Source organism: Alteromonas gilva, assembly GCF_028595265.1.
GTDB classification, from domain to species: domain Bacteria; phylum Pseudomonadota; class Gammaproteobacteria; order Enterobacterales; family Alteromonadaceae; genus Alteromonas; species Alteromonas gilva.
Genome location: NZ_JAQQXP010000001.1, coordinates 2,190,598 through 2,248,268 on the forward strand (window position 1 = coordinate 2,190,598; position 57,671 = coordinate 2,248,268).

Genomic DNA, 57,671 nt, shown 5'->3' on the forward strand with positions numbered 1-57,671 from the left:
GTTAAAATTAAATCAGTGCCTACTCATGCCGCTTCTAAACCGGTTGCTATGATCCCCAATTGCGCGGCTACGCGTCATGCGCATTTTTATCTGGACGGCAGCGGCCCGGCCGATTTAAAAGCGCCTAAGCTGGAGGAGTGGCCCGAGGTAACCTGGGAAGTCAGTGAAAATACCCGCCGGGTGAACATGGACGACGTCACCAAAGAAGACATCAAAGAATGGAAAGTAGGCGAAACCGTGCTGCTTTCGGGCAAAATGTTAACCGGCCGCGATGCGGCTCACAAACGCATTCAGACCATGCTGGAAAACGGCGAAGGGTTACCCGAAGGTGTGGATTTTAACGGTAAGTTCATTTATTACGTTGGCCCTGTTGACGCAGTGGGTGACGAAGTAGTCGGCCCGGCAGGCCCAACCACCGCCACCCGGATGGATAAATTCACCGACATGATGCTGGAAAAAACCGGTATCGCCGGCATGATTGGTAAAGCTGAACGTGGCCCGGCTACTGTTGAGTCCATTGCTAAGCACGAGTCAGTGTATCTGATGGCGGTAGGTGGTGCGGCCTATCTGGTGTCTAAGGCGATAAAGAAAGCCCGCGTGGTTGCTTTTGAAGATCTCGGAATGGAAGCCATTTACGAGTTTGAAGTAGAAGATATGCCAGTTACCGTAGCAGTAGACAGCACCGGTGCCAATGCTCACCAAACGGGCCCGGCTATCTGGAAAGCGAAAATAGCTGAGTTAGACGAAGCATTGTCGAAATAACCGCCAGTCGGTAAGACCGCAGTAAATCTGCACTTAACGTAGCGCGAAAAACGGGTAACATGAGTTACCCGTTTTTGATTGTAGTGAATAATGTTTGTATTTGAACCACTTGAGATAGCGCTGATTGCTGGCGCTGTTGTCACTGCTTTAGGTGCAGGCCTGTTGATGGGCCGTGCGCAAGGCCTGAACAAAGCCCAGGCGGCAGAATCGCAGGTGCAACTGCTGCAACAACAGCTGGCGCAGGTCGAAGCGCAATTCACTGCAACACAAGAGCGGTTTAACCACGACAAGGCCGACATCCAGCATCAGCTCAACGTAACCCGCCATGCGTTACAACAAGAAGCCGCCAGAGCAGCGTTATTGCCCGAAATACAGCAGCAACGCCAACAACTGCAACACGAGCTTAAAGCACTACAGGCCGATTATACTGAGTTAAGATCGCTCAGTGACTCACGGCAGGCGGCGTTCAACGAAGCGCAAAAAAGCCATGAAGAAAAGCTCGAAAGCCTGCAAGCGGCAGAAAAACGCCTGCAAGAGCAATTTGAAAATCTCGCCAATCGCATTTTCGAACAAAAAGCACAAAGTTTTAGTAACGACAATAAAACCCGGCTGGATGCGTTGCTCACCCCCCTTAAAGAGCAAATAGAAGGGTTTAAAAAGCAGGTTACCGATCAATATGTCAGGGAAGGCCAGGAGAGGGCGTCGTTAAAAACAGAAATACTCAGTTTAAAGGCACTCAACCAACAAATTACCGAAGATGCTGCCGCGCTTACCCGCGCACTAAAAGGCGATAACAAACAACAAGGGAACTGGGGCGAAGTAGTGCTGGAACGGATTTTAAAAGAGTCCGGGTTACGCGAAGGTCACGAATTTGAAACCCAGGTGTCAGCCCGTAACGAACAGGGTAAATTACAGCAGCCCGACGTTGTGGTGCATTTACCGAACGATAAAGACGTCATTATTGATGCAAAAATGAGTTTAGCCGCCTACGAGCGATACTTTAATTGTGATGATGAGGCGCAGCGTACAGGCTATTTAAAAGAGCATGTTAATTCTGTTCGTAACCATATAAAAACACTCGGCGCAAAGGATTATCATGAGCTGGAGGCATTGCGCTCATTAGATTATGTACTGATGTTTATTCCGGTTGAACCGGCCTTTTTACTGGCTGTGGACAGTGAGCCACAATTGGTGAAACAAGCATTAGACAACAACATCATGCTGGTTTCGCCGACTAACCTGCTCGTGGCGCTGCGCACTATCAACAATATCTGGCAGTATGAATATCAAAACCAGAATGCGCAAAAAATTGCCCAGCATGCGGCTAAGCTTTACGACAAGTTTGCCGGTTTTGTGGCCGATATGGAAAAGATCGGTAAGGCTGTAGAAAGTACCCAAAAGCACTACGATGCCGCATTCAGTAAGCTGACCGGAGGCCGTGGTAACTTGTTGCGTCAGGTTGAGCAGTTCAGGCAGTTAGGGGTACAACCTAGTAAACGCCTTACCGATAATCAGCCAGGCGCTGATGAGGATGAATAGCTAAGTCAGCACAGGCGTGGCGTGAGCCGGTGGATGGCCTGGGTTAAGGCTTACAGGCAACGGTATACACATGGGTTTGCGGGTATTGGTCGAGCTCAAGGTGCAACACCGACAAACCGTTGTCGATAAGCAACTGAAGATTGTTATTAATGCCAATAGAGCTGTAGTAAAAAGTGTCGCCGCACCAATGATCGCGGTGTTCACCTTGTGCATTGCCAAATGTATATATCAGAATGCCACCCTTTGTCAGGAGCTGACACAATTTCGACACGACGGTCTTTTGCCTGGTCAGCGGCAAGTGGAAAATACTGTCCCAGGCAACGATGAAGTCAAATCGCTCTTCGGTCTGCCAGGTGCATATGTCGTGATGTATAAATTTGTGCTCCGGGTGATTTTTACCCGCCAGTTCAACCATGTTCTTTGACACATCCACACCGGTGATTGTAAAGCCGTGTTGCTCCAAAATACGCACAAACCTACCGCCTGCGCCACACCCCACATCGAGAGCCTTTCCGGCTTTGGCACTCAAGGCAACCGCTTGCTCAAACTGGCGAACACCATAACAGGACTCAAAGTGCTGTTCGTGCCACCACTGCGCGATTTTATCGTATTTGGAGCCTAGTTCAGATGGTTCCATATGAGTACCTCATGACCTGCACACCGTTATTCAGATATAAGCTACAATAGCGCAAAAGGACTTATCCTGTGAGTTATTACCCCGGCGAGCCAGTTTAGGCCTCTGGATGTCCTAGCGCTGGTTAGTTGCGACCTTAACAGCAAGGCCGATAAGTAAAATACCCGAAAAACCTTCTAGCAGGCGGGCATATTTTTGTGTTTCAGGGCGGGCAAAAAGTAAGCCTCCCAGGGCAGCGTACAATGCATTACACGTTGTTGCTAAGCAGGTAAATATGACCCCTAACATTAAGAACTGCATGCTGACGGAAGATTCGTCTGGATTGACAAATTGCGGCAGAAAAGACAAGAAAAACAACGCAACCTTAGGGTTCAGAAGACTAACAATAAGACCCTGTTTAAAAATATCATGTTGTCGCTTCTGGCTGTCAGTAATCACTATTTTGGATTTACCCTTCAGCGCACACTGTATGGCACGAATCCCCAGATAAAAAAGATATAAAGCACCAAGCCATTTAACGATAGTAAAAGCCAGGGCTGAGCTAAAAATAAGCGCGGACAGGCCAAGACAAGCAGCGAACGTATGAAAAAGATAACCAAGCCCTAATCCCAGTGTTGCCTTCAGGCCATCGCTGACTTTACCTTTCATTGAATGCGTTACGATATAAATGACATCGGGGCCAGGAATCATATTAAGAGTCAGGCATGCCACCACAAAGAGAAGTAAAGATTCAGTTTCCATAAGTATTCCAATGCAATTGAATTCCGTGTTAAACGCCCGCACAGCTTTTGTGGGTAAGTGGCCAGAGCCTTACTAAAACGACGTACACTTAGTGCGCCGCGGTTAGGCATTATTGTGAAGCGCTTCGGCGATGCCACTAAGGGCCTAATATATCGATATCCCGCTTTTCAGCAACACGTTAAATCAGCTTTTTACCAAAAAGCCAGTGGGGGGTGGCCACTGCACGCAACGCCCTGTGTGGGTTTATGATCATCCTTTGGGCTTTCCTTATCGGTGATGTTCAAACCCTGTCCTACAGTAGATTACTGCTAAATCACCGTCAATTTCCACCCCATTATTTGCCTGCGGCTGACATTTTTCACCTGTTCAGGCGCCGCAATCACAGCGTTGTTTGATTTCAGTCATAGCGATATTCAGGTACTGCTGCATAATGTGTGTCATTGCAGCAATTAAGGTTTAACAACCTGGTGTTAACGCGTGTTAATTTGCTGATTGTTGGGTTACACGTCGCTCAAACAAATTGGCGTTGATATTCAAAAGGGCAGGGAATGACAGTACTATCGACCATAGTCTCCACCATGCGTCCGCCGTTTTTATTACTCGTAGTAAGTTGCCTGAGTCTTGGCATCGGCTTTGCCTGCTACGTTGGCATTCAGCTTTCGGCTGATGTGTTGAGCTGGATTGTGGTGTGCGGTGTCTCGGCGCACATTGCGGTTAATATGCTCAACGAATACGTTGATTGCGTATCAAAACTGGATTTTGCTACCCGTAAAACCCCGTTCAGCGGCGGGAGTGGCGCGCTCGTGCAGCAGCCTGGCAGTGCGAAACTGGTTAAATATACTGGCCTGTTGTTTGTGGGTATTACCATTGGCTCGGGCCTGCTCGTAATACAATATTCCCCGGCCGCCTGGCTTACACTTGCGGTAATGGGCGTGGTGGGTATCGTGATTGTGGTGAGCTATACGCCAGTGCTTAACCGCATGCCATGGTTGTGCCTGATAGCACCTGGTCTGGGATTTGGCGTGCTGATGACCTACGGCGGTTTTGTTGCCATCAGTGGTCAGCATCATACTGTGATGTTCACACTGGCCCTGGTACCCGCCATGCTGACCAATAATTTATTGTTAATAAACCAGTTCCCCGATGCCACTGCTGATGCGCAGCATGGACGCAAACATGTGGTAACCCAATACGGGTATGTCTTTTGCGCGCACATCTACCTAATACAATGGCTATTAACGCTGGCGCTTATAACTGGCAGTGTAATGCTGCATGCTTTACCCTTAATCACATTACTGGGGTTGTTACCATTAGTCTTCGGTTGGCGTATTTATCATCAGGCATTGAATTTTAAAGGCGCCGACAGCAGTTTTCAGACAGCCATGGGGCAAAATGTTCTGATGACCCTTGCCAGCCCGTTTATCCTTGGAGTGACACTATGTGTGGGCGCTTAAATGTGACAGACAATCCGGCCCTACGTGACTTGTGCGAGCAACTCGAAATTGACTTCTGGCCGCACGAAGGCATGCGTTTTAGCCGCTTTATTCGTGCTACTGAGCGCCTCACCATAGTGTTTGAACAAAACAACCAGCGTATTGCCCGCAATGCGCTATGGTGGCTATTACTGGAACCCGATCACAGTGAGTTGTCGGCGCGATTCAGGCCTTCGAAATATACCTCTTTTAATACCCGTTACGACAAATTAAATGTGCCACGCAGTGCGGGATATCATGCATACCGTCAGCAACGTTGCGTGATTCCGGCTGCCGGTTTTGGTGAAACGCAAAAAACGGGTGGTCAAATGCATTACCATGACTTGATTGCTGACTTGTCCGAACCTCTGGCCATGGGCGGGCTTTATCGTGAATGGCATGGTCACGACCGGCACGGCAACGTGTTTACTGAAACCTCCTGTTCGGTTGTGACATTACCGCCACACCCAAAGTTAACCGCTATTCACCAAAAATCCACGCCACTGATGCTGTCAGTAAACGATGGCAGCCTTGGCCGTTGGCTGGACTCAGGCACTACCGAACCGGCACAGCTTGATGACTTACTAGTGCCTAAAATCCGTCACTCGTTTACGGTTTACCCTATTAATAAGCCGTCGCTTTATCAAACAATAAGCGAGCCTTACAACATTGCGCCTGACGTGTAACAAGGCACGCCTTTAGCGTGCCTTGCTGGCGTGGCCTTTAATGACGTGGCTTGCAGGCAGCTAATTGCTGCCTGCTAATCAGCACCACTAACAGTGCCAGTAACCATGCCAGTGACAGGCTGCCACCGCCGCCGGAACTGCCACCACTGGCAGGACGGGCATTAACGGTAACCGTGACCGTTTCAGTGACCGTATTTGAACCATCAGAAGCCGTCACCGTGAAGGTTACTGTAGTGCTGCTGGTTGTGGTTGGGGCTGTGGTACTAAAGGTTGGACCCACCACATCATTAATAGTGAAAGTGACTGCATCATTTTCCGGATCGGTGGCACTGGCCCGTATGGTGATGGTTGAACCAGACAGCACACTGGTGGGAGACGTCACGGTTAACTCGGGGGGCATATTGGGCGTCACGGTGATGCTTGCTCTTGCCGTGCCGGTAAATCCATACACATCGGTAGCAGTAACTTCAAGCTCTATGGAGGTGCCGGCTTCTACCGATGCTGGCGTAATAGTAACAACGTCGCCACTGACTAAAATATTCGCCGTTGGCCCACTGATTTGGGCCACCGACAGTGTTACGGTATCGCCGTTGTCATCGCTAACGGTAAGCGGCAGTACAAAGGGTTGTAGCTCTGTAATCGACAGACTGGCCTGCGGGCTTTCATTGATCAAAACCTCAGGAGCAGCATGCAACTGTACTTCGCTATTGATCTCAGCCGTTTCCTGGCTCGTGCCGGCAATATTGGGGACGCTCGATACAAGGGTCACAGGCAATACGCCGCTGGCATCGTCTTCAACAAGCAAAGCAAAATCCAGCCGCGACGGGCCAACGGACTGCGGGGCATTATTGGCGGTCAGACACAGCACCGTGCCGCTGTTTATTTGCTGTTCGGCAGAGGCGCCGCGGCTCACCGTGGTGCCGGAATAAGCAATTTGCTGAGCATCATCTGCGTCCCTATCTTTAATACCAATAGTGGCAGATGACGGCGTCAGCCCATGATTGACGTTGTTATACGCATAAATCATGGCCGGTTCACCCGGGCCGGCATTGTGCATAAGGATCACTTCGAAATCAGCATGATGATCGCCATCACGCATGCCCGACCATTCAATAACACTTATTTGTTGGCTGGCAAAGTTGGCAACCGTAATACCCACATCGGCGGCATCGCCTGCTTGCCAGTTGCGCCAATAGGGAGCGAGCAGTGCACTTTTTACTGCACCCGTTGTCAGTGACCGGTTGACACCCGGTGACGGCATGTAGCCGGCGCTGGCAGGTAAAACAAAGCCTTTAGACGACACGGTCAGGGCGGGATAGCTTTGATTATACAGCTTGAAAGGCACTGCAAAGGTAGCGGTAACTGCACTATCTTCACTGTTGACGGGCATGTAGCCTAAGGCCGATAAATCAATGTACTGGCCGCGCTGGCCCACATCAGGTATATGGCATTGGGGGTCGTTTTCTGGCTGGCTTAGCAGATAATCGGAAACTTGCAACGTGATATTCTGGGTTACCGACCAGTTAATGGTATCGCCGTTATTAGTACCGCCCTCAGACACGCTACCACCTTCAGTCACGCTACCGGCAACTACTGACGTGCCGGCGGGTAATGAGACGCTAATCTCATAGTCTCGGTCTTCATTGCTTTGGTTAGCAATTATATTAACACTGTAATTCACCACATCGCCGTTTTGAACCCGCGTATCTTCGGGTAGTGCAAGCGCAACGTCATTATTGCCGCGAGTGATAATCACCGGTATATCAGCAAGGTTGTCAGGGTTATCGGCATCGGTCCCTAAAGTGAGCCGGCCGTAATACCTGTCGCCGGGCAGGGCGTCATCGAGCTGCCATAACAGGCGCATATCAAAGGGTTCACGTAAACCCACACTGGCAGGCCCGTCGAGGGTAACGCTACCGTCGATGGTGCTGCCAATAACGGCTGTTTCCAGGGTAAAGGTATCCAGCGCAGCCACACCGCCTGCAAAATTATGAACAACAATAAAATAGGTTCCAATGACAGGATCTTCAATGAGTATCCGCTCGTTCCAACCCGGTGAAATACTCAGATCAATGATTTCGTCGTCAGTAATGCTGCCGTTGTTATCAGCGTCATAGGCAACGTATAAATCCAGATCCGGTGCGCTGGAGGAGGTAATTTCAGCAAACAGCCCCGGCGTATCATCGGCGATGGTCACTGTAGTCAGGTAAACGCCGTCTTCGATATCATCGAGAAAGTCTCTGGGGTCTGAGTCTTCAGCAACGTTATCAACGGTTTCCTGCGGCTTGGTAAGGCCGCTAAATTGGTAGGTGAATTCGTCTATGCCGACGGTCACAAGATCCTCATACAGCCAGGAATCTGCATCACGGTGGCTGGTTAAGGATATTTCGTCGGGGAAATTACCATTTTCCACCACAACAGCAATGGGCAGGTGGAGTGCCTGCGTGGTATCACCGGTTAAATTAATTTGTGCAAAGGTCCATGAGTCGGCAGCCACGGCATTCCAGGTATTCACCGTAAAGGTAACGGTTTGTGATTGCCCGGCACCTAAAGAAAAGCTTGTGGGGCTTGCGGTTATTTCCAGGCCCGCATTAAAATCGTCTGCTGTGATGGTCCAGTTGCTGTCCTCTACCGCAGTGAATGTGCGTTGCCATTGACATTGGATCAGGCAGTTGTTGTCAACTAAAGCCGGAATGTTAAGGGTTTTTGGATCGCCGCCCTGGTCAGGATCGGCGGCCAGATAGTTCGCCTGTGACTCCTCAATAATCAGCCCTGCAGCAGCGGCTGCGTCGACCTGAATACGACCTGATCCCATGTCCAGCCAGTTGGCGGCTTCATTGCTGCCCATCAGGCCGATATTAGTCTGTGCCGTCATCATAAGGGCTGACCGTATTGCGTCAGCGCTCCAGTCAGGGTGCAGCTGACGAAGCAATAATGCAGCGCCTGCAACGTGGGGCGACGCCATCGAGGTGCCATCCAAATAGGCGTAATCGGCGGGCGCTGGCTCCGATGTCTCATGACCATAATGTTCGTCAGAATAAGCAGCGTAAATATCGACGCCTGGTGCGCTTATCATTGGTAGCAGAGTACTGATGCGGCTATTGGGCCCACGGGATGAAAAGTCTGCTATCTTATCGGACTCCCCATCATCGATTGTTAGTGTGCCTGACGTTGCGGTGATGGTGGCACGGTGGTCGCTGCCAGTGGCCAGCCAGGTGCGCAGTTGGTCGCCTTGTGTTGCGCCAACATGAATACCGGGGATAACATATTCATCGGCCACAACGTTCGTCGCCTCGTTGCTGCCACTCAGGTTTGCCAGAATAAAGCCACCAGCGCCACCCGCTGCTACATTCATTGCTTTTTGAATTCGCGCTATCCCGCCACGGTCACACAAGACGATTTCGCCGTTAAAGGTATCGGCCGGGAACGGCTCAAGGCATTGCTCAGGCTCGCCAGTCGGGTCATTGTTGTTGGTGTAATCGCCGGCATACACGACGTCGGCGGTAATGGCCCCGGTGTTGCTTTGTCCACTCAGCGTGGGGGGGGTTGTGGTGCCACCGCTAAAATTGATGATCGATTTTGAAAAGTCGATATTGCGGCCGTGGCTGCTGGCCGCCACCGCAGTTAGCCAGGGCACGTATTTGTCGCTGGTTGCCCCAGCAGGACCGTCGTTGCCGGCAGAGTGAGCAACAAAAATACCGGCGTTATTGGCCGCCAGCCAGGCTTCGCTTAATGCGTCGCCCCACACATCTTCTCCACCGGAAATAGAATAATTGATGGCGTCGACCACACCCGTGGCGATGGCATCGTCAATGGCGGCAATCGCTAAACTGCCATAACAACCATTGTATTCATCGCTGTTTTCGCCCGGTAAACATACCTGAAAGGAGATGATATTGGCATGCGGCGCCATACCCGCTACCTGATCGAAGGTAAATTCACCCGGGTATCCATCACTTTGTTCTTCACCAAAGGCCAGCCCGTAGGAGGGGACATCGTAAAGAATATTACCCGCCGCCGTCGCTGCCACATGGGAGCCGTGGCCGTTATAGTCTTCACCGTTGCGTGGCAGACCGGGCGGAAAAATATCGGTATCACTGTACTGATTAGTAATTAACGGATAACTGTATACACCAATGAGCTTATCATTGCAGAGGTCCGGGAAATCGCCAGCACAGTCGCCTAAATAGGTGCCGTTACCCAGCGGGTTAGTATGGGTGTAGCCATCATCACCAGTAGCGGCAAAAGCCGGGTGATCGCTATTAATACCGGTATCAAATATGGCCACAACAGTGCCTTCGCCCAGCGCTGCAAGCCCACTTTGGGTATTGCCGTTCCATACTCTGGTGGCACCGGTCAGTGTGGCAGTCGTGGCGGTATTTAAGGTGAATTTTTGGTCCGGCTCAATGGCTTTGATGCCATCGATTTTTTGCACCTCGGTTAACTGGTCAGGGCTTAATTCAACAACAAGGCCATTCAGCGCATACTGAAACTGGCGCCTGGTCACCGCTTTGCCGGTGACGCGACTAATCTCCGTCATAACAGCGCGCTGCTGCTGTTGCAGATAACCGCGGTATAACTGGATATCGCGTTGAATACTATCCAGACTCCCCGTTGTTGCATGATTGGCTTGTCGTAACCGATTAGAGGTATTTAAAACGCGCTTTGCCGTCGCGTTAAAGCCCTTGATGCCCCCGGTGTATTGAGCAATCGAAGGGGCTTCTAATCGAATAATATAGGTATGCTTACCCGTTACACCGGTGGGTTGATTAGCCCTGGCACTCATGGCCTGTTGCGGCTTATTTACCGAATAGGGGAGCACTTGCTGGCCCAGCACTGAGGTAATGTTGAATGCGCAAAACACACAAACGGCACTAATAATTTTTGTTGGCTTCACATTTACACTCCGCAGTGAAAAAACCGGATCACAACCACGACTATAACCCGAAAAGATGACATATCGTTGTTCATTTTACGACATTTTTACCCGAACCCGATCACACCGGCGCGTGTTTTTACGCCGTTATACTTCAGTGTAATTAACCTTAATTTTACAAAAATTGAAATACTGGTAGAAATGTCCTCTTTGTAAACTCAAGGTTAGGATGAATATCCTACTCAAAAGTAAATGTAATGTTAAAAATGGTAGGACGCTCCTGTCTGTCTTGTTCTACAGTGTTATCTGTTAAATGAGTTATTTCAAGGAACCCTATGAACGACAGAAATCACTTGGGGGATGTGTCGCTAACACATGACGTCAAGATAATAGAAAATGGGTTACTGGATATACCAATGCTGGCTATTTTAGATCATGAAGGCCAGCTATATCCCGATGCCACTGAACCACAACTCGGCAAAGAGCAGGCGCTCAAAATGTACCATGCCATGGTGTATACACGCATGCTGGATGAGCGCATGGTTGCTGCCCAGCGTCAGGGGCGGATCAGTTTTTATCTCGCCAGCACCGGTGAAGAAGCCGCGGTAGTGGGCAGCGCCGCGGCGCTGACCAACGACGATATGATTATGAGTCAGTACCGTGAACAAGGGGCATTGGTTTATCGCGGCTACACGTCTGCACAGTTTATGAACCAGATGTTTTCTAACCGCCTTGATCCCAATAAGGGCCGGCAAATGCCAATTCATTACGGTGATAAAGCGCTTAACTTTATGACGATTTCATCCCCGCTGGGAACACAAATACCGCAAGCTGCCGGTTATGCCTACGGCCAAAAACTAGCCGACAAAAACGCTCTGACGATCTGCTATTTTGGCGAAGGTGCGGCGTCAGAAGGAGATTTTCATGCGGGGTTAAATATGGCAGCGGTGCTCAATTGTCCGGTTATCTTTTTCTGTCGTAATAATGGTTATGCTATTTCAACGCCTGCCGAAGAGCAGTTTGCCGGCGATGGCATCGCCTCGCGAGGCATTGGTTATGGAGTGCGCACTATCCGTGTTGATGGCAATGATCCGCTGGCTGTTTTCAGCGCCACGCAAAAAGCCCGAGAGCTCGCTTTACAGGCTTCGCAGCCGGTGTTGATAGAGGCCATGACCTATCGGTTAGCCGCGCATTCTACCTCTGATGATCCCAGCGGTTACCGCTCTAAAAATGAAGAAGAGAAATGGCGCCTTAAAGATCCTGTCGCACGCTTTAAACGCTGGCTGCAACAAAAAGACTGGCTTAGCGAAACCGACACCGATGACTACACCAAGCAGGTTCGCAGTGAGATTTTACAGGCACTCAAAGAGGCCGAAAAAGTTGCCATAAACCCCATAGAAGACATCGTTGAGGACGTGTACGACGAGGTTCCCTGGCATTTACAGGAACAGCGGGAAGCCTTGATTGCCCATATTAAGCGGTACCCTAAGCAGTATCCCAAAACCGCCGGGGAGAACAATTGATGGCAAAACTTAATTTACTTCAGGCCATTAATCAGGCGCTGATCACTGCAATGACAAATGACGAGAAGGTTGTGGTGTTTGGTGAAGATGTGGGGCATTTTGGCGGTGTTTTCAGAGCAACCAGTCATTTACAGGAAAAGTTTGGTAAAGCGCGTTGCTTTAATACGCCGTTAACTGAGCAGGGTATCATTGGCTTTGCCAACGGACTGGCCGCACAGGGCAGTGTACCAGTGGCAGAAATACAGTTTGGTGATTATATATTTCCGGCCTTCGATCAGATTGTTAACGAAACGGCTAAATTCCGCTATCGCTCCGGTGGCCAGTTTTCCTGTGGTTCGTTAACTATTCGTACGCCCTACGGTGGCGGTATAGCAGGCGGTCATTATCATTCGCAATCGCCGGAGGCTTTTTTTAGCCACATTCCCGGCTTAAAAGTCGTGGTACCGCGCGACCCGTATCAGGCAAAGGGGTTATTACTGGGCGCAATTCGTGATGACAACCCGGTGCTGTTTTTAGAGCCTAAACGGTTGTACAGGGCGTCGGTATGTGAGGTGCCAGAAGAGGATTACGCTATCCCGCTGGGCAAAGCTGAAGTGATTCAACAAGGCACCGACATTACCTTACTGGCCTGGGGTGCGCAGGTTGAGATTGTGCAGCGTGCCGCAGACATGGCGCTTGATGATGGCGTGTCCTGCGAAATCATTGACCTTAGAAGCATCTTACCCTGGGATGCACAGACGGTCGCAGATTCTGTCATGAAAACCGGCCGTTTGCTGATTAACCATGAAGCGCCTGTTACCTCCGGATTCGGTAGTGAAATCGCTGCGCGCATTCAGGAGCAATGCTTTTTATATCTGGAAGCGCCCATTACCCGCGTCTGCGGATTAGATACGCCGTACCCTCTGGCCCACGAGAAAGAATACATGCCGGATGAGTATAAAACCTATGAAGCACTCAAGCGTATGCTTAATTACTGAGGACAACGATGACTGATTTTATTTTGCCCGATATTGGCGAAGGCGTGGTTGAGTGTGAATTGCTCGAGTGGTTGGTCGCTGAAGGAGATACCGTTGAAGAAGATCAACCGGTAGCCGAAGTCATGACCGATAAAGCAACGGTGCAGATCCCGGCGATGCACAGCGGTGTCATCACCAAACTCTATTACACACCGGGTCAGATTGCGAAGGTTCATGCACCGCTGTTTGAACTGCAAGAGGATAACGGCGAAACCGCAGTACCCGATGAGCAGGTTAAACGTCCTGAACAGGCTATGCCTTCTGCAAAGGCCGATGGCGAGCGAGAGCCTGCCGCCCACCACAATTCACAGCCAGGCCCGGTACAAGGCAGCGAAACCTTCATTCTGCCGGATATTGGCGAGGGTATTGTGGAGTGTGAAATTGTAAAATGGCATGTCGGCGAAGGCGATACGGTTAACGAAGATGATGTAGTCGTTGAGGTGATGACCGATAAAGCCGTAGTTGAGATCCCGGCTAAATATGCAGGCGTTCTTACCCAGCGCCACTATAAAGTGGGCGAGATTGCCCGTGTTCATGCGCCATTATTTGAACTTGCCACGACCCAGGAAAGCGCAGCCCCGGCGCGCACCAGTGAGCCAGCGAGTGGATCCGGCGTAGCTAAATCAACACTGTTTCAGGAAGGGAGTGTCGCACCCCAGAAGGAAATTGCCGGTAAAATACCAGCCAGCCCGGCGGTGCGCCGCATGGCCAGAGAAAACAACCTGACATTGGCTGATATTGAGGCAACGGGTAAGAAAGGCAGGGTATTAAAGCAGGATGTGTTAACAGCAATTGCTGCCAGGTCAGCGCCTGCGTTGTCAAGTGAGGACGCAGGCAGCGCCGTGCCCTGGGCTACCACACAATCTGAAGGGCCGGATAAAACCGTTCCACTGACACCTGTGCAAAAAGCCATGGCCAGACAAATGAAACGTTCGGTAGCGACCATTCCGCACTTTACGGTGTCTGATGAGCTTGATATGAGCGGATTAATAGCGCTTAAAGCGTCGCTGCAGGACGATTTTACAGAACACGACATAAAGCTGTCTTATATGCCGTTTTTCATTAAGGCGCTATCGTTGTGTTTACACAAATACCCCATGTTTAACGCCCGGTTAAGTGACGATGAGTCTGCACTGCATTATTGTTCCGATCATAACATCGGCTTTGCAGTAGACAGCAAAGCCGGACTGCTGGTGCCCAATATTAAACAGGTTCAGCGCCTGAGTTTGTTGGAGATCGGCGCAGAAATGCAGCGGATCATCACCGATGCCCGGGCCGGCAAAGTGGCCAGCGGGGATCTCAACGGTGGTACTATCACTATTTCCAATGTGGGCGTGCTTGGCGGTATTACCGCGACCCCGATCATTAATTACCCTGAGCTGGCTATTGTCGCCCTCGGTAAAATCCAGCAATTGCCGCGCTTTGATGAACAGCAAAATGTGGTGAGTCAGGCAACAATGCAGGTAAGCTGGTCAGCCGATCACCGGGTAATCGATGGGGCCACAATGGTCCGGTTTAATAATCTGTGGCTCGATTATCTGCGCCAGCCAGTAAAAATGCTGAGTCATTTGAGCTAGCGTGTTGCATTATCCCCTGGCTTGCCGTGTGATTGGCAAAACCGGTAACGTCGGTAACAGGCTTAATTCGGACTGGTAACTCGGCGGTCACAGCGATAAACTTGCGCCAATTACGCAGCCCGGCTGTACAAAGGCGTCTGCTGGTATCGACGCGCTATTAGAGCATCGCCTGACGGCGTGAATATGGTGGCAGTTCAGCCAGCGTTACGGGCTACAGGCTAACTTAAGAGAGCGTTATTTTGCTAAGCTACCAACACGGCTACCACGCCGGAAATCATGCCGATATTATCAAGCACCTGTGCTGGGTGGCGGTGATTAACCGTTTAAAACAGAAAAACAAACCTTTTAACCTGTTTGACACCCATGCTGGTGCCGGCTGTTATCGGCTGGATTCCGAGCAGGCACTGAAGACCGGCGAATTTCAAAGTGGTATAGCCCGGCTCGATAATATAACGGCGCAGGATCCATTGCTGCAGGACTATCTGCGTATTTTATCCTCCTACAGCAGCGATAATCAGTATCCTGGCTCACCGTTAATAGCGTCGCATCTGTTGCGCGAACAGGATGCTTTGCACGTCATGGAATTACACCCCGGTGAGTTTGACGCCCTCAAGCAGTCAACCAGGCAGTATAGAGCACAAGGACAGGTACATTGCCATTTTCGTGATGGATTAGCAGGGCTGGTTGCGTTATCGCCGCCTCAACCTAATCGCGGTGCGGTGCTGATTGATCCGCCCTATGAATCTCGCAGTGAATATCAGCAGGTCATCAATACGGTAAAGCAGTGCCTTAAACGCTGGCCGCAGGCGCAACTTTTAGTGTGGTATCCGTTATTATCGGCGCGTGCCGGCGATAAGGAGGGCGCCGGCGAAGCGATGTGTCATACATTCGGTGAATTAAACAATAATGTGCTGCAAATTGAGTTACGCGTAACCAAAAATACCCCTGATGCCGGTATGTTTGGCTCCGGAGTCTGTTTTATCAACCCTGCCTGGCAGGTTGAAACGCTTATTTGCCCGGCGCTTGAGGAAGTGCTTGAATATCTGGGTGAGGATAGTGAATACAGCGTTAACTGGCTGAATAATATCGACTCATGACCGCCCAGGGTATCCGGCATTTTTATATTCCCGAAGAGCAGTCTGTTTATCTGCTATCTCATGCTGATGCCAAAAAACTGAAAGACTGGCTGGCCCTGTGTATTCGCCAGCTGGAAAATTTAGGTTACCGCAATATTAGCCTGATTGGTAAAGGCGCCTATGGGTTTGCGTTTGGGGGTGAGGACCTCACTGGTAAGCAGTTGGTGTTTAAATTTACCCGCATCACCTTACCCGCCAGCATTCAGGATCGGTTAGAAGAAGAAGCCTTTATGCAGGGGCTGTTGTCACATCCCCACATCCCGCGTGTACTGGAATTTTACCAGCGTGGTCGTCAGTCAATTTTAATGATGCAACGGGCACCCGGCATCGACCTGGAGCAGTTAAGTTTGCGCGACGGGCCCATTGGCCCAAGGCTTATCGTTAAAATGGCCGTACAGCTGGGCCGTATTTTGTTATACCTGCGCCAGTTCAGGCTCGACGGCAATCCCAGACCGATTGTTCATGGTGATATTAAACCATCAAATCTGGTATGGGATGAACGCACCGAAACGCTTTACCTTATAGACTGGGGTTCATCGGTCTATGCTCAATTTGATGAGCACCAGCAACCAGTGCAAAATAACGTTCTGGATTTAATGTCGGGTGATTTGCAGCAAACCAACGCCAGGCTGGGTGACATTTACTTTATCGGCGACGCCCAGCTCAATGGTGCCATGTCGAGTCCGCGCTTTGATGAACAGGGGCTCGCAGCAACCCTGTATGCACTGGCCTCAGGGCAGTCAGCGCGGTTTGCTTATCAGGTTATTCCGCCATCATCTCTGGGCTTACCCAGATTAATGGCTGATATTCTTACCCATCTGCTCAGCGACAATATCGCTGAGCAGTATGCGGCGGGAGACTATTTGCTGTCGCACCTGTCATTACTCGATAACATTGTTTTTGGCGCAGATAGTGCATCGCAATGCGAGGCATTATTACCTGTATGGGTGGCCCGGCAGCGCAAACATATTGAGTCGGTGGTATATAGTTCGCGTAAATCGTTTTTACGCGAACGCAGCGACACAACCACCAGTCCCCAGTTTGATTCCCATGCCCTGAGTTATCTTAATGATGCCCAGTTTGAGCGCTATTATAAAAATTACCTTGACGGTATGGGCAATACTGAAAAAGGTTTTCTGTCGGCGATCAGCCGTTTAGCGCGCTATCCGGTAGTGGGTGGCCTGGTTATTCACTGGCAGCCTGAGGGCGTTTATGTGGATTCCAGCTTAAATTTACAAAACCCGGCTGCAGAGTCGGCATTTAAGCATGCTGTTAATAACGTGGTAACGCTGGCCAGAGCAATACACCGTAGTGGTATATTTAAATGCTGCTTTTTTGATGCCAAAAACACGCTGCATATAGAGCGGGATACTGCTACGACCCAATTTATTGCTGCGCCGGGAATCTGTATTCCTTTCGAAAAATCAGCCACATCGCTGCATGCCAGTGAAGGGCGTGTTCATTCGTATTTTGAAGACGGCGACGATCCAGACGAATTCCTGACTCTGCCTCAAGAAATTATGCACGCAATTGAACAACTCAATGGTATACATCATACTGGCTGTATTATTTTTGAGGTGCTTGCCGAACACTTAAAGATTCACAGTTACTATCGATTGCTTGATCATTCAAAAGAAAATCAGTTTAATGCGCTGCTAAACGAAATCATCGCCGCATTGCCATTGCTGTCGGGAGAGGGCACCAGTGGATTTATGAAATTACCCTATAAAGATACCCGTTTTTTTGAACACAGAGCGCGTATGGCCGATAAGTATTATCCCCGCAATCCTAAAGCTGATGGCACGCATTTTTCAAACACGTATTTTTCAAAACAGTAATCAAATTGGAGATCCCCTTGGAACAGGAACATGAAGTTAAAGTTGCCTCTTTGCTGGAACTTGAAACCTTAGAGCAGGGGTTATACCGGGGCCAGAGCTGGGACCTGGGTTTTCGCGCATTATTTGGTGGCCAGGTATTAGGACAAGCACTCAAAGCCGCTTACGATAGCGTCCCTGAAGGCCGTATCGCCCATTCATTTCATAGTTATTTTTTGCTCCCTGGCGATGCAAAATTACCCGTTGTATACGATGTCGAGGTGGTCAGGGATGGCAAGAGCTTTTCCGCCCGCCGGGTTAAAGCTATACAAAATGGTCGCAATATTTTTTACATGACGGCGTCTTTTCAGCAACCGGAAAAAGGCATGCAACATCAGTATGCGGATATGCCTGATGTACCGGCGCCTGAGGAAGTTGAGTCTGACATTACAATCTATGAGCGCAATTTTAAAAATATTGGCCGGCGCATGCAGGAAGCACTGAGTTATCACCGGCCGATCGACATTCGCACGGTTGATGGTATTGCGTCTTTTACAACTAAAAACGATAAGCCGCAACGTTACACCTGGCTGCGGGCTAACGAGGATCTGGGCGATCAGCAGGCAATGCATCAGGCCGCCTTGTCTTACGCGAGTGATTATCACTTTCTGAGTACGTCTTTACAGCCTCACGGCGTGCAAATTAACGACCGCAACCTGGCCATCGCCACTATCGATCACGCTATGTGGTTTCATCGTCCGGTCAATATGAATGAATGGCTGTTATATTCGATGGAAAGTCCGGCCAGTGGGGGCGCCAGAGGGTTAGTGAGAGGCCAGTTATTTAATCAGCAGGGCGAACTAGTTGCCTCGACAATGCAGGAAGGACTGATGCGGATGACCGACTAAGCCCGGCGGATAACGGTAATTCGTTGGCAAGCCTGGTTATTTATCGCTCATCCTGTCGCGGTTATATAATCCCAAACAGATAACCTGTAACCCAATAAAAAATGCCCAGAACTTCGAAAAGTTCCGGGCCTAGGGGAATGGCTCTTTGACGAGCCGTGCGCTAACTCTTACAAGAAAATCCGTCTACATGAAGCGATTATAATAGCCAAAATCGTTTACTTTATAAACAATTATTTACCGATTTATCTACTGTTGTTGCAATTATAGTCTCTAATCATTGATTTGCGAAAGTTTTTTAAATTTTTATCAGTCATTTTTTGGCTGATCTTAAGCACATTTTCTGTTTAGCGTGGCGCAAAATACCCTCAGTCAGCTTCATATGTTTTGTAATTAAAAACTTTGCTGTTCATTCATATTGTGAATGTTAATAATTACCGATTACTCGCCCGCTACGATTGTGGTTTAGCAGTGGTGTTGCCACAATACGACGCACATTTACTTTTTCTGGCAGGTAACGTTATGCAATCATACAGCAGTCATATTCCGCAACAGCGCACATTGATGGGGCCGGGCCCCTCTGACGTTCATCCGCGGGTACTCAATGCCATGGCCAGAAGTACGGTTGGCCATTTGGATCCGGATTTTATCGCCCTGATGGACCAGACCAAGGCTTTGTTGCAGTACGCCTTCAAAACCGACAACGCATTGACGATGCCGGTATCAGCGCCGGGCTCTGCCGGCATGGAAGCAGCTTTTGTTAATTTGGTTGAACCAGGCGATACCGTTATTGTGTGCATAAACGGTGTGTTTGGTACGCGCATGCGCGAAAACGTGGTACGCAGCGGCGCCAACGCAGTCACTGTAGAGGACGACTGGGGTAAACAAACCGATCTGAATAAGCTGGAAGATGCACTCAAAGCTAATCCGACCGCCAAAGTAGTGGCCTTTGTACACGCCGAAACGTCTACCGGAGTGCGCAACGATGCTGAAAAGATAGCAGCGCTGGCCCGTCAGTATGGTTGCCTGACGATTATGGATGCGGTGACATCTCTGGGCGGCATTGATGTGGCGGTAGATGAATGGCAAATCGACGCGACCTATTCAGGTTCACAAAAATGTTTGAGTTGTGTGCCGGGGATCTCGCCCGTTTCCTTCAGTGATAAAGCGGTCGAGGTGATTAAAAGCCGTAAAACACCGGTACAAAGCTGGTTTTTAGATATGAACCTGATTGTTGGTTACTGGGGGCAGGGAGGCAAGCGTGCCTATCATCACACAGCACCGGTAAACAGTATTTATGCCTTGCACGAGTCACTGATCATGTTACACGAAGAGGGCCTTGAGAATGCCTGGCGTCGCCATGCCAGAGTGCACGACAAGCTGGTTGCGGGCCTTGAGGATATGGGCTTAGAAATGGCGGTCGATAAAGCATACCGGTTACCACAACTCAACGTTGTAAAGATCCCCGAGGGGGTTGATGATGGTCATACACGTCAACGTTTGCTCAATGATTTTAATTTAGAAATTGGCGCAGGACTGGGCGAGTTTGCTGGCAAACGCTGGCGCATCGGCTTGATGGGGGCGGCATGCACTGATAAGAATGTCGATTACTGTTTGGCCGCGTTAAAGTCGGTGCTTAATTAAGAAAACTAAAAAATTCCTTAATAGGTAAAATGCAAAAATAAAAAATTGTTATTTGCCGGCCATTAACGCTAGTATCTGAACCTTAGGCTCGCCAATCCGAATTCGGGTTGGCGTTTCGCTGCAGTGCGATGGGTATCATCCCAACCTGATGAATCGCCCGCGTTTGTTTTCGCCCGTTACTTTATTGGCGGGCATTTTCAGTAAAACTTCTAAAGGTCCGGACATGCTTCACCGAATTTGGCTTTTGTTTATCGTCAGCGCGTTTATCGCAACTGTTTACCAGGCATTTTTTGGCGCAAATCCCGGCGGATTCCAGGATGTCATGACCATGGTAAGCGACATGGCGACGCTCAGCGTGGAGATTGCCATTGGCTTGATAGGTGTTTTGGCATTTTGGCTGGGTATTTTTGAAGTGGCCGAAAAATCGGGTCTTATCAAAAAGTTCTCACGTGTGCTGGCGCCTTTTCTGTGTCGCATTATGCCAGACATTCCGCGCGACCACCCCGCGGTAGGTAGCATTACCATGAATATGTCAGCCAATCTGCTAGGGCTTGATAATGCCGCCACGCCTTTTGGCATTAAGGCTATGCAGGATATGCAAACGCTGGCCCCCCGAAAAGACACTTTAACAAACAGTCAGATCCTGTTTTTAGTCTTAAATACCTCGTCGGTAACGCTCTTTCCCATCGCAGTATTTTTGTATCGCGCCGAGCAGGGCGCGGCGCAGCCTACCGATGTGTTTATCCCTATTTTACTGGCGACCAGTGCATCAACGCTGGCCGGACTCATAGTGACCTGTCTGGTACAGCGGGTTAATTTGCTCAATCGAGTGGTACTGTTTTATTTGGTAGGCGTATTTGGCCTGCTCGCTGCAGTTATTTTGTATTTTGCTCAGTTAGCCGCCAATGAGCTGGCCAGTCAGTCGGCTATTGTTGCCAACAGCCTGCTTTTCACCTTTGTGGTAGGAGTACTTATTTCGGGTTGGCGGGTAGGCAATGATACTTACGAGCAGTTTATTGATGGCGCTAAAAAAGGTTTTGACGTGGCAGTATCACTGATCCCATTTTTGCTGGCAATGTTAGTGGCAATAGGCATGCTGCGTGCCAGCGGCGTAATGGATATTGTGGTGCAGATGATTGCGACAGTTGCCAGTTGGTTAGGCTTTGATCCGCGTTTTGTCGATGCCTTACCCACCGCAATTATGAAACCCTTAAGCGGCAGCGGCGCGCGCGCGCTTATGATCGAAACCATGCAGCATCATGGCGCAGATTCGTTTGCTGGTCGTTTGTCTTCAGTGATGCAGGGCTCAACAGAAACCACTTTCTACGTGCTTGCTGTGTATCTGGGCGCTGTGGGTATCAAACATTCACGGTATGCAGTAGCGTGTTGTCTGGCAGCCGATATCGCAGGTATCACTACAGCGATACTGGTCAGTTATTGGTTTTTTGGCTGAAAGCCTGGTTAAAGCGGCAGTAACGATTAATTCAGTCACGGTTAAGTTAAGCCGAGCCACACTGCAACCGAACAGTTAACAGGAGTTATAGTAATGACACAGATTTTGCCACGATCTTTAACCGCATCAATTTTACTGGGGTTAAGTGTATTCACCAGTCATATGGCTACGGCCAATACCAATACGCTGCAGGTATCCGGGCAAGGGTCGGTTGCACAGACACCCGATGCCTTCACGGTTACCTTTGTGATTGAGGAACGCGGTGAGCTGGTGAGTAAGCTTAATGAACAGGCCAATGCAAAGCTTGAAGCGGTCGTAAAGTTTTTGTTGTCAGCGGGTATCGAGAAAAAACATATTCAGTCAATGTCGGTTAATCTCAATCCCTGGTTTGAACACACAGGCAATGGCCGTGAGCAAAAAGGATTCGTACTGAGTCGTCAGATTAGCGTAACGTCAACCGCTTTGGAGTCATACGATAGTGTGCTTGACGGCGTAATGAAACGCGGCGTTAATAATATTAACCAGTTCCAGTTTATTCACTTAAAACCTGATGAGGCGTATCAACAGGCGCTGATTATGGCAGTGAAAGATGCTAAGAACAGAGCACGGATATTAGCTTCAGAAGTGGGTGTTGAAATTGTTGGCGTAGTATCAGTATCAGAAGGCTCTACGCGCTATCAACCACCTGCCGGAGCGCCTATGCGAATGATGAAAGAAGCCGATAGTTTTAGCTTACCCGGCGAGTCTGAGATCAGTGCATCGGTGAGCGTCAGTTTCGCCATTGAATAAGTTAGAGAGTTAGGGCATTAATTTTTATTGAGGGAACTGCTACAATTCGCCGATCTTACAGTCCTTATAACCACAAGAGCGATAACCTTGAACGACAATAGCAGTTACCCTCAATTAATTGAGCAGGCTAAAAGCCTGATAGCCGGTGAGTCAGATCTAATTGCCAACCTGGCTAACTTAAGTGCCCTGATTTACCACAATCTGGCCGACGTGAACTGGGCTGGCTTTTATTTATACAAAGACGACCAATTAGTGTTGGGGCCGTTTCAGGGGCTACCAGCCTGTATCCGTATTCCTATGGGCAAGGGCGTCTGTGGCACCGCCGCCGCAACCAACACCACCCAGCGCATCGAGGATGTGCATCAGTTTGCTGGTCACATTGCCTGTGACGCGGCATCAAATTCAGAAATCGTCATCCCGATTACTGTACAGGGGGAGCTTCTGGGCGTACTGGACATTGACAGCCCTGAAAAGGGGCGTTTCAGCCACGAGGATGAAGTGGGACTTACTGCGATCGTTGCAGCCTTGGTTGAACAACTGTCATGAAGAACATGGTAGACATCCAGGTTGTGCTGGCAACATGGCAGGACATGGAAGACATTTATGAAGATCCACAAGAGGCTGCTGAGTGCCTCAATACAATCCTGCACCTGGTTTACGATCGTGCGGAAGACGATATTGAAACCGCCCGTTTAGAGCGATTATTGGCGCATACCTGGTCAATATGGCACCAGGATGACAATTTATTGTACGTAAATGAGGATGATTTGCTTGATTGGGTTGACCATCTCGTAGCAACTTGGGATGATGCAGACAATCTAGATTAACACTGAAATGCAATTACATTGATGGAATCATCACAGAAGTTTAGTAACAGCAAAGAGGTTATCGCCTTTCTTGCAGAAACATTCCCGCATTGCTTTACCCTCGAAGGTGAAGCAAAACCTCTTAAAATTGGTATATTCCAGGATTTGGCCGAGCGCTTGGAGGCTGACGAACGGGTCAGCAAAACGTTGCTCCGTTCGAGTTTACGGCACTACACCAATAGCTGGCGTTACCTTTATAGCATTAAACAGGGTAATTTCCGCGTTGACCTTGATGGTAACAACGACGCTGCTATTGAGAAAGAGCACGAAGACCATGCTAAAAAACAGCTGGACGAGAGCAAGGCTAAAGCCGCTGAGAAACGTAAGCTCGCCGCTAAAAGCAGCCGTAAGAAAGAGCCGCGTGTGCCAGCGTCCGGTAATGGTGAGCGACAAGGTAAGTCGCCAGCAGGACGCAATACAGATGGAACTAAATCGAAAACCAGCAGACCAATAAAGACGCCTCCTGCAAAGTTGACAGACACAGATCTGGTAACCGGTACAGCGGTCACCGTGAAATTAGGCAAGTCGCCAATGCCAGCAGTGATTACCGAAGTTGCTAAAGATGGCGTTCACGTTCAACTCGATACAGGTATGGTGGTTAAGGTTAATCCGCAAACATTGCGTTTAGCACGTTCCAAGAGGTCGTAATATGAAAGAGATACTTCGCATTTCCGTAGCCAGTGCCATTCTTGCAGTAAGTGTCGGCGCTGGTGCGGTGACACCCGGCAATAGCGTTGAAGATTTGCCGGTGCTTCAGCAAGAAGCGCAGCACTCTTCAGCAGCCAAGCGCATCAGCACCTTATTTACCCGTGAACATTACAAGCTGATTAAGCTTGATGACGAGTTATCTGAAAAGGTGTATGACCGCTATTTGCAGTCACTGGATGGAAATCGAAATGTCTTTTTACAATCTGATATCGCCAAATTTGAGCAATATCGTGACACCTTTGACGATGCGTTGCAGCGGGGTAACCTGCAGGTGGCGTATGATATTTTTAATGTTAACCTTGAGCGAAGAATTGAGCGCTACCAATACGCGCTGAGTCTGCTCGACACCAAGTTTGACTTTGAAAAAGAAGGCGATCGATTCTTTTTTGACCGTGAAGATGCGCCATGGCCGGCCAATCAGGCTGAACTCGATGAGTTATGGCGCCAACGGGTGAAATACGATGCGTTAAATCTCAAGCTGGCCGGTAAAGAACCTGAAAAAATTACTGAACTGCTGACCAAACGCTATGAGCGGGCGGTCAAACGCCTCAAACAAACCCAGAGCGAAGATGTTTTTCAAACCGTTATGAATTCGTTTGCGCGCAGCATTGAGGCTCATACCAGCTACTTATCGCCGCGCAACGCCGACCGGTTTAAGATGGACATGAATTTGTCACTGGAAGGGATTGGTGCGGTACTACAAAGCGAAGATGACTTTACCGTCATCAAGAGTGTTGTGCCAGGCGGCCCTGCCGATAAGTCCAAGGCGATTAAGCCCGAAGATAAAATCGTTGGCGTAGCTCAGGAAGACGAAGAGTTTATTGATGTTATCGGCTGGCGTCTGGATGACGTCGTGGATATGATCAAAGGCCCCAAGGGCAGCGAAGTCAAACTGCAGGTTCAAAAGGGCAGCGCTGACAGTACTACGATTTCCGTGGTCACGCTGGTGCGCGATAAAATTAAACTCGAAGATCGCGCTGCCAAGTCAGAAGTCTATGTACCGGATAATGGCCCCCATGCAGGCGAAAAGGTCGGTGTCATATCGATCCCGAGCTTTTACAACAATTTACACGCTGATGTATTAAAAGAAATCAATACCCTCAAAGCAGAAGAGGTAAAGGCCATCATCGTTGATTTGCGCGGTAATGGCGGCGGCTCGCTGTCTGAAGCAACCCTGGTATCCGGGTTGTTTATTGAGCAGGGCCCGGTGGTTCAGATCCGTTATGAAGGCGGTCGCATGAGCGTAAACCAGGACACCGATGGACAGGTGTCTTATCAGGGGCCGCTAACCGTGCTGGTTGACCGGTACAGTGCGTCGGCATCTGAAATTTTTGCTGCCGCGATGCAGGATTATAACCGCGCCTTGATCATTGGTGAGCAAACCTTTGGTAAAGGTACTGTGCAGCAGCATAAAGGCCTGGGGCGAATTTACGACCTGTATGAAAATCCATTGGGTAGCGTGCAATACACCATCGCAAAGTTCTACCGTATTAACGGTGACAGTACCCAACATAAAGGTGTGGTGCCTGATATTCGTTTCCCTACGCCAATCGATCCGGCTGAATGGGGCGAAAGTCAGGAAGAAAACGCGTTACCTTATGACAGTATCAGGCGCGCGAACTACACCACTTTTGGCGATACCCAGAGTGCCCTTGACGTATTAGCGATGCAGCACTCGTCGCGCATTAGCCAGGATCCTGAATTTGGTTACATTCAACAGGACATTGAGAAGTACCAAAAAGAAAAAGACAAAGAGTTTATTTCTTTGGTCGAATCTGAGCGGTTAGCCGAGAAGCAAGAAAACGAAGAGCGGGCCCTGAAGCGTGCCAATGAGCGTTTAACCCGTATGGGCTTGCCAGTGGTTGAAGATCTTGAAGATTTACCCGAGGAGTTAGAAGAGCTGGATCCGTTCCTGGCCGAAGCCGCTAACATTACCCTTGATATGGTAAATACCGGTAAATACGCATTAACCCGCGGTTAGGTACTTCGTAACACCTAAGGGTCGGCATCATTGTCGGCCCTTTTTTCATTGCATCAGACACTTAAACAACAAATACTAACGACGTATATACAACAATAATAAAGGGAACAATATGGCGATTCGTGGTGAGTTTTCCTCCCGTATCGGGTTTATTCTGGCGGCAGCGGGCTCTGCAGTCGGGCTAGGTAATATTTGGGGGTTTCCAACCCAGGTAGCCAGCAACGGCGGTGCTGCTTTTGTACTGGTTTATTTGCTACTGGCCTTTGCACTGGCATACCCCGTGCTAATGGCTGAATTAGTAATAGGCCGCGCTCACCGCGCCAATATGGTTGATTCACTGGGTAAAATTACCAGTAATCCACTGGGCCGGTTAACCGGGCTGTGTGGTTGCGTCACGGTCTCTTTGATCCTGGCGTTTTATGCAATCGTCGGCGGTTGGATGATCGCCTATTTTGCCGAGTCGTTGACCCGTCCTGTGGCGTCAGCGGCGTTAAACGAATGGTTTACCAGTTATTCACTGAGTTCCAATCTGGTATTTTGCGCGCTATTTTTGTCGCTGACATCGTACATTGTGCTGGGTGGAGTGAAAGCCGGTATTGAGCGCTGGTCGGTGAGGCTCATGCCAACCTTGTTTATCCTGATGCTGGCGCTCATTGTGTACGTCAGTTTCCAACCCGGCGCCAGTGAAGGGTGGGCAGCGTATTTAGTGCCTGATTTTAGTCGCGTGCTTAACCCCGACTTGCTGATAGATGCTATGGGACAGGCGTTCTTCTCGATGTCTCTTGGGGTGGGTACCATGCTGGTCTATGGCTCTTACATGAGTAAGAAGGAAGACTTGCCGTCTATTGGTGCGGCGGTGGCACTGGTAGATATCGGTGTTGCCATTATCGCCGGTATGCTTATTATTCCGGCGATGTATGTAGCGCTTAATAACGGCATAGAAATATTTGCCGCTAACGGTGAGTTAATTGCCGGCGATCAACTTATTTTTACGGTATTGCCAGCCCTGTTTGACACCATTGGGCCGGTAGGACTGATTGTTTCTATCGTCTTTTTTGCGCTGATGGTCATTGCTGCGGTAACCAGTTCGATCTCAATGCTCGAAGTGCCGGTGGCCTATCTGTCGGAGAGCCGGAATTTGCCGCGTCGTCAGTCGGTGCTCATCGTTGCGCTGACTATCTTTGCGGCGAGTGCCTTGATTATCTTTAATTTCTCAACCCTGTTTGGCTTGGTTATTACGCTGACAACAAAGTACAGCCAGCCGTTGCTGGGCTTTGCATTATGTATATTTGCCGGCTGGGTATGGAAACGTAACGACATACTGGCCGAATTAAAATTAAGTACCCCTGATATGGAGCACCGCTTGTTCTGGCGCATCTGGCCCTGGTATGTAAAGTTTGTTTGCCCATTGGTTATTTTGATTATGTTTTTCCGTTCGGTCGTATAAGGACATCCCATGACAACAAAAGAATTAAAACAACCCAGTCTGATTGATGCGCTTATCCCTATCGTTGCGCTAGTGTTGATGATGGGCACGGCGGTGGTGTTATTTGCCGATGACTCTTCTTACGGACCTAACCAGATAGCGCTGTTAATTGGTACCGGTTTAGCCGCGGTGATTGGCATGAAAAACGGCCATCGCTGGAAAGACATCGAGAAAGGCATTATTCAGGGGATATCGGTATCGTTGGGCGCTTGTCTGATATTGCTTGTAGTAGGGGCGCTGATTGGCACCTGGATGCTGGCTGGCACAGTGCCGACGCTGATTTACTATGGTCTGGAATTGCTTAATCCCAGTATGTTTTATGCGGCGTCCTGTGTGATTTGCGCGGTTGTGGCGATGAGTATTGGCAGTTCCTGGACCACCGCTGCAACTGTTGGTGTGGCGTTGATGGGCGTGTCCGCGGGTATGGATATGTCGGCTGCAATAACCGCTGGCGCAGTGGTTTCAGGCGCTTATTTTGGTGACAAGATATCGCCATTGTCTGAAACCACTAACCTTGCTCCTGCGGTGGCCGGTACCGATTTATTTGAGCATATCCGCTATATGCTGTGGACGACTATCCCAAGCTTTCTGATAGCATTGGTGCTGTTTATCGCCCTTGGCTTCAGTGAGGCGTCGGATCAGTCTGCCGATAAAATTCAACAAATGCAGACGTTGCTGGAAGGGACCTTTAACCTTAACATCGTCATGCTGATACCGCTGGTTGTATTGCTCACATTAGCGATCAAAAAAATGCCGGCGTTTCCGGCCGTGGCTATTGGTGCGTTACTGGGCGGGGTATGGGCGTTAGTGTTCCAGCCCGATGTGGTGCAGTCGATGAAAGACTCTGGCGATGCCTACTCGGTAGGGGCGCTCAAGGTGGTGTGGACCGCACTATTTGACGGTGTCAGCTTTGCTACCGGCGATGATAACCTCGATAGTCTACTGAGTCGTGGTGGTATGTCATCGATGCTCAATACCATATGGTTAATTATCTGTGCGATGTCGTTTGGGGCAGTACTGGAACGGGTTGGCTTATTAACCCGCGCAGTAAGTGCCATTTTGCACGGTGCCAAGAGCGCCGGCGCCATGGTGAGCCGCACAATTTTAACCTGTATCGGTACAAACCTGATCACCGCCGACCAATACATTGCGATTGTTATGCCTGGCCGGATGTTTAAAGAAGAATATGCCAAACGTAATTTACACCAGCTAAACTTATCACGTAGTCTCGAAGACGGCGGCACCATCACCTCACCACTGATCCCGTGGAATACCTGCGGTGCCTATATGCATGGGGTGTTAATGGTGCATCCGTTTGACTACATTTTCTTTGCGTTCTTTAATTTAATCAGTCCGGTACTGGCAGTTATTTATGCGTACCTGGGCATAAAAATATTACGCCTGACACCGCCTGAACCGGTGGTTTCGGCAAAATAAACCCGCTTTTTAGGAGAGGCAATGACTTTAGTGGCCAAACGCCGCGACGATTATCGCGCACCTGACTTCACGATTACCGATGTAGCCCTGGACTTTGTTCTGGCGCCTGATTCTACCCGGGTAACCAGTGAGTTAAAGGTGTCAAGACAAGGCTCTCACAGTAAATCGCTATATCTTGATGGTGAACAACTAACCCTGCTGGAACTCTCGGTTGATGGCAGTGCTGCACAAGACTATCAGCAAACTGAGTCCGGTTTAACCATCAATAACGTGCCCGATACTTTTACGCTGCGCATCGTAACCGAGGTGAATCCGGCCGACAACAAAGCCCTGGAAGGCCTTTATTTGTCTAACGGTGTGTATTGTACTCAATGTGAAGCCGAGGGTTTTCGTCGCATTACCTATTACCTCGACCGCCCTGATGTACTGGCAAAATTCACGGTAAAAATTACCGGTGATAAAGCCAGTTTGCCGACTATGCTAGCCAATGGTAACCCGCTTGAAAGCGGTGCGAATGACGACGGTACGCATTGGATCTTATGGCAGGATCCGTTTCCTAAGCCGGCCTATTTGTTTGCTCTGGTGGCGGGGGATTTTGATCAACTAACCGACACATTTACCACCCAAAGCGGTAAGTCAGTTGCCCTTGAACTGTACGTCGACAAAGGCAAGCGCAGTCGTGGTGAGTTTGCACTCGAAGCACTGAAACGCGCCATGCGCTGGGACGAAGAAACCTTTGGCCTGGAATACGATCTGGATATCTACATGATAGTAGCGGTCGATTTCTTTAATATGGGCGCAATGGAAAACAAAGGGCTGAATGTTTTTAACAGCAAATTTGTGCTGGCCGATCAGGACTCTGCCACTGATGAAGACTTCTTTAATGTTGAATCAGTGATTGCCCATGAGTACTTCCACAACTGGACGGGTAACAGGGTAACCTGTCGCGACTGGTTCCAGTTAAGCCTTAAAGAAGGCCTGACTGTATTTCGCGATCAACAGTTTAGCAGCGATATGACGTCGCCATTAAGTAATCGCATTAAGCAGGTAAGGGTGATGCGCGAGCATCAGTTTGCTGAAGATGCCAGTGCCATGAGCCACCCAATTCGCCCTGATGAAGTCATTGAAATGAATAATTTCTATACGGTGACCGTGTATGACAAAGGCGCCGAAGTGATTCGTATGATGCACACGTTGTTGGGCGTCGACGGTTTCAGAGCGGGTATGGACGAATATTTCCGCCGTCACGATGGTCAGGCCGTTACCTGTGATGATTTTGTATCCGCCATGCAGTCGGCAACGGATATCGACTTAGGCCATTTCGCCCGGTGGTACAGTCAGTCTGGTACGCCGCAGTTAGCGTTAGCCCGTGCATATAACGAGCAAACCGATACAGTAACCGTAACGATTACGCAGCGTAATGCGCCCACGGCGGATCAAACAGAAAAAGCGGCGCTGTTTATCCCGCTGCAAATCGAATTTATTGACGCTACGGGGCAGCATGTGACACCTGATCAGGCTATGTACGCAGACAACCTGTTGATTGTTGATAAGGATACGACGACGCTGACGTTTACTGGAAAAGGCAGTGCGATAACCCCTGTGGCTCTGGGTAACTTTTCGGCACCGGTCAAGTTAACCTCTGATCTTACCCCGGCCGAATGGCTGCATACATTTCGTTTTGCCAACGATGCGTTTAGCCGCTGGGATGCGATTCAGCAGCTCTATAACTGGTGTATAGAACAGTATTACCAACAGCAGCCGCATGCAGTGGATGAAAATATTTGGCAAGGGTTATATCAGGCCGTTGAGGCCAGCTTGCAAGAAACTGAAATTCTGGGTGAATGTTTGGTGGTGCCAAGTTTTGAAACACTTTGCCAAAGCCGCAGTAATATTGATGTACACGCCCTTAACACCGCCAGAAAAGCCTTCAGCGAGGCATTGGCTGAGCAGTTAGCCGATTTATTACTGACCATTTATCAGGCCAATCAAACCGATGCGTATGACTATCAGCCGGAGCAGGTGAGAGCGCGCCGCTGTAAAAACGTTGTGCTGGGCTTACTTGCCCAGTTACCTGAATGTAAGGATCGTATCATCGCCCAGTTCGAAGCGTCAGATAATATGACCGACACGTTGGGGGCATTAAAAGCTGCACAGCACCATGATTTGGTATTGTTCAGCAATTTAATGAACAGCTTCGAGCAACGCTGGCATGACGACCCACTGGTTTTGGATAAATGGTTTAGTCTGCATGCCACCTGTGAACGCGGCGATATTCTCGCTCAACTCACATTGTTGCGCCAACATCCGCAGTTCAGCCAGCAAAACCCGAATCGGGTGAGGGCAGTAGTGGGTAGTTTTGCTTTTTATAACACCACAGGCTTTCATGCTGATGATGGCAGTGGCTACCGCTTTTTAACCGACTACTTGTTAGAACTTGATAAGCAAAACCCGCAGGTGGCATCAAGACTCGTCACTCCATTGACTCAATGGCAGCACTACAGTTCAACCCGTCAGGACTTAATGAAACGACAGTTGGCCCGTTTGCTTGAAGACAGTGGTTTAAGTAAAGATTTGTACGAGAAAGTCAGTAAAGCGCTGGCCTACGGAAATGATTGTTAATTCAGACAAGATATATTTCTTTTCGTTAAATGAACCCTATCACCAGTGTCAGGCCCTCTACAGCGGTACAATTCCTTATGTGATATTGACCGCTGAGACGGGCGAGCGTGTGCAGGTACCTGCCGGTCGACTCCGGCAGTTTATCGACAGCCGTGGTGTGTGCGGACGTTTCAGAATGGTTGTTTCTGCGCAAAATAAAATCAAATCTTTCGAGCGAATTCGCTGAAATTGAACTATACCTAGGGTCAATCGGCCCTTGGATCAGTCTTTGTAAAATCATCGGTACACCTATAAGTTATTCAATGTGCTGACTTTTTTCTAACTGGTACGATTAGTTCTTGCCATCTGTGTAAAATGATGTAATCATTTTGTTAAATAAACCGATGAGTTTGTAGTTTTATCAGCACCTTACTGCTGAATCAGGAGTATAAAATTATGATAACCAGGTATAGCGCATTCAAAAAATCGCCTATCGCAGCTGGAATATTTGCCTTTTTGAGTACCGCGACATTGCCTGCCGGTGCCGCCTCATGGGACTTTGGCGATGTATCAGTGTCGCTGGATACCAACCTTACCCTCGCAACCAGTATCCGAACCGAAGATCGCGATTACAGTTTAATCGGTAACAGCAACCATCCTCAGTTTAACTGGAGTGGTTACAACGCCGCGACCAATGTGATTTATCCCAGTGCTGATGTTTGGGCAATGTCCGATGGTCAGTATTCAACGAATGGCGATTTAGGCAATCTTGCGCATAATTCTGGTGATGCCTTTTCTACCCAGATATCCGGCAACCACGAACTTGATATTCGTTATGGTGACATCGGTTTCTTTGCCCGCGGCTTCTGGTTCTATGATTTTGAGCAAATGGATAACGATCGTCCGTGGGATAACCCCATTACCGGACAAACCACCGAGTTATGTGACGATCCCGAAGCCAGAGATCTGTTGTGTACCGATGTACGTTTACTCGATGCATTTGTTTATGGTGATTGGTGGATAGGCGACAGCCCGCTGACGGTGCGCGTTGGTCAGCAAGTGGTTAGCTGGGGCGAAAGTACGTTTATCCAGCACGGCATTAATACGACCAACCCGGTTGATGTGACACGCGCCCGTACTCCTGGGGCCGAACTGAAAGAAGTTTTTATTCCGGTGGGAATGGTCTTTGCGTCACTCGGTGTAACACAGAACGTCAGTATATCGGGTTATTATCAGTACGAATGGGAACGCAGCTGGTTGCCGGTCGCAGGCAGTTATTTTGCTACCAATGACTTTGCCGGTGAGGGTGGTCAGGCGAATAATATCCAGTTGGGCTTTACCGGTAACCCTGATATCGATCTTGATTTTCTGCTGGCCTCATTGAACGGTCTGGGCGACGCGCTAAGAGCCGGCGGCGATCAGGCGGCGATTGGCCAGGCGTATTTAGCCTATCCAACTAAAGTGGCCATTCGTGGCTTCAGCGACAGTGCGCATAACGATGCTGATGATCAGGGCCAGTACGGTTTGCGTTTGACGTGGTTTGCCGAAGCACTGAATGAAACCGAAATGAGTTTTTACCACATTAATTATCACAGTCAGCGGCCGTTGATATCGGGTAAAACGTCTAATTTTACCCAGGCGGCAATTGCTCAGGATCTGGCTTATATTGCTCAAGGCACGATAACGCGTGATAACATCACCGACTTACAGGCCTTTACGCAAGCAGAGTTTTACTACCCTGAAGACATTAAATTGTATGGCTTTAGCTTTAATACCAACATTGGTACTACGGCACTGGCCGGTGAGTTTGCTTACCGTCAGGATGAACCATTACAAATTGATGATGTAGAGCTGCTCTATATGGGTATGCCTGAACAGTTGGCAAACGCCGGACTGCGCCCTGACTTAGCGGGTATCTCCCAACTTAATAACATTGGCCGCGCAGCCGGACCAGGTGAAACGGCACAAGGTTATGTGTTTTCAGATACCTGGCAGGCACAATTTACGCTGTCACATGTGTTTGGCCCCATGTTAGGTGCTGATAACTTTGTTATGCTCGGTGAAGCAGGCTATGTCAATATTGTTGATTTTCCGGACCCGTCAGTAGTGCGTCTTAACGCGCCGGGCACCGGCCGGACGCCGTCTCTTGAACCTACCGAATCAGGTAACCCGCGTACCGGTTTACATACGGGGCTATCTAACGGACCAGAGACCAATCCATTTGCCACTGATGACGCCTGGGGCTATCGTTTACTGGCAGTTGCTGATTACAACAACGTGTTTTCGGGCGTTAACCTTCGCACCCGTGCGACTTTCTCGCACGACGTAAAAGGTACCACGCCTGATCCACTGTTCTTGTTTATTGAAGACACCAAATCAGCCAATATTTCTTTTACCTTTGATTACTTGAGTAAATGGTCTGCGACGGCTTCTTACAGTGCCTTCTGGGGTGGTATTGGTACCACTAACCAGCTGTCTGATCGCGACTTTATATCTTTCAATATCAAGTATGCAATTTAACCAAGAGTAGTATTTGTTATGATTAAAAAATTTGCAATGATTGCAGCAGCCATGTCGGTTGCAATGACAACGGCCAGTGTTCACGCCAAGGTGACAGAAGCCGAAGCGGCGAAACTGGGCAGTGAACTTACGCCTTTAGGCGGTGAAGTCGCAGGCAATGCTGATGGCTCAATTCCGGCCTGGACTGGTGGCATAACAAAAGCGCCGGCAGGTTACTCGGAAGGGGACTTTCATCCTGACCCGTATGCCGGTGAAGCACCAGAGTTTGTGATTACCGCCGCTAATTACACACAATATGCAGACCAGTTGTCTGAAGGTTTGAAAAAGATGTTTGAAACCTACCCGGACACTTTCCAGCTGCCGGTGTATAAAACACACCGCTCGGCATCAAATCCCGAGTTTGTTTACGAAGCCACTAAAGCCAACGCTACCCGGGCAACGTTACTTGATGATGGAAACGGCATGTCTGGCGCCGCCATCGGTATTCCGTTTCCTATTCCGGCCAACGGCCTGGAAGCCATCTGGAATCACATTGCCCGCTATCGCGGTCAGGCGGTACAGCGTAACGGTGGTCAGGCAGCGGTTACCTCCGGTGGTGACTACAACGTCATCGGTTTCGACGAGCAACTGTTAATTCAGTATTCGCAGGAAAACGCGACACCGGAAAGCCTGTTGGAAAACAATATTTTGTTTATGTTTAAGCAAAAGGTAACGGAGCCGGCTCGCCTGGCTGGTACGGCGCTACTGGTGCATGAAACCCTCGATCAGGTTAAAGAACCGCGTAAAGCGTGGACCTACAATACCGGTCAGCGTCGTGTGCGCTTAGCACCGAATATTGCCTACGATACGCCCGGTACGGCAGCCGACGGATTACGTACTACCGATGATTTCGATATGTTCAATGGCTCACCCAATCGTTACAACTGGGAGCTTAAAGGCAAGAAAGAAATGTTTGTGGCCTATAATAACTATAAGCTGCACGGTAATGACGTGACCTACGAAGAGATCCTTCAGCCTAATCATGTAAACCCAGATCTTACCCGTTGGGAAAAGCACCGGGTATGGGTGGTAGAAGCGACACTTAAAGATGGCCTGCGCCATATTTATCAAAAACGTGTATTCTACATTGACGAAGACAGCTGGCAGATCCAGTTGGCTGACATGTACGATAATCGCGGTGAATTATACCGGGTAGCAGTGGCATATGGCGTAAACTATTACGAAGTGCCGACCCAGTGGTCTACGCTGGATGTTTACCATGATTTAAACTCCCGTCGTTATTTAGCTATTGGTCTTGATAACGAGGAAAAGATGTACGATTTCTCGGTACAACCAAGGGAAGCGGAATTTACACCACAGGCCTTACGCCGCGAAGGCATGAGATAAGTACCAGAGGCTGTTGAGCTTTGGTGGGCGAATTTAGGTCTAAATGGCAGCATTTTAATCGCGAAACAGACCTGCAGCACCTGGTGGTGCTAAGTCAAAGGTCTGTGACAAAGCGTAAAATGTTTTAATAACGACCCCTTCGGACCGCTGCAAAAATGGACAGTAAAGTTCAACAGTCCCTATAAACGGTTGGCGCTGCCAACCGTTTTCCTATATTACGAGTACCTTTTGGGGAGGTTTTACCCGTTAATGCAAAAATTGAATTCTATGGTGCTGTTACTGTTGTTTTCTTTTCTGGCCAACGCCGAACAGTCTTACCCGGCACCACTTGTTAAAGAATCATTATTACTGGACGTTGCTGTCGGAGATGTTGCTGTAGCCGTTGGAGAGCGCGGTCACGTGCTGATTAAATCATCTACTGATGATTTTGCTCAGGTGATTGTGCCTACCACTACCACACTGACTGCGGTTACGCTTGTCGAACAACAAATATGGGCAGTAGGGCACGACGCGACCATTCTGCATTCACCGGACGGTGGCAGTACCTGGCAGGTACAAATGCATGCGCCCGAAATGGAACGGCCTTTTTTGGATGTGTTATTTTTTGATAGCCAGCACGGCATCGCCATTGGCGCATATGGATTATTCTATCGCACCCTTGATGGTGGCAATAGCTGGTCAGCACAACGCCACGCAGCATTTTTAGACCCCTACGACCGTGAATACCTGGAGCAAATTCGTCAGGAAGACGAAGCCTTTTATCAGCAGGAATTAAACTCTATTTTACCGCATTTAAACCGCGTAAAACGCCTTGACGAAGACACCTTGCTGCTGGCGGGTGAGGCGGGCCTGCTGGCGATTAGTACCGACAAAGGCAACAACTGGGAACGTTTGGATGTCAATTATACCGGTTCGTTTTTTGATGTGACACAGTTGGAGTCGGGCCTTATGGTGGCAGCAGGGTTACGTGGTAATGTGTTTGTCAGTGATGACGGTGAGCAGTGGGATTATGTGAAAACCTGTAACACCGCTACCATCAACAGCATTATAGAGTACAACGACGCCGTGTATTTTATTGGTAATAACGGTTTTAAGGTTAAGGCGACGCTGCCCATTTCCACCAGCGACTATGACCCTTATGCGGCGCCAATAAACTGTGAACCCGCCGCAGGTATCAGCGTGTCTCAGACTGACAGCAAGTCTGCTTTACTCAATGCCGCGATGATCAATGGTCAGTTGTTTGTTACGGCTGCCGATGGCATTTATTCACTTTCTTTGGATTAATTACCTTTTATGTCTTCTTTTAGTCAAATAGCAGAGCGACTGATATTTAATAACCGCGTAGCGGTTATTATGCTGTTTATTATTGCCACCTTGCTGCTGGCATTTCAGGCCTCGCGTATGCAGTTAGACGCTGGTTTTGAAAAAAACATTCCGCTAAATCATGAATACATGCAAACCTACATGGAGCATCGCAAAGATTTTGGCGGTGCCAACAGCGTGCTGGTTGCGGTGTGTGATAAAGACAGCGATATTTTTAACCAGTACTTTTTTGATACCTTAAAAAATGTTCATGATGAACTGTTTTTTATTAATGGTGTTAACCGTTCGTTGGTGGTGTCGCTGTTTTCACCATCAACCCGTTTTACCGAGATTGTTGAAGGCGGATTTGCCGGCGGCCCGGTAATACCGGCAGACTTCGATTCCTCTAATCCGCGGGCCCTTAATACCGTTGCGGCCAATATTGAAAAAGCAAAAATCGTTGGTCGTCAGGTATCCAACAACTACCGCTGTGCTATGGTCACGGCGCAACTGCTGGAGCTCGATCCTGAAACCGGTAAACCGCTCGATACCCTGGCGCTGGCTGAAGATCTGGAGCAGAAGCTGCGCGGTAAGTTTGAAGATGATCAGGTCAGTATTCATATCATCGGTTTTGCGAAAATGATTGGTGATGTGGCGGATGGCGCAAAATTTGTTGTGCTGTTTTTTGCCATCGCAATCGTGATCACCACCCTGATGGTGTATTTCTTCTCACGCAACATCATGCTAACTATTTTACCCATCGTCTGCTCCGTAATTGCGGTGGTCTGGCAAATGGGTTTATTGACAACCCTGGGCTTCGGACTCGATCCAATGTCTATTCTGGTGCCATTTCTGGTGTTTGCCATTGGCGTGAGTCATGGCGTGCAAATGATCAACGCGGTGGAGAAAAATGTCGTCAAAGGCAACCATGCCAAGCAGGCGGCGATGACCGCGTTCCGGGCGCTCCTAATCCCCGGTGGTATAGCATTACTGTCTGATACCATTGGATTTTTGACGCTGTTAGTGATTGATATCGGTATTATTCGTGAGTTAGCCATTACCGCCAGTCTTGGTGTTGCGGTAATCATTCTGACGAACCTGATCCTGTTACCGGTACTAATGAGCTTTATCCGCTTTCCTGAGCATTATCTGGATAGATTTGCCGGTAAAGAGGCCCATTCCGTTGGTTTATGGAAACTGCTCGACAAGTGCACCCAAAAAACCACGGCAATTACCATTATTCTTATTACCGCAATACTGTTTGCCATTGGTTTTGTCCAGTCGAAGAAAATCCAAATCGGTGATATCCAGGCCGGGGCTGCAGTGTTGCATGCTGATTCCCGTTACAATCAGGATACTGCCCTTATCACCAACCGTTTTGAGGTCACCGTTGATTACATATCGGTACTGGTAGAGTCAACGCCGGAAGCCTGTACCCGTTACGACACCATGCGGGCGATAGATGATTTTCAGTGGAAAATGACCAATGTGGCCGGGGTTCAGTCAGCGGTGTCTCTGCCGTCGGTGGCAAAGGTCATTAACGCTGGGTACAACGAGGGTAATCCCAAATGGCAGATACTACCGCGTAATCAGCAAACCCTGGTGCAGGCGATTGCCCGGGTGCCGACGTCATCAGGCTTGCTCAATGGCAACTGTTCTGTGATGCCGGTGATACTGTTTATGGAAGATCACAAGGCGCAAACCATTAATCGGGTGGTGGATGCGGTGAAGTCATTCCGTGACGAGTATGAATCTGATGAGCTTAAATTCAGCCTGGCCTCGGGGCCGGTCGGCGTGATGGCCGCCACTAACGAAGCGGTGGAAGCGGCTCAGACACCCATGATGCTGTACGTCTTTGCGGCGGTGATTATTTTATGTTTACTGAGCTTCCGTTCGCTGCGCGCAACCATTTCGGTGGTATTACCGCTGTATGTTGTGTCGGTATTGGCTCAGGCGCTGATGACCTACCTAAATATCGGCCTGACGGTCTACACCTTACCGGTTATTGCGCTGGGCGTGGGGATTGGTGTTGATTACGGTATTTATATCCTGTCAACCATGAATGGCCTGATTAAACAAGGCGTGTCGGTTGAGAACGCGTATCTGGAGGCGCTTAAAGAGCGCGGCAGTGCAGTACTCTTTACCGGCGTCACGCTGGCAATTGGTGTCAGTACCTGGGTTTTCTCGTCGCTGAAGTTTCAGGTCGACATGGGGATCATGCTGACCTTCATGTTTGTGGTTAATATGCTTGGCGCTATCGTCGTGTTACCTGCATTAGCCAGAATATTGTGGTTTAATCGCGCTGAAAAATAATATTTTTTCGCATAAGTAACCAAAAAAGGAGCCATAATGGCTCCTTTTTATTTGCATAATCTGAATAGTTACCCAAAATGTAAATATATTGTAAGAGACGGGGTTTTATTTCTGTCTGATTTTAGAGAAAATATGCTTATACAATCTACACTTAACTAAAAATCACTAATTAGGTAGGGCACATGACAGTTAACTCTCAGCGCTATTCTGTTTTGCTGGAGAATGTTTTTTCACTCATCGATAAAAAAGTCGATGCAAAAAGCCGTAATCATATTCACACCTTTGGCAGACACTTTTTCAAGAATATCTCTCTGGACGATCTGGAGAACCGCAACGACAGTGATTTATATGGTGCCACACTGAGCTTGTGGAATACCTTTGCCAATTACGATGCAAAGCAGCCCTACGTACGTGTGTTTAACCCTGAAATTGAAAAGCACGGCTGGAAATCAAGCCACACTATTGTCGAATTGATTATCCGCGATATGCCGTTTCTCGTCGATTCAATACGGATGTCGCTGAATCGTCTGGGCATTACTGCCCATATGCTCATACACAGCCCGATGAATGTTGAGCGCGACAAGCACCACCGGTTAGTTAAGTTTGTCGACAACGCGGAGACCTCGCCGCTGCGCGAAACGGTCGTGTTTATTGAAGTCGACAGACAAACCAGTAAAGCCGACGTAGACAGGCTGACCAAAGAATTACATTCAACCCTGGACGAAGTGTCGCTGGCGGTTGGCGACTGGCAGCCCATGCTGGTTAAACTCAATGATATTACCGCGAGTGTGGAAAAAGCCGAACTGCCAATCGATAAAACCAGTAAAGATATCTCCTTGCGGTTTTTACACTGGCTCAACAATCATAATTTTACCCTCATGGGATACCGTTATTACACGGTCAATGCCATCGAAGGTGACCATCAATGGGTGCCAGACAACGACAGCTCCCTGGGTTTAATGAAAAACTCCATCAGTGACAAGCCCCGCTTGCTGTCGAATTTGCCCGCTACCGCCCGTGAAGAAGCGCTGAGTCAACGTTTGCTGATCCTCACCAAAACCAATTCCCGTTCACGGGTGCATCGTCCGGCGTACATGGATTATGTTGGGATTAAAGAGTTTAACAGCAAAGGGCAGGTCACAGGAGAGCATCGCTTCTTAGGCTTATACTCGGCCAGTTTTTATAACAGCAGCACCAAGGATATTCCGCTGCTTGCCGATAAAATTGAGCGTATTTGTACGTTATCAGAATTTGATCCTGACACTCACGCCTTCAAGGCCTTTAATAATATTGTTGAAACCTATCCGCGTGATGAGCTGTTACAAACGCCAGAAGAAGACATGGCCGAGATCATCCGGGGTATTTTTCAAATGCAGGAGCGGGGCATTACCCGCTTATTCGTGCGCAGGGATACCTTTGGCCGTTTCTATTCGTGCATGGTGTATGTGCCGCGTGAGCGCTACAACACGCAACTGCGTAAAGAAACCCAGGCACTCTTACAACACTCTCTGGGGGCCACGGGGGAGGTAGAATTTACCACCTTTTTCTCTGAGTCCGTCTATGCACGAACTCACTACATAGCCCGGGTAGAAGATAACGATGCGGAAATCGACGTGAAGGATATTGAACAAAATATTATTGAGTTAACCAAAACCTGGAATGACAGATTGTCGTCGGCGCTGTCTTCTGCCTATGGTGAAGCGAAAGCGAAAAAGCTAGAGCGCAATTACGTTAATGCCTTTGCGCCGTCTTATACTGAGTACAACTTACCCACTGCGGCGCTGGTTGATATAGAAAAACTCGAACAGCTCACGCCTGAAGCCAATCTGGGCATGTTGTTTTATCGTCCCCAGGAAGAGCAGTCAGACAGCCAGGTGGTAAAACTCAAGCTGTTTCATCTGCATGCGCCTATACACCTTTCGGATGTTATGCCGATCCTGGAAAACTTTGGTCTGCGGGTGATTGATGAAAGCCCATTTAAAATTCAATGTGCCGACGGCACGCTGAAATGGGTGATGGACTTCACCATGCTGCATAAGAGCGGCCACGATCTGGATATGGACAAGGCGCAGCAATTGTTCCAGGACGCCTTTGCCAAGGTCTGGTTTAACGAACTTGAAGATGACGGTTTTAACCGCTTGGTGCTAAGCGCCGAACTAACCGGTCGGGACGTGACGATTCTGCGTGCGTTTGCAAAATATATGCGCCAAACGGGAAGCAGCTTCAGCCGCGATTATATTGCCAATACACTGTCCAATTACCCGGATATTGCGCAACTGTTAGTGTTGTATTTCGGGCAAATTTTTAACCCTACTAAAAAGCCCAGCGCCAAGCGCCAACAAACGCTGCACGATAAAATTACCACGGCGTTGGATCAGGTCAGCAATCTGGATGACGACAGGATTATCCGTCGTTATCTCGACATGATTGATGCCACGCTGCGGACTAACTTTTATCAGCCCGCTGCCGATGGTTCACAAAAACCGTATGTCTCGTTTAAGCTGTTGCCAGAGAAGATCCCCGATATGCCTCTGCCACTGCCTAAATACGAGATATTTGTGTACAGCCCTAAAATTGAAGGGGTGCACCTGCGCGGTGGTCGCGTTGCACGTGGCGGTTTACGCTGGTCTGACCGGCAGGAGGATTTCCGCACCGAAATTCTTGGTCTGGTAAAAGCTCAGCAGGTAAAAAATACCGTGATTGTTCCTGTAGGGGCCAAAGGCGGGTTTGTGTGCAAGCAAATGCCCGAAGGCGCCAGCCGCCAGGAAATTTTTGAAGAGGGCAAAGCCTGCTACCGCACGTTCATTCGCAGCTTACTTGATATTACCGACAATATTGTTGACGGTGAAGTGGTCCACCCTGAGAACGTAGTGCGCCTCGATGACGACGACCCGTATTTAGTTGTTGCGGCAGACAAAGGCACAGCTACTTTCTCTGACATCGCCAACAGTATTTCTCAGGAATATAACTTTTGGCTGGGTGATGCCTTCGCATCGGGCGGCAGTATTGGCTATGACCATAAAAAGATGGGCATTACCGCTCGCGGTGCGTGGGAATCAGTTAAACGTCATTTCCGCGAAATTGGCATCGATTGTCAGACCACCGACTTTACCTGCGTAGGGATTGGCGATATGGCCGGAGATGTGTTTGGTAACGGCATGCTGTTGTCAGAACATACCCGCCTGGTTGTTGCTTTTAACCATATGCATATCTTTTTTGACCCGGATCCGGATGCCGCAAAAAGCTATCAGGAACGTAAGCGCTTGTTTGAAAACCCCAGTCTCACCTGGGATGATTACGACAAGTCGCTGATTTCCAAAGGTGGTGGTGTGTTCAGCCGGGCCGCCAAGTCGATTCCGTTAAGTGCCGAAATGAAAAGCTGGCTGGGTACCCGTCAGGCAAGTATGACGCCCAACGAGCTCATTCATAACTGCCTTAAAATGCCCGTCGATCTGATTTGGAACGGCGGTATTGGTACCTATGTTAAGAGCAAAAAAGAGAGCCATACCGACGTTGGCGACCGCGCCAATGACTCAGTGCGGGTCAACGGTGAACAACTCAAAGCCAAAATTATTGGTGAGGGCGGTAACCTGGGCGCCACACAGTTGGGCCGCATGGAATATGCAGCTAAAGGTGGCCGAATCAATACCGACTTTATCGACAATGTGGGCGGCGTTGATTGTTCTGACAACGAAGTCAACATCAAGATATTGCTGAATGCGCTGGTCAGTAATGGTGATTTAACCACCAAGCAGCGTAATAATTTGTTGTATGACATGACCGATGACGTGGCCAAAATAGTCTTGCAGGATTGCTATCGTCAGACCCAGGCAATCTCGATTACCGAGATGACCGGGGTATCGTCATTAAAAGAGCAGTTGCGCTTTATACATGGGCTGGAGCGCGACGGCGCATTAAATCGCGAGTTGGAGTTTATTCCTAACGACGAGGAAATCTCCGACCGTGCGGTGTCTAACCGCGGATTAACCCGCCCGGAGCTGAGCGTGGTAATTGCCTATGGCAAGATGGTACTCAAAGATCAGCTGAATATTCCTGAGCTGACCGACAACGCGTATCACGGACAATTGCTGATTAGCGCATTTCCGCCGGTACTGCGGGAGCGTTTTGCTGAGCAAATGCAACAACACCCGCTGCGCGCTGAAATAATCGCCACCAAGTTAACCAACAACATGGTTAACGATATGGGTGCCAACTTTGTATACCGCATGCAGGAAGAAACCGGCGCCGATGTGGTAGAAATCACTAATGCTTACAGCATCATCAAAAAAGTATTTAGTGTGGGAGAAATGTGGCTGCAAATCGAAGCACTGGATAACAAGGTTGATGCGTCAGTCCAGTTAGCCATGCTTGAATCCGCGCGGCGCTTAATGCGCAGAGGTACACGCTGGTTTATTCGCCATGGTGACAACTGTAACAATATTCAGGAGTGCATCGATAAGTACCGCCCTGTAGTTGATGAATTAACCACTAACCTGAACAAATATTTAGTTAAAAGTGAAATCGATCAACTCGAAAATGCCACCCGAAAATGGCTGGACAAGGGCGTACCCAAAGAGATCGCTGCGCGTGTTGCGGCCTTCAGTAATCTCTTTAGTGCGCTTGATCTGGCGCAGTTGGTAGAGCAGGGCGAACATAAGATTGATGTTGCTGGCCGGCTTTATTATCAGCTTGGTTCTACCCTTGAGTTACACTGGTTCCTTGAGCAAATCAATAATCAGCCTGTGGGTAACCATTGGCAGGCCCTTGCACGAGCTTCGTATCGTGAGGAGCTCGATTGGCAACAGCGTTCAATTGTGGCGACATTGCTGGCAGGCAATACCAAATCAAAAGACGCCGATGCCATATTGAACAATTGGATGCAAAAGAATGAAGGCTTGCTAAAACGTTGGTATCATATGATGAGTGAGTTCAAAACCAGCTCAAGCCACGATTTTGCGAAGTTTTCTGTTGCCCTGCGCGAATTGATGCTTTTAAGCATGAAGTCTAACCAGTAAACTACGCACCTATGGGTTGACACCACTTTGCATCCAGCCTTAAGCCGGGGTGCAAAATGGCAACATAATCATCACAGCCCCGACAGGCATTTGTGCCAGCCGGGGCTTTACTTTATGGCGTTAAAACACTTCATGTACGATCTGATCCAAAATATTCTGCTTAAATGTGAGCCTGAAAAGAGCCATGATTTTAGTATTAAATGGCTGCATCGCACTCAGCGCACACCGCTGGCGGCACTGTATCGCGAACGCACTCCCGACAAGCCGGTCACGGTAGCGGGTGTGACGTTTCGAAATCCGGTAGGCCTGGCCGCGGGGCTGGATAAAAATGGTGAATGTATTGATGCGTTTGCGGCCATGGGCTTTGGTTTTATTGAAGTGGGAACCGTGACCCCGCGACCGCAGGCGGGTAACCCTAAGCCGCGGCTATTCAGATTGCCGGAAAAAAACGCCATTATTAATCGGATGGGCTTCAACAATAAAGGAGTCGATTATCTGGTTGAGCAGGTAAAAGCCAGTCGTTATGACGGTGCGCTGGGCATCAATATTGGTAAGAATAAAGACACAGAAGAAGCCAACGCACTGGATGACTATCTGATTTGTTTGAACAAGGTGTATCAGTACGCCAGCTACGTAACCATTAATATTTCGTCGCCCAACACGCCAGGGTTGCGTAATTTGCAATATGGCGAAGCGCTGGAAGGCTTGTTAAGCGGCTTAAAAGAAGCGCAGACAGCCTTAACGGCCACACATAAAAAGTATGTGCCGCTGTTTATTAAAATTGCCCCGGATCTGAACAATGAAGAAGTCGACAGTATTGCCGCCTCATTGCTCAAATGTGAGATGGACGGCGTTATCGCCACTAACACGACCTTAGGGCGCGACGCCGTCGCGGGACTTGCACACGCAGAAGAGGCCGGCGGTTTAAGTGGTGAAGTATTAGTTGAGCAAAGTCAGCGCATAACGGCGCAACTAAGCAAGGCACTGGACGGTAAATTACCGATTATTGGCGTGGGTGGCATTCACGATGTTGCGTCTGCCAAAGCCCGTATGCAGGCCGGAGCGCAACTGGTGCAAGTTTATTCCTCGTTTATTTATCAAGGACCAGCGTTAGTAAAACAACTGGTCGAAGGGCTCTAATGTCAATATCAGAAAGTCAACGTGGCTTTTTAGTCACCACCAGTCGTGGTCTCGATGAACTGCTCAAGCAGGAACTTAGCCATCTGTGTCCGGGGTGCGATCTGGCCATAGTTCGCGGTGGCATCCGGGTGAGCAGCGATATCGAAGCCGCGTATAAGGTATGCTTGTGGTCCCGTTTGGCGAACCGGGTGATCTGGATCCTTAACGAAGGCGGGGCTGCCTCAGCAGAAGCACTCTACGATACCGCTCGCGACATCGACTGGTCGATGCATTTTGGTGTGAATAACACCTTTAGCGTGCAGTTTAACGGCAGTAGCCGGGCAATTAATAATACCCAGTTTGGTGCCTTAAAAATAAAAGATGCGATTGTTGACCATTTTTACGAAGAAGCCCAATCCCGACCCAATGTGGAACGTGACCAGCCGGATATTGTTATCAGTGGCCGTTTGCACCGCGATAACATCGTTATTGGCATAGAGTTGTCTGGCGGCAGCCTGCATCAGCGTGCGTATCGTCAGGATACCGGCATAGCACCGCTTAAAGAACATGTGGCTGCCGCAATGCTGATGCGCAGTGGCTGGGCCAGTCAAACACAGTTGCCGCTGGTCGACCCCATGTGTGGTTCCGGCACCCTGGTTATTGAAGCGGCTTTAATGGCAATGCAACGCGCGCCTGGTCTGGGCCGCAAACACTGGGGTTTTTCTGCCTGGCTGGGTCACCGCGAGTCGCTGTGGCAGGCCACGGTTGAGGCGGCAAAAGCGCAACAAATAACGCCGCAGGTGCAGTTATATGCCAGCGATCTTGATCGGCGTCTGATTGCCATAGCAAAACAAAATGCCAACGAAGCCGGGGTATTTGACGCCATTCATTTTAGCGTCAATGATGCTACCAAACTGACCCCTTCCGGGAAGATTTCGGAGCCTGGTTTTATGGTGTCTAACCCGCCTTACGGTGAGCGTCTGGGCGAGTTGACGTCATTGATCCCGCTGTTTGCCCAGTGGGGACAGCAGTTAAAAGAACACTGGCAGGGCTGGCAGGTGTCGTTGCTGTCGTCTAACCGTGAACTTTTGCGGTTACTCAAGCTACGCGGCAATAAAGAATATAACCTGATGAACGGCAAATTGGAGTGTAAGTTAGTTAATTACACCCTCGATGAGGCCAACTGTCAGCAGTTTAGTGACAGTCAGGACAATGATTTCGCTAACCGGGTAAAGAAAAATCTCAAAAAACTTAAACCCTGGATTAAGCAGCAGAATACTAATTGTTATCGCATTTACGATGCTGATTTACCTGAGTACAACGTGGCTGTTGACCGCTACGACGATTGTCTGGTCGTGCAAGAGTACGCACCACCAAAAACCATCGACGCCGACAAGGCTCGTCGTCGCTTGCAGGAAGTACTTTTGTATTTGCCGGCCGTGACCGGTGTGCCCTCAAAGCAAATCATGCTGAAGGTGCGTGAGCAACAAAAAGGTAAGCAGCAATACGAGAAAATTAATCAGTCCGGCAATCGCAAGGTCGTTCATGAAAACGGCGCTCAGCTGTACGTTAACCTCACCGATTATCTGGACACCGGGTTATTTTTAGATCATCGCACCACGCGCCAAAAAGTCATGGCCATGGCCAAACACAAAGACGTGCTGAATTTATTTGCCTATACCGGCAGTGTGTCGGTGTTCGCGGCCCTGGGCGGCGCCCGTTCCGTGACCACGGTAGATATGTCCAATACCTACATCAGCTGGGCTAAAGACAACTTTAAACTGAATAACCTTAAAGGTGCCCATCACTTTGTGCAGGCTGATTGTTTACAATGGTTGGCAGGGCACAGTGGTCAGTATGATCTGATGTTTATCGACCCGCCGTCATTTTCAAATTCAAAGCGCATGGATACTACCTGGGATGTTCAGCGCGATCACGTGATGCTGATAACCCAGGCTAAGCGTTGTCTTAAGCCTGGCGGTACCATCATATTTTCAAATAATCGCCGGGGTTTTAAGCTCGATAATGACGCCATGAGCAAACTGGGGTTAAGCGCCGAGAATATTTCAGCCCAGACGATTCCACAGGATTTCGCTCGTCATTCTAATATTCATCAGTGCTGGTTATTAACATCATCATGAGAATCGCTTTTTATACCGGCCCGCAGTGCAGTTTATGCCATGACGCTGAAGCGATAATCGCACAATCTGAGCAAGCGGATACACTGACCGTCACGCAATATAATATTCGCGAAGACAGCGAGCTATATCATCTGTACGCTGTGCGGATCCCTGTCCTGAAACGCGAGGACAATGGCCAGGAACTAGGCTGGCCGTTTAATCTTGAAGAGTTGGAGTTGTTCCTGAAGTGAGTGTGTTACAACTTAAAAATATCTCAGTACTGTTTGGCAAGCCGCCATTGCTGGACGGCATCGAGCTGGTTGTTCAGCCGGGCGAAAGAGTGTGTATCGTCGGTCGAAACGGCAGTGGTAAATCTACCTTAATGAAGGTCATAAGCGGTGATGTCATTGCCGATGAGGGCCAGCGTATTATTGACCGTGATACGGTGATTGCCCGACTGGAGCAGGACCCGCCACAAACCACCGATATCGCCTTATTTGATTATGTGGCTGAAGGCTTAGCCGAAGTGGGTGACATCCTTAAAGGCTACTTTAAGCAAATTCAGCTGGTTGCAGAAGATCCCAGCGAGAAAAACCTTAATACGCTGCAAACATTGCAAGAGCAGCTGGATATTCACAATGCCTGGCAGTTTGAGCAAAGGATTGAGCAAATTCTCACTATGCTGCAGCTCGACGGTAATGCCTCGTTGGCATCTTTATCTGGTGGCTGGCGTCGTAAAGCTGCGCTTGCCCGCTCACTGGTAAGATCGCCAGATATCTTACTGCTCGATGAGCCAACTAACCATTTGGATGTTCAGATGATACGCTGGCTGGAGCAGAGCCTGCAGCAGTATCAGGGCGCCATTGTGTTTGTCAGTCACGATCGGGCGTTTATACGCGCTATGGCAACCCGTATAGTGGATCTCGACCGTGGTCAGCTCACCAGCTACCCTGGCAACTATCAGGCCTACCTGGATAAAAAAGAACACGATCTGGAAGTGGAAGCGAGCCAGCAGGCCGAGTTTGACCGCAAACTTGCCCAGGAAGAAGTATGGATCCGCCAGGGTATTAAGGCGCGACGCACCCGTAATGAAGGGCGGGTCAGAGCCCTTAAAAAGTTACGTGAAGAACGCTCAGCCCGTCGCCAGTTAACCGGTAACGCAGCCATGGCGCAACATAAGGCTGCGCGTTCAGGCAAACTGGTGTTTGAAACCCAGCAGCTCAGTTATCATATCGAAGATAAAACCATTGTGGATGGCCTGGATCTCACCGTATTACGCGGCGACAAGATTGCACTGATTGGCCCCAACGGCTGTGGTAAGAGTACGCTGATCAAACTCTTGCTTGGTCAGTTAACGCCGGTATCGGGGAGCACCCGACAAGGGGCGAACCTGGAAGTAGCCTATTTTGACCAGCATCGTCTTGGACTGGATTTGGACAAGCCGGTAATTGATGTGGTGGCTGACGGCAAACGGGACTTAATGGTTAATGGCCACCCGCGCCATGTAATGAGCTATCTACAGGATTATTTATTTAGCCCGGAGCGCGTTAATGCGCCGGTTAAGTCGCTGTCAGGAGGAGAAAAAAACCGGCTGATGATTGCGCGGCTCATGCTCAAGCCCAGCAACGTACTGATTCTCGATGAGCCAACCAACGATTTAGACGTTGAAACCCTCGAAATGCTCGAAACATTGCTGATAAATTATACAGGCACGGTAATTTTAGTCAGTCACGATCGCGAATTTGTTGATAATGTTGTAAATTCCAGCCTGTTGTTCACAGCAAATGGTATCATCGAAGAGTTTGTTGGCGGTTACAGTGATATTGAAAGCTGGTATTCACAGCAGGGAAAATCTATTTTTATCAGTTCTGAAGTAAAAGCTGCAAAAAATGAAACTAAACCTGAAAAAGCCAGTCCGACAGCTAAGACTTCTATACGCAAAGCGAAGAAGTTATCATACAAAGACCAGCGGGAACTTGACCAGTTACCTGCGCTAATAGAAAAACTTGAACAACAGGTAGACGAACAGCAGGCGTTGGTAAACCATCCTGACTTTTTCAAGCAGGAAAGCGAGCAAACCGCGCCCGCACTGAGTGCTCTCGCAGAGAGTGAAGAACAATTATCTCAGGCCTATGCGCGCTGGGACGAACTAGAAAGTATGCTGGATGATTCACAGCAGTAAACAGGATTTTGAATGAAACTAAAACAGCTTGCATCTGCAGTAATCCTTGCAACCTCAAGTATCCCGGCAATGGCTGCAACCTACAATTTAGATCTGGTTCCGGTCCAGGACAAATCGTTTTTTAACTTTGCCCAGTCAATAGACAACACCGGTACCCTGGTCACGGTCAGCGAATCTGAATATAACCCACCGATTGATTTGAGCTTACTCAATTTCGATAGTGAGGCGTTCAGAGCCATTTTCGCAGATCCGGATGCTGCGGAGGTCGGTGATTTTACTAACAGAGATTATCAGGCAGTCTATTCGTTTATTGTGACTAATCGCGGCAGAAACGATCCGACTTTTCAAGCTATTGCTAATTATCGCAGCTATCAGGGCGACACCGTGGATGCAGAGCTAATCCCTGGCTTTGACGTGATTGATGATGCCACCAATGATTATACGCGCAGCGCATTCAGCATTGTTAATGATTCGTACAGCGGTCAGTATTTTGTGGGTTCCGGCAATACGCCTTTTTTCAAAGTCGATACGCTGGACAGTAACGATGAAGAAGTGACCTACGTACTTAACGATACCTACAGACAGGCTTTCGTTGCGGTAAATGGTGTAACAACGCCATTACCACCCACCTCCCCGGATATGATTAATGGCATTAGTGAAGCATTCAGCATAAACAGCTCGCTGCAAGTTGCAGGTTGGGGCAGTAGTGCCTACATCGAGTCAGTGAATAACAACATCGAACTTTGTTTTGACGATGAAGAACGTGGTGATGTGCCCATTGAACTATGTACCTATTCATTAGGACTTTCACTTAATGAAGGGAGCTACCGCCGGGCAATGATATGGCAGTTGGATGCGCAGGGTAACCTGCTGTCGACAACTGAATATGGTTTGCTGTTTGAGCCAGAAGAAGACAATAACTTTGTGAGCTTTACCAGTCGGGCAAATGCGATTAATGACAATGGCATTGCTGTTGGAGCAAGCCACAATGGTGAGTCTGTAGTATATACTCTACCCGCCCAACAGCCGACCCCCCGTCGCGACTTGCAATCTGTCGCTACAACCTTTATTGACGGTGAAACCGCCGAATTATTGCCAGAAAACTCAGACAACCTGATGAGTGAAGCAATTGATATTAACAACGATAACTGGGTAGTAGGTACAGTACTGCAAGAAAACAATAACATAGCTCGTAATCAGTTATTTCTTTATAACATCGACAGCGGTGAAGAGATTTATCCGCAGGGATTTTTCCAAACTGCCGGGGTAAAGCCCAGAGCCATCAATAACAACGGGATTGTGGTCGGCGAAGGTGAGTTTGAATCGCAGGTGCAGGTTGACCGTGAACTCCGTGCATTTATGTACGACCTCAATGTGGGTGAGTTTATTAATTTAAATACACTGCTTACCTGTGAGCAGCGCCAGAAATATACGCTGGTGACAGCGATGGATATTAATGACAATAACGAAATCATCGCCAACGCACGTGTTATTGATGATCAGCGCTACATCACCGGCGAAAAAGTACTGAATAGTGCGGGTGAAACCAATCAGATCGATCGTGTCGTTGCTGTAAAGCTAACACCAAATAGTGCGGGTTCCGTAGAACAATGCGAGCAGGCTGAAGAGCCGAAGTATGAACGAAGCGGTGCATCAGCTTCGTGGTATGGTCTGGCCGTATTGAGTGTGTTTGCGTTAATGCGTCGTCGCCTGAGAAGATAATCAGTGTTTAATAATGTACACCGTTGATAAAAAAAGCCCGGATTTCCGGGCTTTTTTGTAAGCTGACATTTGGATAAGGTTTATCAAAACACCGGGGAATGGGCATTGGCGAAGTACAGCACATTTAACCTGCCGTCAGGTCGCTGCTCACGGATACACAATAGCGTCAACGAAGAGGTTGGGGTTTACTTTTTAATGCTGATACCAACTTGCTGTAGTTTTTAGATCTTTTTATTTTAGTGATTGAAACAATTATGCAAAAAAAGTGTAACGTTAAATAACACTTTATTTCAATTAATTGCAGAATATCAAGCGTTATAATTAGTAAAAGGGGTTGAACCGAGCTTAGCATTGCACTATTAAATTAGTAGTGTTCAGAAAAAGCCACACTACCACTAAAATGTATCGAGTCGTTGGCTGCTACTGGACACTGTTAAACCCAACCAAAGAGGCTAATCAATGAAAAGACAAAAAAGAGATAAACTGACTCGTGCCCACGCTAAAGGTTATCAGGCTGGAATTAGCGGTCGCTCTAAAGATATATGTCCATTTCAAACGATTGAAACACGTTCACAGTGGTTAGGCGGGTACAGGGAGGCCATGGAGGACCGCCAAACAGGAATGGTGGTTCGATAACATCTCTTTAGTCAAAGCCCCTTAAAGGGGCTTTTTAATGAATAAAATTAAAATGCGCTCGTATCCTGGAATAACCCCACTTTGAGATCTTTCGCAGCGTATATTTCACGGCCATCAACCTCAACAATACCATCAGCCAGACCCATAAAAAGACGACGTTTAACAACGCGCTTCATTTGAATTTTATAGGTGACTTTTTTTGCTGTCGGTAAAATTTGGCCGGTAAATTTCACTTCACCCACACCCAGGGCACGCCCTTTACCAGGACCGCCGCTCCAGCCCAGAAAGAAACCGACTAACTGCCACATTGCGTCCAGGCCTAAACACCCGGGCATAACCGGATCGCCAGGAAAGTGACAATCGAAGAACCATAAATCAGGTGTGATATCCAGTTCGGCAATAATTTCACCTTTATTATGCTCGCCGCCATCTTCGGTGATACGAGCAATTCGGTCCATCATAAGCATATTGGGTGCCGGTAACTGACTATTGCCCGGGCCGAACATTTCACCTCGACTACAGGCCAAAAGGTCTTCTTTGGTGAAGCTTGATTGTTTTGTTGTCATTTTGTTCCCATCGAAATTCGTAAACGTGGCTAATTTAGCGAACACTTGTACGCTAAACAACTCTGAACAGTCATTTTTTTACTGATTTACGCTATGCTACATTAATATCAGGCTGGATTGATGAAAACATCACCAGTACAGGGCAATCAGTACTGTTATTTGTTGATGCAACACTGCATTATGCCCTTGAACAAACACACCCGGATAGAAAACTCAGGTTATGTCAGAATCGAAAAAAACGCCCCGCAGTAATGCTGATAAACAAAAGCGCTTCAGAGACCGCCAGCGTGCGGCCGGTAAAAAGCAGGTGAGGGGATATGTATCGCCCGAAGCGCTTAGTTGCTATGAAGAAATCCAGGAGAAAACCGGTTGGAGTGACAGCGAGGTGTTGTCCAACTCACTGCGTTTAATGTATGCCGCTTATCGTTGTGGGCAGGTAAAGTTACTTAACGAATGGTTAAAAGACCATAAGCGCTAGGACACCCACTTTAGCCGGCCCAGAGTTTTCTGAAGCTATCCTGCGGATCGTACATGGCCGCTTGCCTGGCAATATTAAATTGCCTGAGGCCACGGGGGTCGCTGCCAACGCCGGCCAGATATTGCCAGTTCCCCCAGTTTGCGCCCACATCGTAATCAATCAGTTGTTGTTCAAAATAAGCAGCGCCATAACGCCAGTCCTGCCGGAGTTCGTTAATTAAATAACTTGCGACCCACTGGCGGCCGCGATTAGACATATAGCCCGTTGCATTGAGCTGACGCATACAGGCGTTTATGTGCGCATTGGCAGTGGTGCCGTTTTGCCAGTTATGCAGCGCATCACCGGCTTTAGGTGCAGCTGTGGATGAGTGTTGTAAACCGCCATAAGTAAACCAGTCTCTGCCATGTTTTCGCTGTAACCACCAAAAAAACTCCCGCCACAGTAATTCAAAATACAACCAGTAGGTTGACTCATTAGCAGTGACCTGTTTTTCAAATTTATGCAGTTCACTCACCACGTATTTTACCGACAGGCAACCGGATGCCAGCCAGGCCGAAAACTTGCTTGAGTAATGCCACCCCTCCAGACCGTTGCGGGTTGACTTGTAATCCGCAATGCCCTGGCTTTCAAAAAAATAATGATGTAACTGCTTGCGCCCGGCGGTTTCTCCGCCGTTAAACGAAGAGGCAGAGCCATGATGCAAGGGTAATCCCTGCCAGTCTGTCTGAATCAACTCAGCGGGGGGTGGCGGTATAGCTACCGGCCTGGCAATGGATTTGAGCGGGTTGAGATGTTTCTCGATTTTTTTACGAAAAGGCGAAAATTTGTCGGGCATTTCGCTAATTGAAAACGGCAACACTTCCGGCTCAAATAAACTGTTGTTGTGCGCGCTAATGGTTGTGAGATCGGGGATGTGCTGCTTAATCTTGTCTATCTGGTCACGCTCTTCAAAGCCCGGATGCTCACCAAACCCGAGTACGGTGACATCATATTGTTGAATGAGCGTCATCAGTTGACTAACCGGTTCACCCACCACAACCAGTAAATTCTGATGATAGCCCTCAAGCTGCCGGTTTAAATCAATCAGCGACTCGTAAATAAACTGCTGCCGGTGAATCCCCATGCGGGAACAGCCAAAGGCGTCTGGTATAAACCAGTGAGGGTCGATGCAATACACCAGAATCACGCGATCGGTACACGCAGCCAACCGGGCCAGCGCGGGTTGGTCGTCTAAGCGTAGGTCGTGGCGAAACCAGTAAAGTCCGGTTGAAAGTCCGGTTGATTGAGTATTTTTCATATCAGTTCTACGCTTTTCCTATGCGTTGGGTTTAACCCATTGTCGATTTTATTTAGCAGGTAGAAATACCTCACAACGCAGATCGATTTTTGTTAATGCACGTATTATGTGAATAAATAAAATAAAGGACCTAAATTGTGACCCAGCCTGTTTGTATCGTTTGGTTTCGCCAGGATTTACGCGTTGTTGATAATCCTGCACTCCAGGCCGCTGTTGATCATGGCACTATCATTCCCGTTTATATATTTGATACCTCCCTCGACGAAGAAGACAGCCCGGGTGGCGCCTCCAGATGGTGGTTGCACCATTCGTTGTCAGCGTTAAATAAACGCTTAAATTCCCACTTACAGTTTTATTCGGGCGATCCAAAAACACTGTTGCCTGAGCTGGTTGATAAGTACGGGGCCAGTGCGGTTTTCTGGAACCGGTGCTACGAACCCGCCGCGATTGAGCGGGACAAGATAATCAAGCACGATCTGCGCGAAAAAGACTGTCTGGTTGCCAGTTTTAACGCCTCGTTATTGTGGGAGCCCATGAGCATCAGAAAACAGGATGGAGGCGTGTACCGGGTATTCACCCCTTATTATCGGAAGGGCTGTCTGCAGGCCCCGGCACCGCGTTATCCGGCCGGAGCGCCAGAGCGCATAACCTATACCGATGCCAAGGCAAACTCAGGCCCCAGCCAACACACGCTGGAAGCGGCTGACTTACTCCCCGATATCAGCTGGGACAGTGAATTTCCTGCCCACTGGACACCTGGCGAAGACGGTGCGTCTGACAAGTTAAGCGTATTTATTAAGCAGGCTGCCAAGGGTTACAAGACCCAGCGGGATATTCCGTCGGCCAGTGGTACGTCACGGTTGTCGCCGCATTTACATTTTGGCGAGATATCTCCTAATCAGGTGTGGTATGCCTTGTTAAGTGCATTTGACGATCAGGGTAGCAGCGATCTTGACTGCTTTTTAAGTGAACTGGGCTGGCGTGAGTTCAGCTACTATTTGTTGTTTCATTTTCCCGATATCACCCACCAGAATTTCAACAAACAGTTCGATAAGTTTCGTTGGCGTAATGACCAGGACGATTTTACCGCCTGGTGCCAGGGCAATACTGGTATTCCCATTGTGGATGCGGGAATGCGTGAACTGTGGCAAACCGGCTACGTACACAATCGGGTGCGCATGGTCGTAGGGTCGTTTTTAGTTAAAAACTTACTGACTGACTGGCGTAAAGGTGAACGCTGGTTCTGGGATTGTCTGGTTGATGCCGACCGTGCAAGCAATGCTGCCAGTTGGCAGTGGGTTGCCGGTTCCGGTGCCGATGCCGCGCCATATTTTCGTATTTTCAACCCAGTGCTCCAGGGCGAAAAATTTGATAAGCAAGGTGACTACGTGAAGCGTTATTGTCCGGAGCTTGCCAACCTTCCCAACAAATACCTGCACAAACCCTGGGAAGCACCGCAGGACGTGTTGAAGAAAGCCGGCATTACCCTTGGTAAGGATTACCCCAAACCAATTGCCGATTTAAAACAAAGCAGAAAGCGGGCGCTGGATGCTTTTGCTGATACCAAGGATAATTAATGGCAGGTGTATTGCGTTTAATAATGGGCGATCAGCTCAGCACTTCAATGTCGAGTTTGTCTGACTGCAATAAAGAGCAGGACACTATTTTACTTGCCGAGGTCCGCGAGGAAGCCACCTATGTAAAGCACCACAAAAAGAAAATCGTATTGATATTTTCGGCTATGCGCCACTTTGCCCGTGCATTACAAGAAGATGGCTATAAGGTGGTTTATCGCCATTACGACGACAGTGATAATCAGGGCTCGTTGTTAAAAGAAGTGCAGCTGGCAACTCAGCAGCACCAGTACGATAAAGTGGTGGTTAGCTTTCCGGGTGAATATCGACTGCTAAAAAGCATGCAACAGTGGCAGTCACAGCTGGGTTTAACGGTTGAGATTCGTGATGACGATCGCTTTATTGCGACGCTGGAGCATTTTAAAGATTGGGCTGATGGTCGCAAGCAGTGGCGCATGGAGTATTTTTACCGGGATATGCGTCGCTATACCGGCTTGCTCATGGAAGGGGATTCACCGGCAGGGGGTAAATGGAATTTTGATCAGGACAATCGCAAGGCGATGCCGGCCGATGTTACGCCGCCCAAACCTTACACGGTTAAGCCGGACAACATCACGCAGCAAGTCATTGACCTGGTTGAGCATCATTTTAGCGATCATATGGGCAGCGCCGTCGATTTTAACTATGCGGTGACGCGAGAGCAGGCACTGGAGGTACTGGAACAATTTATTACCGAGCGGCTGGGTAAGTTTGGTGATTATCAGGATGCCATGCGCGAGGGTAATGTCTGGTTGTTTCATTCGCATTTATCTTTTTATCTTAACTGCGGGCTTTTGCTGCCGATGGAGGTAATGAAACGCGCCGAGCAGGCCTACTTTAATGATGATGCACCACTGAATGCGGTAGAGGGGTTTATTCGCCAGATTTTAGGCTGGCGCGAATATGTACGCGGCTTTTACTGGCACTGTATGCCAACGCTGCAAAAAGACAATTATTTTGAGCATAGTCGTCAGCTTCCCGACTTTTACTGGACCGGGCATACCAACATGAATTGTATGCGCCAGTGCATTACTGATACCCGCCAACATGCCTATGCACACCATATTCAACGCCTGATGGTAGTGGGTAACTTTAGTTTGCTGGCGGGACTGGCACCAGAAGCGGTTAATGCCTGGTATTTGCAGGTGTATGCCGACGCTTATGAATGGGTAGAAATGCCCAACGTAAGCGGTATGATCTTATTTGCCGACGGCGGCAAACTGGCCAGTAAGCCTTACGTAGCCAGTGGTCAGTACATTAACCGTATGTCTGACTACTGCAAAAACTGTGGTTACGCGGTGAGTAAAAAAACCGGTAAAAATGCCTGCCCGTTTAATTATCTTTACTGGGATTTTATTATTAAACACCGCGATAAGCTAACGGGTAATCATCGCATGGGGCTTATCTACAAGAGTCTTGAGCGAATGTCCGATGATACTATTGAGGCAATGCAGGAGCAGGCGCAGCAACTGCTGTCCTCAATTGATGATGCGTAAGTCAGAATTACCCAGCAAAGTGTGTCCGGTATGCCAGCGGCCCTTTGTGTGGCGTAAAAAGTGGCAAAAAAACTGGCCGGATGTGAAATATTGCTCGCGGCGCTGCAGCAGCGCTCGCAACCGCCAGCAACAGGCGTAACAGAAAGTCGTTATGCTGCTTGATAACTTACGGGATATGTCGTGAGTATTGCTCAATCGGACTCAAATAATGAAATTGTCAATACGCAGCAAAGATATCTTTTGCTACTATAGTAGTGTAG

The 57,671-nt window shown here is 48.8% G+C and carries 41 protein-coding genes (1 of these 41 running past the window's edge); 36 read left to right on the plus strand and 5 right to left on the minus strand.

Annotated elements, in window-relative coordinates; all coding sequences use genetic code 11:
* Window positions 1-762, plus strand: the 3' portion of a protein-coding gene (locus tag OIK42_RS09620; RefSeq protein ID WP_273640061.1) for a fumarate hydratase. It extends 768 nt beyond the left edge of the window; the window shows 762 of its 1,530 coding nt (coding positions 769-1,530); its start codon lies off the left edge, out of view; its stop codon occupies window positions 760-762.
* 90 nt (window positions 763-852) lie between these two features.
* Window positions 853-2,301: a DNA recombination protein RmuC gene (gene rmuC / locus OIK42_RS09625; RefSeq protein WP_273640063.1), complete on the plus strand. Its 1,449-nt coding sequence runs from the start codon at window positions 853-855 to the stop codon at window positions 2,299-2,301.
* 43 nt (window positions 2,302-2,344) lie between these two features.
* Here the strand turns inward: rmuC and OIK42_RS09630 are convergent, their stop codons facing one another.
* Together OIK42_RS09630 and OIK42_RS09635 are read right to left on the minus strand one after the other, a co-directional pair.
* Window positions 2,345-2,938, minus strand: coding sequence for a class I SAM-dependent methyltransferase (locus tag OIK42_RS09630; RefSeq protein ID WP_273640064.1), 594 nt, complete (start codon window positions 2,936-2,938; stop codon window positions 2,345-2,347).
* Between the two features lie 111 nt (window positions 2,939-3,049).
* Window positions 3,050-3,676 (minus strand): LysE family translocator, encoded by a 627-nt coding sequence (locus OIK42_RS09635; RefSeq protein WP_273640066.1) that lies wholly within the window; start codon window positions 3,674-3,676, stop codon window positions 3,050-3,052.
* Between the two features lie 548 nt (window positions 3,677-4,224).
* Between OIK42_RS09635 and OIK42_RS09640 the strand changes: the two genes are divergently transcribed.
* Both OIK42_RS09640 and OIK42_RS09645 read left to right on the plus strand, forming a co-directional pair.
* Window positions 4,225-5,130, plus strand: a complete 906-nt coding sequence (locus OIK42_RS09640; RefSeq protein WP_273640067.1) for a prenyltransferase — start codon at window positions 4,225-4,227, stop codon at window positions 5,128-5,130.
* Between the two features lie 2 nt (window positions 5,131-5,132).
* Entirely contained in the window at window positions 5,133-5,834 is a 702-nt protein-coding gene (locus OIK42_RS09645; protein WP_273640068.1) for an SOS response-associated peptidase family protein, read from the plus strand.
* A 37-nt stretch (window positions 5,835-5,871) separates the two neighbouring features.
* On the opposite strand, the gene OIK42_RS09650 is transcribed toward OIK42_RS09645, so the two are convergent.
* Window positions 5,872-10,731: a S8 family serine peptidase gene (locus OIK42_RS09650; protein ID WP_273640069.1), complete on the minus strand. Its 4,860-nt coding sequence runs from the start codon at window positions 10,729-10,731 to the stop codon at window positions 5,872-5,874.
* Between the two features lie 314 nt (window positions 10,732-11,045).
* On the opposite strand from OIK42_RS09650, the gene OIK42_RS09655 reads away from it, so the two are divergent.
* The 28 genes from OIK42_RS09655 to rmf all read left to right on the plus strand — a co-directional run bounded on the left by OIK42_RS09655 (window position 11,046) and on the right by rmf (window position 51,961).
* Window positions 11,046-12,233, plus strand: coding sequence for a thiamine pyrophosphate-dependent dehydrogenase E1 component subunit alpha (locus tag OIK42_RS09655; RefSeq protein WP_273640070.1), 1,188 nt, complete (start codon window positions 11,046-11,048; stop codon window positions 12,231-12,233).
* Window positions 12,233-13,210 carry an alpha-ketoacid dehydrogenase subunit beta gene (locus OIK42_RS09660; protein ID WP_273640071.1) on the plus strand — a complete coding sequence of 326 codons (978 nt, stop codon included), beginning with the start codon at window positions 12,233-12,235 and terminating at the stop codon, window positions 13,208-13,210. Before OIK42_RS09655 ends, OIK42_RS09660 begins: the two co-directional genes overlap by 1 nt.
* 8 nt (window positions 13,211-13,218) lie before the next feature.
* Window positions 13,219-14,826: a dihydrolipoyllysine-residue acetyltransferase gene (locus tag OIK42_RS09665; protein ID WP_273640072.1), complete on the plus strand. Its 1,608-nt coding sequence runs from the start codon at window positions 13,219-13,221 to the stop codon at window positions 14,824-14,826.
* Between the two features lie 239 nt (window positions 14,827-15,065).
* Window positions 15,066-15,923, plus strand: coding sequence for a 23S rRNA (adenine(2030)-N(6))-methyltransferase RlmJ (locus OIK42_RS09670; protein ID WP_273640075.1), 858 nt, complete (start codon window positions 15,066-15,068; stop codon window positions 15,921-15,923).
* On the plus strand, window positions 15,920-17,800 hold the full coding sequence (locus OIK42_RS09675; protein WP_273640077.1) for a protein kinase domain-containing protein: 1,881 nt from the start codon (window positions 15,920-15,922) through the stop codon (window positions 17,798-17,800). The genes OIK42_RS09670 and OIK42_RS09675 overlap by 4 nt, the downstream gene beginning before the upstream one ends.
* A gap of 17 nt (window positions 17,801-17,817) precedes the next feature.
* Window positions 17,818-18,684: an acyl-CoA thioesterase II gene (gene tesB / locus OIK42_RS09680; protein ID WP_273640079.1), complete on the plus strand. Its 867-nt coding sequence runs from the start codon at window positions 17,818-17,820 to the stop codon at window positions 18,682-18,684.
* A 519-nt stretch (window positions 18,685-19,203) separates the two neighbouring features.
* A complete protein-coding gene (locus OIK42_RS09685) occupies window positions 19,204-20,325 on the plus strand; it encodes a pyridoxal-phosphate-dependent aminotransferase family protein (RefSeq protein ID WP_273640081.1) in 1,122 nt (373 codons plus the stop codon).
* A 223-nt stretch (window positions 20,326-20,548) separates the two neighbouring features.
* A complete protein-coding gene (locus OIK42_RS09690) occupies window positions 20,549-21,778 on the plus strand; it encodes a spore maturation protein (RefSeq protein WP_273640083.1) in 1,230 nt (409 codons plus the stop codon).
* 93 nt (window positions 21,779-21,871) lie between these two features.
* A complete protein-coding gene (locus OIK42_RS09695) occupies window positions 21,872-22,567 on the plus strand; it encodes an SIMPL domain-containing protein (protein WP_273640085.1) in 696 nt (231 codons plus the stop codon).
* 81 nt (window positions 22,568-22,648) lie between these two features.
* Window positions 22,649-23,113, plus strand: a complete 465-nt coding sequence (msrC, locus tag OIK42_RS09700) for a free L-methionine (R)-S-oxide reductase MsrC (RefSeq protein ID WP_273641479.1) — start codon at window positions 22,649-22,651, stop codon at window positions 23,111-23,113.
* Window positions 23,110-23,394 carry a hypothetical protein gene (locus tag OIK42_RS09705; protein ID WP_273640087.1) on the plus strand — a complete coding sequence of 95 codons (285 nt, stop codon included), beginning with the start codon at window positions 23,110-23,112 and terminating at the stop codon, window positions 23,392-23,394. Before msrC ends, OIK42_RS09705 begins: the two co-directional genes overlap by 4 nt.
* 21 nt (window positions 23,395-23,415) lie before the next feature.
* Complete coding sequence (proQ, locus tag OIK42_RS09710) at window positions 23,416-24,081, plus strand: RNA chaperone ProQ (protein ID WP_273640089.1); 666 nt, start codon at window positions 23,416-23,418, stop codon at window positions 24,079-24,081.
* A 1-nt stretch (window position 24,082) separates the two neighbouring features.
* Window positions 24,083-26,122: a carboxy terminal-processing peptidase gene (gene prc, locus OIK42_RS09715; protein WP_273640091.1), complete on the plus strand. Its 2,040-nt coding sequence runs from the start codon at window positions 24,083-24,085 to the stop codon at window positions 26,120-26,122.
* Between the two features lie 112 nt (window positions 26,123-26,234).
* Window positions 26,235-27,569, plus strand: a complete 1,335-nt coding sequence (locus OIK42_RS09720; RefSeq protein ID WP_273640092.1) for a sodium-dependent transporter — start codon at window positions 26,235-26,237, stop codon at window positions 27,567-27,569.
* Between the two features lie 9 nt (window positions 27,570-27,578).
* Complete coding sequence (gene nhaC, locus OIK42_RS09725) at window positions 27,579-29,045, plus strand: Na+/H+ antiporter NhaC (protein ID WP_273640094.1); 1,467 nt, start codon at window positions 27,579-27,581, stop codon at window positions 29,043-29,045.
* Between the two features lie 21 nt (window positions 29,046-29,066).
* Complete coding sequence (gene pepN / locus OIK42_RS09730; RefSeq protein WP_273640096.1) at window positions 29,067-31,667, plus strand: aminopeptidase N; 2,601 nt, start codon at window positions 29,067-29,069, stop codon at window positions 31,665-31,667.
* Window positions 31,657-31,893, plus strand: coding sequence for a DUF2835 family protein (locus OIK42_RS09735; protein WP_273640097.1), 237 nt, complete (start codon window positions 31,657-31,659; stop codon window positions 31,891-31,893). Before pepN ends, OIK42_RS09735 begins: the two co-directional genes overlap by 11 nt.
* 209 nt (window positions 31,894-32,102) lie before the next feature.
* Window positions 32,103-34,166, plus strand: a complete 2,064-nt coding sequence (locus OIK42_RS09740; RefSeq protein WP_273640099.1) for a DUF1302 domain-containing protein — start codon at window positions 32,103-32,105, stop codon at window positions 34,164-34,166.
* A gap of 18 nt (window positions 34,167-34,184) precedes the next feature.
* Window positions 34,185-35,552 carry a DUF1329 domain-containing protein gene (locus tag OIK42_RS09745; RefSeq protein ID WP_273640101.1) on the plus strand — a complete coding sequence of 456 codons (1,368 nt, stop codon included), beginning with the start codon at window positions 34,185-34,187 and terminating at the stop codon, window positions 35,550-35,552.
* A gap of 249 nt (window positions 35,553-35,801) precedes the next feature.
* A complete protein-coding gene (locus OIK42_RS09750) occupies window positions 35,802-36,836 on the plus strand; it encodes a WD40/YVTN/BNR-like repeat-containing protein (protein WP_273640103.1) in 1,035 nt (344 codons plus the stop codon).
* 9 nt (window positions 36,837-36,845) lie between these two features.
* Entirely contained in the window at window positions 36,846-39,167 is a 2,322-nt protein-coding gene (locus OIK42_RS09755; RefSeq protein ID WP_273640104.1) for an efflux RND transporter permease subunit, read from the plus strand.
* Between the two features lie 182 nt (window positions 39,168-39,349).
* A complete protein-coding gene (locus OIK42_RS09760) occupies window positions 39,350-44,182 on the plus strand; it encodes an NAD-glutamate dehydrogenase (protein ID WP_273640106.1) in 4,833 nt (1,610 codons plus the stop codon).
* A 132-nt stretch (window positions 44,183-44,314) separates the two neighbouring features.
* Window positions 44,315-45,322 (plus strand): quinone-dependent dihydroorotate dehydrogenase, encoded by a 1,008-nt coding sequence (pyrD, locus tag OIK42_RS09765; protein ID WP_273641481.1) that lies wholly within the window; start codon window positions 44,315-44,317, stop codon window positions 45,320-45,322.
* Entirely contained in the window at window positions 45,322-47,442 is a 2,121-nt protein-coding gene (gene rlmKL / locus OIK42_RS09770; protein ID WP_273640107.1) for a bifunctional 23S rRNA (guanine(2069)-N(7))-methyltransferase RlmK/23S rRNA (guanine(2445)-N(2))-methyltransferase RlmL, read from the plus strand. Before pyrD ends, rlmKL begins: the two co-directional genes overlap by 1 nt.
* Window positions 47,439-47,672, plus strand: a complete 234-nt coding sequence (locus OIK42_RS09775) for a glutaredoxin family protein (RefSeq protein ID WP_273640110.1) — start codon at window positions 47,439-47,441, stop codon at window positions 47,670-47,672. Before rlmKL ends, OIK42_RS09775 begins: the two co-directional genes overlap by 4 nt.
* Window positions 47,669-49,603, plus strand: coding sequence for an ATP-binding cassette ATPase Uup (gene uup / locus OIK42_RS09780; RefSeq protein WP_273640111.1), 1,935 nt, complete (start codon window positions 47,669-47,671; stop codon window positions 49,601-49,603). Before OIK42_RS09775 ends, uup begins: the two co-directional genes overlap by 4 nt.
* 12 nt (window positions 49,604-49,615) lie before the next feature.
* A complete protein-coding gene (locus OIK42_RS09785) occupies window positions 49,616-51,325 on the plus strand; it encodes a DUF3466 family protein (protein ID WP_273640112.1) in 1,710 nt (569 codons plus the stop codon).
* 459 nt (window positions 51,326-51,784) lie between these two features.
* Entirely contained in the window at window positions 51,785-51,961 is a 177-nt protein-coding gene (gene rmf / locus OIK42_RS09790) for a ribosome modulation factor (RefSeq protein WP_273640113.1), read from the plus strand.
* A gap of 47 nt (window positions 51,962-52,008) precedes the next feature.
* Here rmf and fabA read toward each other — a convergent pair whose 3' ends face one another.
* Window positions 52,009-52,527 carry a 3-hydroxyacyl-[acyl-carrier-protein] dehydratase FabA gene (fabA, locus tag OIK42_RS09795; RefSeq protein ID WP_273640115.1) on the minus strand — a complete coding sequence of 173 codons (519 nt, stop codon included), beginning with the start codon at window positions 52,525-52,527 and terminating at the stop codon, window positions 52,009-52,011.
* Window positions 52,528-52,747: 220 nt separating this feature from the next.
* On the opposite strand from fabA, the gene OIK42_RS09800 reads away from it, so the two are divergent.
* On the plus strand, window positions 52,748-53,005 hold the full coding sequence (locus OIK42_RS09800; protein WP_273640116.1) for a hypothetical protein: 258 nt from the start codon (window positions 52,748-52,750) through the stop codon (window positions 53,003-53,005).
* A gap of 10 nt (window positions 53,006-53,015) precedes the next feature.
* On the opposite strand, the gene OIK42_RS09805 is transcribed toward OIK42_RS09800, so the two are convergent.
* Complete coding sequence (locus OIK42_RS09805; protein WP_273640118.1) at window positions 53,016-54,302, minus strand: DASH family cryptochrome; 1,287 nt, start codon at window positions 54,300-54,302, stop codon at window positions 53,016-53,018.
* A gap of 137 nt (window positions 54,303-54,439) precedes the next feature.
* On the opposite strand from OIK42_RS09805, the gene OIK42_RS09810 reads away from it, so the two are divergent.
* From OIK42_RS09810 to OIK42_RS09820, 3 genes are read left to right on the plus strand one after another with little or no spacing between them, the layout of a single operon-like run.
* Entirely contained in the window at window positions 54,440-55,879 is a 1,440-nt protein-coding gene (locus tag OIK42_RS09810; RefSeq protein WP_273640119.1) for a cryptochrome/photolyase family protein, read from the plus strand.
* Window positions 55,879-57,411, plus strand: coding sequence for a cryptochrome/photolyase family protein (locus tag OIK42_RS09815; RefSeq protein ID WP_273640120.1), 1,533 nt, complete (start codon window positions 55,879-55,881; stop codon window positions 57,409-57,411). Before OIK42_RS09810 ends, OIK42_RS09815 begins: the two co-directional genes overlap by 1 nt.
* Complete coding sequence (locus tag OIK42_RS09820) at window positions 57,404-57,550, plus strand: DUF2256 domain-containing protein (protein ID WP_273641483.1); 147 nt, start codon at window positions 57,404-57,406, stop codon at window positions 57,548-57,550. The genes OIK42_RS09815 and OIK42_RS09820 overlap by 8 nt, the downstream gene beginning before the upstream one ends.
* Window positions 57,551-57,671: the final 121 nt, after the last annotated feature.

Excerpts from the sequence above, each read along its gene's own strand:
- OIK42_RS09705 (WP_273640087.1), top strand. The coding sequence starts at position 23,110 with ATGAAGAACATGGTAGACATCCAGGTTGTGCTGGCAACATGGCAGGAC.
- rlmKL (WP_273640107.1), top strand. The coding sequence starts at position 45,322 with ATGTCAATATCAGAAAGTCAACGTGGCTTTTTAGTCACCACCAGTCGT.
- prc (WP_273640091.1), top strand. The coding sequence starts at position 24,083 with ATGAAAGAGATACTTCGCATTTCCGTAGCCAGTGCCATTCTTGCAGTA.
- OIK42_RS09805 (WP_273640118.1), bottom strand. The coding sequence starts at position 54,302 with ATGAAAAATACTCAATCAACCGGACTTTCAACCGGACTTTACTGGTTT.
- OIK42_RS09635 (WP_273640066.1), bottom strand. The coding sequence starts at position 3,676 with ATGGAAACTGAATCTTTACTTCTCTTTGTGGTGGCATGCCTGACTCTT.
- OIK42_RS09740 (WP_273640099.1), top strand. The coding sequence starts at position 32,103 with ATGATAACCAGGTATAGCGCATTCAAAAAATCGCCTATCGCAGCTGGA.
- nhaC (WP_273640094.1), top strand. The coding sequence starts at position 27,579 with ATGACAACAAAAGAATTAAAACAACCCAGTCTGATTGATGCGCTTATC.
- OIK42_RS09655 (WP_273640070.1), top strand. The coding sequence starts at position 11,046 with ATGAACGACAGAAATCACTTGGGGGATGTGTCGCTAACACATGACGTC.
- OIK42_RS09690 (WP_273640083.1), top strand. The coding sequence starts at position 20,549 with ATGCTTCACCGAATTTGGCTTTTGTTTATCGTCAGCGCGTTTATCGCA.
- OIK42_RS09785 (WP_273640112.1), top strand. The coding sequence starts at position 49,616 with ATGAAACTAAAACAGCTTGCATCTGCAGTAATCCTTGCAACCTCAAGT.
- OIK42_RS09820 (WP_273641483.1), top strand. The coding sequence starts at position 57,404 with ATGCGTAAGTCAGAATTACCCAGCAAAGTGTGTCCGGTATGCCAGCGG.
- rmuC (WP_273640063.1), top strand. The coding sequence starts at position 853 with ATGTTTGTATTTGAACCACTTGAGATAGCGCTGATTGCTGGCGCTGTT.
- OIK42_RS09665 (WP_273640072.1), top strand. The coding sequence starts at position 13,219 with ATGACTGATTTTATTTTGCCCGATATTGGCGAAGGCGTGGTTGAGTGT.
- pepN (WP_273640096.1), top strand. The coding sequence starts at position 29,067 with ATGACTTTAGTGGCCAAACGCCGCGACGATTATCGCGCACCTGACTTC.
- OIK42_RS09685 (WP_273640081.1), top strand. The coding sequence starts at position 19,204 with ATGCAATCATACAGCAGTCATATTCCGCAACAGCGCACATTGATGGGG.
- OIK42_RS09735 (WP_273640097.1), top strand. The coding sequence starts at position 31,657 with ATGATTGTTAATTCAGACAAGATATATTTCTTTTCGTTAAATGAACCC.
- OIK42_RS09800 (WP_273640116.1), top strand. The coding sequence starts at position 52,748 with ATGTCAGAATCGAAAAAAACGCCCCGCAGTAATGCTGATAAACAAAAG.
- OIK42_RS09755 (WP_273640104.1), top strand. The coding sequence starts at position 36,846 with ATGTCTTCTTTTAGTCAAATAGCAGAGCGACTGATATTTAATAACCGC.
- proQ (WP_273640089.1), top strand. The coding sequence starts at position 23,416 with ATGGAATCATCACAGAAGTTTAGTAACAGCAAAGAGGTTATCGCCTTT.
- OIK42_RS09750 (WP_273640103.1), top strand. The coding sequence starts at position 35,802 with ATGCAAAAATTGAATTCTATGGTGCTGTTACTGTTGTTTTCTTTTCTG.
- OIK42_RS09760 (WP_273640106.1), top strand. The coding sequence starts at position 39,350 with ATGACAGTTAACTCTCAGCGCTATTCTGTTTTGCTGGAGAATGTTTTT.
- OIK42_RS09815 (WP_273640120.1), top strand. The coding sequence starts at position 55,879 with ATGGCAGGTGTATTGCGTTTAATAATGGGCGATCAGCTCAGCACTTCA.
- OIK42_RS09675 (WP_273640077.1), top strand. The coding sequence starts at position 15,920 with ATGACCGCCCAGGGTATCCGGCATTTTTATATTCCCGAAGAGCAGTCT.
- OIK42_RS09745 (WP_273640101.1), top strand. The coding sequence starts at position 34,185 with ATGATTAAAAAATTTGCAATGATTGCAGCAGCCATGTCGGTTGCAATG.
- OIK42_RS09640 (WP_273640067.1), top strand. The coding sequence starts at position 4,225 with ATGACAGTACTATCGACCATAGTCTCCACCATGCGTCCGCCGTTTTTA.
- pyrD (WP_273641481.1), top strand. The coding sequence starts at position 44,315 with ATGTACGATCTGATCCAAAATATTCTGCTTAAATGTGAGCCTGAAAAG.
- OIK42_RS09660 (WP_273640071.1), top strand. The coding sequence starts at position 12,233 with ATGGCAAAACTTAATTTACTTCAGGCCATTAATCAGGCGCTGATCACT.
- rmf (WP_273640113.1), top strand. The coding sequence starts at position 51,785 with ATGAAAAGACAAAAAAGAGATAAACTGACTCGTGCCCACGCTAAAGGT.
- fabA (WP_273640115.1), bottom strand. The coding sequence starts at position 52,527 with ATGACAACAAAACAATCAAGCTTCACCAAAGAAGACCTTTTGGCCTGT.
- OIK42_RS09695 (WP_273640085.1), top strand. The coding sequence starts at position 21,872 with ATGACACAGATTTTGCCACGATCTTTAACCGCATCAATTTTACTGGGG.
- OIK42_RS09720 (WP_273640092.1), top strand. The coding sequence starts at position 26,235 with ATGGCGATTCGTGGTGAGTTTTCCTCCCGTATCGGGTTTATTCTGGCG.
- OIK42_RS09630 (WP_273640064.1), bottom strand. The coding sequence starts at position 2,938 with ATGGAACCATCTGAACTAGGCTCCAAATACGATAAAATCGCGCAGTGG.
- OIK42_RS09775 (WP_273640110.1), top strand. The coding sequence starts at position 47,439 with ATGAGAATCGCTTTTTATACCGGCCCGCAGTGCAGTTTATGCCATGAC.